53 protein-coding genes (2 of these 53 only partly in view) are annotated in these 57,671 nt (G+C 57.1%); 38 read left to right on the top strand and 15 right to left on the bottom strand.

Annotation, left to right across the window (positions count from 1 at the left end; all coding sequences use genetic code 11):
• On the bottom strand, window positions 1–330 hold the 5' end (the start) of the coding sequence (locus EAV92_RS13875; protein ID WP_123041654.1) for an ammonium transporter. 951 nt of this gene lie to the left of the window's left edge; the window shows 330 of its 1,281 coding nt (coding positions 1–330); it begins with the start codon at window positions 328–330; its stop codon lies off the left edge, out of view.
• Window positions 331–582: 252 nt separating this feature from the next.
• On the opposite strand from EAV92_RS13875, the gene liaF reads away from it, so the two are divergent.
• The 19 genes from liaF to EAV92_RS13780 all read left to right on the top strand — a co-directional run bounded on the left by liaF (window position 583) and on the right by EAV92_RS13780 (window position 22,753).
• Window positions 583–1,656: a cell wall-active antibiotics response protein LiaF gene (gene liaF, locus EAV92_RS13870; RefSeq protein ID WP_241158271.1), complete on the top strand. Its 1,074-nt coding sequence runs from the start codon at window positions 583–585 to the stop codon at window positions 1,654–1,656.
• A gap of 4 nt (window positions 1,657–1,660) precedes the next feature.
• Window positions 1,661–2,713, top strand: coding sequence for a sensor histidine kinase (locus tag EAV92_RS13865; protein ID WP_123041653.1), 1,053 nt, complete (start codon window positions 1,661–1,663; stop codon window positions 2,711–2,713).
• Window positions 2,713–3,387 (top strand): response regulator, encoded by a 675-nt coding sequence (locus tag EAV92_RS13860; protein WP_277424207.1) that lies wholly within the window; start codon window positions 2,713–2,715, stop codon window positions 3,385–3,387. Before EAV92_RS13865 ends, EAV92_RS13860 begins: the two co-directional genes overlap by 1 nt.
• Before the next feature lie 43 nt (window positions 3,388–3,430).
• Window positions 3,431–3,835: a YugN family protein gene (locus EAV92_RS13855; protein WP_123041652.1), complete on the top strand. Its 405-nt coding sequence runs from the start codon at window positions 3,431–3,433 to the stop codon at window positions 3,833–3,835.
• A gap of 203 nt (window positions 3,836–4,038) precedes the next feature.
• Window positions 4,039–5,619: a S1C family serine protease gene (locus tag EAV92_RS13850; protein WP_123041651.1), complete on the top strand. Its 1,581-nt coding sequence runs from the start codon at window positions 4,039–4,041 to the stop codon at window positions 5,617–5,619.
• Between the two features lie 103 nt (window positions 5,620–5,722).
• Window positions 5,723–6,409 (top strand): response regulator transcription factor, encoded by a 687-nt coding sequence (locus EAV92_RS13845; RefSeq protein ID WP_123041650.1) that lies wholly within the window; start codon window positions 5,723–5,725, stop codon window positions 6,407–6,409.
• Window position 6,410: 1 nt separating this feature from the next.
• Window positions 6,411–7,880 (top strand): sensor histidine kinase, encoded by a 1,470-nt coding sequence (locus tag EAV92_RS13840; RefSeq protein WP_123041649.1) that lies wholly within the window; start codon window positions 6,411–6,413, stop codon window positions 7,878–7,880.
• A 114-nt stretch (window positions 7,881–7,994) separates the two neighbouring features.
• Window positions 7,995–8,951: a 4-hydroxy-3-methylbut-2-enyl diphosphate reductase gene (locus tag EAV92_RS13835; protein WP_123041648.1), complete on the top strand. Its 957-nt coding sequence runs from the start codon at window positions 7,995–7,997 to the stop codon at window positions 8,949–8,951.
• A gap of 35 nt (window positions 8,952–8,986) precedes the next feature.
• Window positions 8,987–9,490, top strand: coding sequence for a DUF2062 domain-containing protein (locus EAV92_RS13830; RefSeq protein ID WP_123041647.1), 504 nt, complete (start codon window positions 8,987–8,989; stop codon window positions 9,488–9,490).
• Between the two features lie 215 nt (window positions 9,491–9,705).
• A complete protein-coding gene (gene aroF / locus EAV92_RS13825; RefSeq protein ID WP_123041646.1) occupies window positions 9,706–10,767 on the top strand; it encodes a 3-deoxy-7-phosphoheptulonate synthase in 1,062 nt (353 codons plus the stop codon).
• A gap of 220 nt (window positions 10,768–10,987) precedes the next feature.
• Window positions 10,988–12,412 (top strand): type I glutamate--ammonia ligase, encoded by a 1,425-nt coding sequence (gene glnA, locus EAV92_RS13820; RefSeq protein WP_123041645.1) that lies wholly within the window; start codon window positions 10,988–10,990, stop codon window positions 12,410–12,412.
• Between the two features lie 129 nt (window positions 12,413–12,541).
• A complete protein-coding gene (locus EAV92_RS13815; RefSeq protein ID WP_123041644.1) occupies window positions 12,542–14,098 on the top strand; it encodes a YcdB/YcdC domain-containing protein in 1,557 nt (518 codons plus the stop codon).
• A gap of 197 nt (window positions 14,099–14,295) precedes the next feature.
• Window positions 14,296–14,844 carry an NADPH-dependent FMN reductase gene (locus tag EAV92_RS13810; protein WP_123041643.1) on the top strand — a complete coding sequence of 183 codons (549 nt, stop codon included), beginning with the start codon at window positions 14,296–14,298 and terminating at the stop codon, window positions 14,842–14,844.
• A gap of 244 nt (window positions 14,845–15,088) precedes the next feature.
• Entirely contained in the window at window positions 15,089–16,816 is a 1,728-nt protein-coding gene (locus tag EAV92_RS13805; protein ID WP_123041642.1) for a sensor histidine kinase, read from the top strand.
• A gap of 17 nt (window positions 16,817–16,833) precedes the next feature.
• Window positions 16,834–17,916, top strand: coding sequence for a response regulator transcription factor (locus EAV92_RS13800; protein WP_123041641.1), 1,083 nt, complete (start codon window positions 16,834–16,836; stop codon window positions 17,914–17,916).
• Window positions 17,917–18,021: 105 nt separating this feature from the next.
• Window positions 18,022–19,362, top strand: a complete 1,341-nt coding sequence (locus EAV92_RS13795; protein WP_123041640.1) for an ABC transporter substrate-binding protein — start codon at window positions 18,022–18,024, stop codon at window positions 19,360–19,362.
• 29 nt (window positions 19,363–19,391) lie between these two features.
• Complete coding sequence (locus EAV92_RS13790; RefSeq protein WP_123041639.1) at window positions 19,392–20,279, top strand: carbohydrate ABC transporter permease; 888 nt, start codon at window positions 19,392–19,394, stop codon at window positions 20,277–20,279.
• Window positions 20,276–21,118 carry a carbohydrate ABC transporter permease gene (locus EAV92_RS13785; RefSeq protein WP_123041638.1) on the top strand — a complete coding sequence of 281 codons (843 nt, stop codon included), beginning with the start codon at window positions 20,276–20,278 and terminating at the stop codon, window positions 21,116–21,118. Before EAV92_RS13790 ends, EAV92_RS13785 begins: the two co-directional genes overlap by 4 nt.
• Before the next feature lie 24 nt (window positions 21,119–21,142).
• Complete coding sequence (locus EAV92_RS13780; protein ID WP_123041637.1) at window positions 21,143–22,753, top strand: cellulase family glycosylhydrolase; 1,611 nt, start codon at window positions 21,143–21,145, stop codon at window positions 22,751–22,753.
• Window positions 22,754–22,794: 41 nt separating this feature from the next.
• Here EAV92_RS13780 and EAV92_RS13775 read toward each other — a convergent pair whose 3' ends face one another.
• Window positions 22,795–23,307 (bottom strand): GNAT family N-acetyltransferase, encoded by a 513-nt coding sequence (locus EAV92_RS13775; protein WP_123041636.1) that lies wholly within the window; start codon window positions 23,305–23,307, stop codon window positions 22,795–22,797.
• Between the two features lie 66 nt (window positions 23,308–23,373).
• Window positions 23,374–24,999: a response regulator transcription factor gene (locus EAV92_RS13770; RefSeq protein ID WP_164472777.1), complete on the bottom strand. Its 1,626-nt coding sequence runs from the start codon at window positions 24,997–24,999 to the stop codon at window positions 23,374–23,376.
• A gap of 214 nt (window positions 25,000–25,213) precedes the next feature.
• On the opposite strand from EAV92_RS13770, the gene EAV92_RS13765 reads away from it, so the two are divergent.
• The 6 genes from EAV92_RS13765 (at window position 25,214) to EAV92_RS13740 (ending at window position 32,884) form a co-directional block, all read left to right on the top strand.
• The gene (locus EAV92_RS13765; RefSeq protein ID WP_123043724.1) at window positions 25,214–26,236 is read left to right on the top strand and encodes a LacI family DNA-binding transcriptional regulator; all 1,023 of its coding nucleotides are present in this window, start codon (window positions 25,214–25,216) and stop codon (window positions 26,234–26,236) included.
• 13 nt (window positions 26,237–26,249) lie between these two features.
• A complete protein-coding gene (locus EAV92_RS13760; RefSeq protein ID WP_123041634.1) occupies window positions 26,250–27,164 on the top strand; it encodes an ABC transporter permease in 915 nt (304 codons plus the stop codon).
• Between the two features lie 10 nt (window positions 27,165–27,174).
• Window positions 27,175–28,062 (top strand): carbohydrate ABC transporter permease, encoded by an 888-nt coding sequence (locus EAV92_RS13755; RefSeq protein WP_123041633.1) that lies wholly within the window; start codon window positions 27,175–27,177, stop codon window positions 28,060–28,062.
• A gap of 63 nt (window positions 28,063–28,125) precedes the next feature.
• Window positions 28,126–29,754, top strand: coding sequence for an extracellular solute-binding protein (locus tag EAV92_RS13750; protein WP_123041632.1), 1,629 nt, complete (start codon window positions 28,126–28,128; stop codon window positions 29,752–29,754).
• Between the two features lie 97 nt (window positions 29,755–29,851).
• A complete protein-coding gene (locus EAV92_RS13745; RefSeq protein WP_123041631.1) occupies window positions 29,852–31,804 on the top strand; it encodes a glycoside hydrolase family 2 protein in 1,953 nt (650 codons plus the stop codon).
• Between the two features lie 45 nt (window positions 31,805–31,849).
• Window positions 31,850–32,884, top strand: coding sequence for a LacI family DNA-binding transcriptional regulator (locus EAV92_RS13740; protein ID WP_123041630.1), 1,035 nt, complete (start codon window positions 31,850–31,852; stop codon window positions 32,882–32,884).
• On the opposite strand, the gene thpR is transcribed toward EAV92_RS13740, so the two are convergent.
• A complete protein-coding gene (thpR, locus tag EAV92_RS13735; RefSeq protein ID WP_164472776.1) occupies window positions 32,845–33,432 on the bottom strand; it encodes an RNA 2',3'-cyclic phosphodiesterase in 588 nt (195 codons plus the stop codon). The genes EAV92_RS13740 and thpR overlap by 40 nt on opposite strands.
• 133 nt (window positions 33,433–33,565) lie before the next feature.
• Between thpR and serC the strand changes: the two genes are divergently transcribed.
• From serC to EAV92_RS13720, 3 genes are all read left to right on the top strand, one after another.
• Complete coding sequence (serC, locus tag EAV92_RS13730; RefSeq protein WP_123041628.1) at window positions 33,566–34,654, top strand: 3-phosphoserine/phosphohydroxythreonine transaminase; 1,089 nt, start codon at window positions 33,566–33,568, stop codon at window positions 34,652–34,654.
• 79 nt (window positions 34,655–34,733) lie between these two features.
• Window positions 34,734–35,225: a tRNA (uridine(34)/cytosine(34)/5-carboxymethylaminomethyluridine(34)-2'-O)-methyltransferase TrmL gene (trmL, locus tag EAV92_RS13725; protein ID WP_123041627.1), complete on the top strand. Its 492-nt coding sequence runs from the start codon at window positions 34,734–34,736 to the stop codon at window positions 35,223–35,225.
• A 181-nt stretch (window positions 35,226–35,406) separates the two neighbouring features.
• Window positions 35,407–35,649: an AbrB/MazE/SpoVT family DNA-binding domain-containing protein gene (locus EAV92_RS13720; RefSeq protein ID WP_123041626.1), complete on the top strand. Its 243-nt coding sequence runs from the start codon at window positions 35,407–35,409 to the stop codon at window positions 35,647–35,649.
• Window positions 35,650–35,799: 150 nt separating this feature from the next.
• On the opposite strand, the gene EAV92_RS24555 is transcribed toward EAV92_RS13720, so the two are convergent.
• Window positions 35,800–35,946 (bottom strand): hypothetical protein, encoded by a 147-nt coding sequence (locus EAV92_RS24555; RefSeq protein ID WP_164472562.1) that lies wholly within the window; start codon window positions 35,944–35,946, stop codon window positions 35,800–35,802.
• A gap of 126 nt (window positions 35,947–36,072) precedes the next feature.
• Here EAV92_RS24555 and EAV92_RS13715 point away from each other — a divergent pair, with 126 nt between their 5' ends.
• Entirely contained in the window at window positions 36,073–37,203 is a 1,131-nt protein-coding gene (locus EAV92_RS13715) for an aminotransferase class I/II-fold pyridoxal phosphate-dependent enzyme (protein WP_123041625.1), read from the top strand.
• Window positions 37,204–37,216: 13 nt separating this feature from the next.
• Here the strand turns inward: EAV92_RS13715 and EAV92_RS13710 are convergent, their stop codons facing one another.
• The gene (locus EAV92_RS13710; RefSeq protein WP_123041624.1) at window positions 37,217–37,537 is read right to left on the bottom strand and encodes a Rieske (2Fe-2S) protein; all 321 of its coding nucleotides are present in this window, start codon (window positions 37,535–37,537) and stop codon (window positions 37,217–37,219) included.
• Window positions 37,530–38,366 carry a DUF2161 domain-containing phosphodiesterase gene (locus EAV92_RS13705; RefSeq protein ID WP_123041623.1) on the bottom strand — a complete coding sequence of 279 codons (837 nt, stop codon included), beginning with the start codon at window positions 38,364–38,366 and terminating at the stop codon, window positions 37,530–37,532. Before EAV92_RS13705 ends, EAV92_RS13710 begins: the two co-directional genes overlap by 8 nt.
• Window positions 38,367–38,498: 132 nt before the next feature.
• Between EAV92_RS13705 and EAV92_RS13700 the strand changes: the two genes are divergently transcribed.
• Window positions 38,499–40,394, top strand: coding sequence for a PrkA family serine protein kinase (locus tag EAV92_RS13700; protein ID WP_123041622.1), 1,896 nt, complete (start codon window positions 38,499–38,501; stop codon window positions 40,392–40,394).
• Window positions 40,395–40,452: 58 nt separating this feature from the next.
• Here EAV92_RS13700 and EAV92_RS13695 read toward each other — a convergent pair whose 3' ends face one another.
• Entirely contained in the window at window positions 40,453–41,802 is a 1,350-nt protein-coding gene (locus EAV92_RS13695) for a sensor histidine kinase (protein WP_123041621.1), read from the bottom strand.
• Between the two features lie 185 nt (window positions 41,803–41,987).
• Here EAV92_RS13695 and EAV92_RS13690 point away from each other — a divergent pair, with 185 nt between their 5' ends.
• The 6 genes from EAV92_RS13690 to EAV92_RS13665 all read left to right on the top strand — a co-directional run bounded on the left by EAV92_RS13690 (window position 41,988) and on the right by EAV92_RS13665 (window position 46,120).
• Window positions 41,988–42,650, top strand: coding sequence for a hypothetical protein (locus EAV92_RS13690; RefSeq protein ID WP_164472775.1), 663 nt, complete (start codon window positions 41,988–41,990; stop codon window positions 42,648–42,650).
• The gene (locus tag EAV92_RS13685) at window positions 42,643–43,161 is read left to right on the top strand and encodes an accessory gene regulator ArgB-like protein (protein ID WP_164472774.1); all 519 of its coding nucleotides are present in this window, start codon (window positions 42,643–42,645) and stop codon (window positions 43,159–43,161) included. Before EAV92_RS13690 ends, EAV92_RS13685 begins: the two co-directional genes overlap by 8 nt.
• 4 nt (window positions 43,162–43,165) lie before the next feature.
• On the top strand, window positions 43,166–43,288 hold the full coding sequence (locus EAV92_RS13680; RefSeq protein ID WP_123041618.1) for a cyclic lactone autoinducer peptide: 123 nt from the start codon (window positions 43,166–43,168) through the stop codon (window positions 43,286–43,288).
• A 32-nt stretch (window positions 43,289–43,320) separates the two neighbouring features.
• Window positions 43,321–43,707: a LytTR family transcriptional regulator DNA-binding domain-containing protein gene (locus EAV92_RS13675; protein WP_123041617.1), complete on the top strand. Its 387-nt coding sequence runs from the start codon at window positions 43,321–43,323 to the stop codon at window positions 43,705–43,707.
• 209 nt (window positions 43,708–43,916) lie between these two features.
• Window positions 43,917–44,696, top strand: a complete 780-nt coding sequence (locus EAV92_RS13670) for a class I SAM-dependent methyltransferase (RefSeq protein ID WP_123041616.1) — start codon at window positions 43,917–43,919, stop codon at window positions 44,694–44,696.
• Between the two features lie 71 nt (window positions 44,697–44,767).
• Entirely contained in the window at window positions 44,768–46,120 is a 1,353-nt protein-coding gene (locus EAV92_RS13665; protein WP_123041615.1) for an MATE family efflux transporter, read from the top strand.
• A 68-nt stretch (window positions 46,121–46,188) separates the two neighbouring features.
• On the opposite strand, the gene EAV92_RS13660 is transcribed toward EAV92_RS13665, so the two are convergent.
• Entirely contained in the window at window positions 46,189–47,073 is an 885-nt protein-coding gene (locus tag EAV92_RS13660; protein WP_123041614.1) for an SDR family oxidoreductase, read from the bottom strand.
• Window positions 47,074–47,225: 152 nt separating this feature from the next.
• Here EAV92_RS13660 and EAV92_RS13655 point away from each other — a divergent pair, with 152 nt between their 5' ends.
• A complete protein-coding gene (locus EAV92_RS13655) occupies window positions 47,226–49,280 on the top strand; it encodes a putative bifunctional diguanylate cyclase/phosphodiesterase (RefSeq protein WP_164472773.1) in 2,055 nt (684 codons plus the stop codon).
• A gap of 3 nt (window positions 49,281–49,283) precedes the next feature.
• On the opposite strand, the gene EAV92_RS13650 is transcribed toward EAV92_RS13655, so the two are convergent.
• From EAV92_RS13650 to EAV92_RS13625, 6 genes are all read right to left on the bottom strand, one after another.
• Window positions 49,284–50,675, bottom strand: a complete 1,392-nt coding sequence (locus EAV92_RS13650) for a SpoVR family protein (RefSeq protein ID WP_123041612.1) — start codon at window positions 50,673–50,675, stop codon at window positions 49,284–49,286.
• 104 nt (window positions 50,676–50,779) lie between these two features.
• Window positions 50,780–51,790, bottom strand: a complete 1,011-nt coding sequence (locus EAV92_RS13645) for a cation diffusion facilitator family transporter (protein WP_241158270.1) — start codon at window positions 51,788–51,790, stop codon at window positions 50,780–50,782.
• Entirely contained in the window at window positions 51,783–52,112 is a 330-nt protein-coding gene (locus tag EAV92_RS13640) for an ArsR/SmtB family transcription factor (protein ID WP_123043723.1), read from the bottom strand. The genes EAV92_RS13645 and EAV92_RS13640 overlap by 8 nt, the downstream gene beginning before the upstream one ends.
• Before the next feature lie 84 nt (window positions 52,113–52,196).
• A complete protein-coding gene (locus EAV92_RS13635; protein WP_123041610.1) occupies window positions 52,197–53,552 on the bottom strand; it encodes a DUF4129 domain-containing protein in 1,356 nt (451 codons plus the stop codon).
• Window positions 53,536–54,651, bottom strand: coding sequence for a DUF58 domain-containing protein (locus EAV92_RS13630; RefSeq protein WP_123041609.1), 1,116 nt, complete (start codon window positions 54,649–54,651; stop codon window positions 53,536–53,538). The genes EAV92_RS13635 and EAV92_RS13630 overlap by 17 nt, the downstream gene beginning before the upstream one ends.
• Window positions 54,652–54,656: 5 nt before the next feature.
• Window positions 54,657–55,640: an AAA family ATPase gene (locus EAV92_RS13625; RefSeq protein WP_123041608.1), complete on the bottom strand. Its 984-nt coding sequence runs from the start codon at window positions 55,638–55,640 to the stop codon at window positions 54,657–54,659.
• 163 nt (window positions 55,641–55,803) lie between these two features.
• Between EAV92_RS13625 and helD the strand changes: the two genes are divergently transcribed.
• Window positions 55,804–57,671, top strand: the 5' portion of a protein-coding gene (gene helD, locus EAV92_RS13620; protein ID WP_164472772.1) for an RNA polymerase recycling motor HelD. Its footprint extends 478 nt past the window's final position; 1,868 of the gene's 2,346 nt are visible here — the first part of the coding sequence; it begins with the start codon at window positions 55,804–55,806; its stop codon lies off the right edge, out of view.

The following is a 57,671-nucleotide window of genomic DNA, read 5'->3' as shown; positions in this document are numbered from 1 at the left end:
GGCGATGACGAATGCGCTTTGGAACAACCAATAGGTGTCGTGGGAGATGTTCAGATGAAGATGCGTCAGGTCTCCTCCCATGAAGAACCCGCTGCTGCCGATCCATCCGCCCCAGTCCTTGCCGTACATCAAACCGAACCCGACGGCGTAATAGACGAGCGCTCCGAAGGAGATGTCGACGAACACCTTCATGATGATGCTGACGGCGTTTTTCTGACGGACGAAACCGGCTTCCAGCAGGGCGAATCCGCCTTCCATCAGCAGGATCATCGCGGCTGTAAGCACTACCCATATCGTGTCCAATCCCCTGGACAAATCCGCCAATTGCATCCTTTACAACTCCTGTAATGTTATAGAAACCTAACATAAATTCCGTAAATTCGCCCTCATTATATCGGGGTAAACCGCTAATGTCAACGAATCGCGTTATGATTATTGACATGAAAATGGATGGGATCGCCGTAAGGTTCTCCGTCTCGAGACCGAGGCCGCTTTCCATCCCGCGGCGCTGTCCGGATTCCGAAAGATTCCTTATACTGAGAACCATAGAGATGAACATTATGGCAATCGGAGGTTTAGGTTATGCAACCGTCGTTTTTACACCGGCTTTTCTGGGGGATCGTGCTCGTCGCCGTAGGCGTCGTGTTCCTGCTGAACCAGACCGGCATCGCTTCCGTCAGCATCGGAGAGTTGTTCGCGAATTTCTGGCCGGCCTTCATTATTTTGTTCGGGCTGCAGGGTCTGCTGATCCAGCGGTCCGGAGGATCGTTCTGGAACATTATCGTCATTCTGGTCGGTGTCGTTTTCCTTGGCCGGAACATGGGCTGGTTCGAATGGAACCTCGGGGATCTGTTCAGCATGATCGGCCCGGTTATCCTGATCCTGGTCGGTATCAGCATGATGGCCAGAGGCTCGAGGCCTAAGCGGGACCGCCGGAGTGATGACGACAGCCGGCATTACGGCTGGAATCCCGTCACGCCGCCTCCCGTACCTCCCGTTCCGCCGGCTCCGTCCGCTCCGCCCCAAGGGCCGCCGCCGGCGCCTCCGCTGACGGACGATCCGGGCGCTTCGTTTACCGATGCCGGTCGCGCTTACCCGCCGCCTCCACCGGGACCGACGGAGGGCCGCTCTTCGCCTGAAGGCGCACCGATCTTCCGCGACGAGAGGCGGGATCGTTACCACGAGCGGATGGAACGTTATCGTGAGCGCATGGAACGCCGTGAAATGAGGTGGAAGAGACATCATGGCCACGGGAATTGGCGGCACTACGATCCGCATGCCGCCCAGCATCACCGCTTCATCGGCGATGTCCACATCGGGCAGGATTATTGGGAGCTGAAGCCGATGAACATTTCCCATTTTATCGGGGACACGACGTTGGACCTGACCAAAGCGCAAATCCCCCTGGGGGAAACGAGGATCTACGTTTCGTGCTTCATCGGCGACGTGAAAGTGTTCGTTCCGAACGATCTGAGCATCGGCGTGCAGGTCGTCTCCAGCAGCCTGATCGGGGATGTCCGGGTATGGGACCACAGACGCGGCGGATTTTTCAATCATATGTCCGTCGAAACGCCGAGCTATGCGGATACGGAAAAACGGGTCGTCCTGGTCGCCAGCTCCTTTATCGGCGACGTACGGGTGACGAAGGTAGGGTAAGCGCATGAGGCGACTGGTACGCAACGGCAAATGGGAGAACGCCGTCACTTCCGGCCTCTCGACGCTCGCGATGATGCTGATTGTCTATTTCGGGTGGGGCGCTTGGTCCGACGATGCGCCCAGCCTGGAAACCTGGCTCGGTTGGACATTCGTGTTCCTGATTGCACAGATGGCCGTCGCTTACGTGTTCGGCCACCGGAACCAACGGAGGCTCGACCAGCTGCAGCTCGCTTTCAAGCAGGCGGATGCCGGCAATTGGAACGTCCGGCTGCCCGAGCTCGGCATGGATGCGTTTGCCGGCGTTTATCGCGAATTTAACTCGATGCTGTCCGGGGTGGAGGAACGGCTCAAGCTGCTGCAGCGGCTTGGCGAGCGGGACGTTTCGGAGGAGTCGGCCTCCAAGGAAGCGGCGGTGCTGGAAGAGCGGAAGCGGCTGGCGCGGGATCTGCACGATACCGTCAGCCAGCAGTTGTTCGCTTTGCACATGTCGGCCTCTTCTTTGCCAAAGCTGCTCGAGAAAGACGAAGATCAGGCCCATAAGTTAATGGAACAGTTGATCGCCATGTCCTCATCTGCGCAGCGCCAGATGAGGGGGCTGATTGCCCAGCTCCGTCCCATGGAGCTCCAGGGACGGACTTTGGCCGAGGCGCTGGAACGTTGGTTCCCGGATTATTGCCGGCACAACGGGCTGCAGGGAACGCTCGACATCCAGTTGATCGGCACGCTTTCGGAAGCGAAAGAACATCAGCTGTTCCTCATCATCCAGGAAGCGATGGCCAACGTCGTCAAACACGCGGAAGCGCAAACGGTCCGCTTGCTGCTCGGGGAAACGGAACGCCAGGTGACCCTGCAGATCGAAGATGACGGTTCGGGATTCAAGCCGGGCCAAGTCAGGGAGGGCGCCTACGGGTTGTCTACGATGAGGGAGCGAGCGCTGAAGCTCGGCGGGGAGGCCGAGATCGTCACCAAGCAAGGCGCGGGAACGCGCGTGCGCGTGTGGCTTCCCAAGTTCGGCGAGGAGAGCGCCGACATCGAAACACGGAGGAGAGAAGAATAGTGGCGGCTGGGGAAGAGAACGTTTGGAACGTCTTGATCGTCGACGACCATGAGATGGTTCGGATGGGTTTGAAGACGTATTTGATGTTGGATTCGCGGTTCGAAGTGATCGGGGAAGCTCCCGGAGGGGCCGAAGCGGTTCGGAAGCTGACGGGCGGCGGCTTCGAAGGCCGGATGCCTCATCTCGTGTTAATGGATCTCATGATGCCGCAAATGGACGGCGTGGAAACGACGCGCGCGCTGCTGGAGAAGTTCCCGGATTTGCGCATCATCATTTTGACCAGCTTCCTGGAGGACGATAAAGTCGTCGAGGCCATCGAAGCGGGCGCCGTCAGCTACGTTCTGAAGACGGTGTCGGCGGACGAGCTCATTTACGCGATGCAAGGCGCGCTGCGGAACATGCCGGTAATGAGCGGGGACGTCTCCCAAGCTTTAACGAGGGGGCTGCGCAAACGGTCGGTGCAAACCGAGGACGAGGGCTTGACCGAGCGCGAACGCGAGGTTCTGCTTCTCATCGCGGAAGGGAAATCCAACAAGGAGATCGGCGACGAGCTTCACATCAGCGTGAAAACAGTAAAAACGCACGTGAGCAACCTGCTGATGAAGTGCGAAGTGGAGGACCGCACGCAGCTGGCGATTTACGCGCACCGAAAAGGCTGGGCCAAACAGGGATAATCAGGGAAGAGACCGGATAGGCTAATCCTAAAGGGGGATAAGCATGTATCCGATCTCTTCTTCTTTAACCTCCCAAACGAGGGATTACTTCCCCTTCCGCGAAGCGGCGGAGCAAAAAGGGTTCACGCTGGGCGGAAATTGGGACTACGATCACGGATCGTTCGATTGCGCGCTGGATACGGTGAACAAGGTGTGGCTGAGGCTTCCGTTTCAAGTGACCCGCGGCAGTCTGGACAGCGAGATGTCGGACGTCGACGTGCGGATCCTTCTCGGCGAGCCCTACGTCCTGAAGCATGTCTATAATGAAGGGCTGGACAAGGAAGCCCATCCGCGCGCCATGGGTGCCATGATCGACCAATTTTCCGATCCCGTCGACGCGGATGCCGATATCGAACCGAATTGGATCGAAGAGGCGAAACGGAAAATCCGGGAAATTGAAAGTTTTTGAGACTGAAGCCTTAATCGGACATCAAGAAGTCGCCCGAACTGCGTTCCGGCGATTTTTTGCTTGGGAGCGAAAGCTTGTCGCAACTCCCCGTTTTTTTACTTCGGATTCATTTCGGTTTAAGATAGTTTTAAGGTTCGGAGTCCAAGATGGGATCAAGAAGATATGGCGCCTCCGAGCGGTGCGCCAGAGGGAGGAATCGAAACATGGACGATCAGAACAAAAAACCGGACGACATGCAGGGGTTCTCATACGGGCAAGACAATAGGCAGGAGCGTCACGACGCGGAGCGGGCATCGCAGCCGGAGAGAGACGATCCGTACGCCGGCGTGCGCAGGGCATCGGAGCCCTACTCGTTCGGGCCGTTCGGCAGGCCGCAGCCGGTTCAGGCCGAGCGCATGGAAGAGCCGAGCGCGGAAGCTTTGCAAGAGCAAGCGCAAGATTCGGCGGAGCAACAGACGGAAGTCGTGACCGCATCCCGCGAATACCGTCCCTTCACGGTATCCGGCAGCGGACGCGGAGGCTCTTGGCAGACGCCGCCGAGAAGGACTTCGCTGCGCGCCGTTTTCGCCTCGTTCATGGTCGGCGTCGTCGCGGTCGGCGGCTTGATGTTCGCGGCGGACCGGGGCAACTGGTTCTCGCAGGACACGTTCGCGGCACCGGCTGTGACCGCGACGGCCAAAACGGCCAGCAATCCGGTCGGCAACACGGCGGACGTCGTCCGGCCGAACAACATCGCGAAGATTTTCGAGCAGGCCTCGCCAGCCGTCGTGAAAATCGAGACCTCGGTCAAATCGAACGGTCGCAGCAATTCTTCCATGGATGATCTGTTCGAGCAATTTTTCGGGCAAAGCCCTAACGACAACGGCGGCAACGGCAGCGACAATGGCAGTGGCAGCGGAACGTTGCAGCCGAGCGGAATGGGATCCGGTTTCCTGTTTGAGTCCGACGGCTATATTCTGACGAACCAGCATGTGATCGCGGACGCCGACGACATTGAGGTTACCGTCGTCGGGCATAACAAACCGTTCAAAGCGAAGCTGCTCGGCTCGAGCTACGATTTGGACCTCGCGGTCCTGAAAATCGAGGGCACCGGCTTCCCGACGCTGAAGCTGGGCAATTCCGGAAGCTCCAACATGGGCGACTGGGTCGTGGCGATCGGCAATCCTTACGGTTTCGACCATACGGTTACCGTCGGCGTACTGAGCTCCAACGAGCGCGAAATCAGCATTCCGGACTCGCAAGGCACCCGCAATTATCAGCACTTGCTGCAAACCGACGCTTCGATTAACCCCGGCAACTCCGGCGGCCCGTTGCTCAACCTGAACGGCGAAGTCATCGGAATCAACACCGCGGTCAGCTCCCAGGCGCAAGGCATCGGGTTCGCGATTCCGACGAGCACGATTTCCGAAGTGCTTCAGAACTTGAAGAACAACACGAGCATTCCGAAAAAACCGGTTCCGTTCATCGGAGCTACGCTCATGACGATGACCCCGGATATCGCCGATAAGCTCGGCGTCAGCGGGACGACGGGCTCCCTGGTACGCGACGTCGTATTCGGATCCCCTGCTTACAAAGCGGACCTGAGAGCGTATGACGTGATCACGGGCATGGACGGAACGAGCTACAAGGACAACGAAAGCTTGATCACGGCCATCCAGAAGAAGAACGTCGGAGATAAGGTGAAGCTGAACGTCATCCGCAACGGCCAGAAGATCGACCTTACCGTCACCATCGGCGACAAAAACAAATTCCAAACGAACGACGACCTTAACTCCAACCCCTAATGAGGATTAAAAACGCGGGACGGTTCGGTAACGGACCGCTCCCGCGTTTTCTCTAAATTGAGGTAAAATGAAGGCAAGTGCGCTCAGGAAGGATGAGTTTCAGATGAGACCCCATATCATGGTCATCGACGACGACGAGAAAATCACTTCGCTTCTCAGACGGAGCTTGGCTTTCGAAGGTTACGAAGTCACGACGGCGCCGGACGGCTCCGAAGGCCTGAGGATGCTGGCCCAGAGGCCCGCCGATCTGGTCGTGCTCGACGTGATGATGCCGAAAATCGACGGGTGGGAAGTTTGCCGGCGGCTGAGGGAAGCGGGCATTTTATCGCCGGTGCTTCTGTTGACCGCGAAAGACGAAGTGCAGGACCGCGTGAAAGGACTGGATCTCGGGGCGGACGATTACCTGGTGAAGCCATTCGCGTTGGAAGAGCTGATGGCGCGTATCCGGGCGTTGCTCCGGCGGCGTCCGGAACAAGCGGAAGAGGACGGAAGACTCCGTTTCGAGGATTTGGTGCTCGACGTCGACGCGAGGGAAGCGATCCGCGGGGACCGCCGGATCGAGCTGACGGCGAAGGAATTCGATTTGCTGAATTTGTTCATGCAAAACCCGCGCCGCGTGCTTTCGCGCGATCAGATCATGGAACGGATCTGGGGCTATGACTACAGCGGGGAGTCCAACGTGCTAGAGGTCTACGTCGCGATGCTGCGGCAGAAATTGGAGGAGCAAGGCGGAAAACGGTTGATTCAAACCGTGAGAGGCGCCGGGTATGTACTGAAAGGGGACAGCTGAGATGTCCATCCGGCTTCGATTGACATTATGGTACTCCGGACTGCTGGCAGTCGCGCTCGTGGCGTTCGGGGTCGTGATTTATACGGTCGTCTACCGGAACACGATGGACGACTTGAAATCGCAGCTGAAGCAAGTGGCGGAAAACACGGACGTGTTTCCTTCCCGTTTCGACCTGAGAGTCGCTCGGATAACGGGATCGTTCGATCCGAACACGATATACATCCAATTGGTCAGCTACACGCAAAACAAGAACGGCCAAATCCGGCAAATCACGCCGAACATGCTGGCGACCGACAGCCGGGACGAATTGTCGTTTCCGTTTCCCGTTCTGAAGGACGTGCAGGACCGTTTCGTGAAAAGGGAAGTCGACGGCATGTCTTTCCTGATCTACGAGAAATCAGTGACCCTCTCGGGTTCGAATAATCTGGTCGGCCTGCTCCAAGTCGGCGCGTTTAACGGGCGGGAAGAATCGATGTTCTCCCAGCTCCGTACGGTGCTCTGGATCGCGGGCGTGCTGGGTCTCGCCGCCGCGTTCGCGCTCGGGATGTTCCTGTCCCGCAAGGCGCTGCGCCCGATCAACCGCGTGACGGAAGCGGCCGAGCGCATCCAAAGCGGCTCCGGGCTCGGCCTGCGGATTCCAAGGGAAAAGCCGAACGACGAAATCGGGCGGCTCACGGACACCCTGAACGTCATGCTGACCCGGATCGAGAAAGCGTATAATCATCTGGAGGAGACCAATGCGGCACAGCGGCGGTTCGTCTCCGACGCGTCGCACGAGCTTCGCACCCCGCTCACGACGATCCGCGGCAACATCGACCTGCTGCATAAAATCTGGACATCGGAAGATGAGCCGGGACGCCAAGACGGTCTTTCGCCGGCCGAGAAAAAAGAAATGTCGCTCGAAGCGGTGAGCGACATCGCCGACGAAGCGCGCCGGATGAGCGCACTGGTCAATGACCTGCTGTCGTTGGCACGGGCGGATGCCGGTTACGAAATGGAGATGGAACTGATCCCTCTTCGGCAGTTAGCGGAAGAAGCGGCTCGCAGAGCGTCCTTCTTGCCGAGGAAAGCGGAATGGAACATCGGTCCGATCGACGCGCTTGACGGTGCTTGGGTGAACGGAAACCGGGACTATTTACTTCAATTAATGTTCATCCTGATCGAGAACGGATTCAAGTATACGCCTGCGGGCGAGGTCAGGCTCTACGCCGTGAAAGAAGAGAATCGCATCGGGCTCGTGGTGGCCGATACCGGAATCGGAATCGCAGAGGAGGATCTGCCGCATATTTTCGATCGCTTCTACCGCGCGGATCCTTCACGCGGTCAAGTTGCCGGCACCGGTCTTGGTCTCTCGATCGCCCAATGGATCGCCGATATGCACCATGGCTCGCTGGAAGTGAAGTCGATTCCCGGACAAGGAACCGCCTTCTGCGTTTGGCTGCCGCTTCAAGCCGTTCCCTCCGTCGAATGAGCGGAAGTCCGCCGACTTTCCCCGCCTTACGGATTAAGGTATAATGGAGGGAACCGTACGCGCTGCCGCAGCGGTTCTTCCGATCGCGGCAAGGCGGGAAAGCAGGAGCAAAACATGGAAGTACTCAAAATTTCCCCAAGAGGTTACTGCTACGGCGTGGTGGATGCCATGGTGCTTGCGCTTCAAACGGCGCGCAACCTGGATCTGCCGCGCCCCATTTATATTTTGGGCATGATCGTCCATAACAGCCATGTCACCGATGCGTTCGAGAAAGAAGGCATTATAACGCTTGACGGGAGCGACCGGTTGGAGATTCTGGAGAAGATCGACAAGGGGACCGTTATCTTTACGGCCCACGGCGTTTCTCCGGAGGTCAGGAGACGGGCGCGGGACAAAGGCCTTACCCTTGTGGACGCTACCTGCCCGGACGTCACGAAGACGCACGACCTGATCCGCGAGAAGGTGGCCGAGGGTTACGAGGTCATCTATATCGGGAAGAAGGGCCATCCCGAGCCGGAAGGCGCGATCGGAATCGCGCCGGGCCACGTCCATCTGATCGAACGGGAGGAAGACATCGAGAAGCTGTCCCTGACGGCGGAACGGGTCATCATCACGAACCAGACGACGATGTCGCAATGGGACATCAAGCATCTGATGGCCCGCTTGTTGGAGGCTTTCCCGCAGGCGGAGATCCACAACGAAATCTGCCTGGCCACGCAAGTGCGCCAAGAAGCCGTTGCCGAGCAGGCGAAGGAAGCGGATCTGTGCATCGTGGTCGGAGACCCCCGGAGCAACAACTCGAACCGGCTCGCCCAAGTGTCGGAAGAGATCGCCGGCGTACCGGCTTACCGGATTTCGGACGTTTCGGAGATCCGGACGGAGTGGCTGCAAGGCATCCGCAAAGTGGCGGTGACTTCGGGCGCATCGACCCCGACGCCGATCACGAAGGAAGTCATTCAATATTTGGAGCAGTTTGATCCCGGCAATCCGGACACTTGGCCGGTTTCAAGGACCGTAAATTTGAATAAACTGCTTCCGACCGTCCGGGAGAAATCGGCCCAAGGGCATTGACGTTCGAACGGCCGTTTCGGAAAGGAAGGTCTCTCATGGCTCAACGCTATGTTAATTTCAAACGCTGGCTCAGATACAAGTACATCGGACTCATCCGTGCCAAAGGCGGAGCCTCCATGGTGGCCATGGGTTTCGCCATCGGCCTCGCCGTTGAGATGTTCACGCTGCCGACTTTCGGGTTCGCTTTTTTGCTCATTTTTCCTCTCGTCTATGTATTGAAAGGAAATCTGCCCGCCGCGCTGATCGGATTCGTGTTCGGCAAAGTCATCTACATTCCGATGGCCTTCCTGAACGCGATGGTCGGGAAGTGGGTGTTGCCGGAGCATTTCACGGTCCATATTCCGTTTCTCTACGAATGGGTCAACCGCGCGCTGACGACGTCTCTGAAACTGATCGTCGGCGGGATGATCAACGGCACGCTGCTCGGGGCGATCCTGTTTTTCCCGATCCGAGCGAGCTTGAACGCCTTCAAGAATAAGCGCAAGGAAAAGCGCAAGCTGAGACGCGGCCGGGCGGAAATGAAAGTCACGAGCGAGTGAGCTTGGCATATAGAAACGCCCGAGCAGCGGATCTGAGTTCCGCCGAACGGGCGTTTTTTGAGTTAATTAGTGACACTAGTTGTTCTGCCGCTTACTCGGAATAGCTTGACACGAGGGGTTCTCTTTTGTATATTTACTTTAGTGCTTAAAAGCGTATAAGCGTCAAAGCGTACAAGCGTCGAAGCGCTAACATATTCTCCAGGAGAGTGAACGTCATGATCGTCATTACTTCCCCCAACACGCCGGAAGAACGAATCGGCGAAATCGTCCGCCATATCGAGCAAGGAGGCGTGCAAGCCCACGTATCCCGAGGAACCGACCGGACGGTCATCGGCATCATCGGCAAAGCGGATCCTCATCTGGCCGAGCATCTGCGCTCCATGAAGGACGTCGAGAACGTCATCAAAATCTCCAAGTCCTATAAGCTGGCCAGCCGAGACTTCCATCCGGACGACACGATCATCAACATCAAGGGAGTCCAAATCGGCGGCGATAACCTGGTCGTCATGGGCGGCCCTTGCGCGGTGGAAACGCCCGAGCAGATCGACGAGATCGCAAGACTGGTCAAATCCGCCGGCGGGCAGGTACTGCGGGGCGGCGCGTTCAAGCCGCGCACGGGTCCGTACAGCTTCCAGGGGATCGGCGTGGAAGGACTCAAATGGATGAAGGACGCGGGCGAGAAGTACGGTCTGCTCACGATCACGGAAGTGATGGCACCCGAGTTCGTGGATATCTGCGCCGAATACGCCGACATTCTCCAGGTCGGCACCCGGAACATGCAGAACTTCGACCTGCTGCGCAAACTTGGCACCGTGCAGACGCCGGTTCTGCTGAAACGGGGCATGAGCGCTACGTATGACGAGTGGCTGAATGCGGCGGAATACATTTTGGCGGGCGGCAATCCGAACGTCATGCTCTGCGAGCGGGGGATCCGGACCTTCGAGACGTACACGAGAAACACGTTCGACCTCGCGGCCATTCCGGCCATCCAGAGTCTTTCCCATCTCCCGGTCATCGCCGACCCGAGCCACGCGACCGGACGCCGTGAATTGGTGGAAACGATGACGAAGGCATCCGTTGCCGCCGGAGCGAACGGCCTCATTATCGAAATGCACACCGATCCGGACAATTCCGCGACGGGGGACGGCGTCCAATCGCTCTTCCCCGACCAGTTCGCGAAACTGCTCAAGGACCTTGAACAACTCGCGCCGTTGTGCGGCAAAAAATTCGGCACGGTCAAAGATCCCGCGGAAGCTTTCCTTCAATGGAAAATCTGATGAAACGAGGCGATTCGCCATTACGGCGGATCGCTTTGTACTTTTATGACGATTTTATGTACTATGTGAGTATTGCTAACATATCGATAAAAAATACCTGACATAACTATTGACGCTCGCTAAAGACGAGTTTTATAATAAACCTCATAAGTTGGGGAAAACTTGAACGATCTGTCCAAATTTTTATCCCAATGTTCGGAAATGGGGAGGAAACACGAAGATGGCTGTTGAAAAAGTGTTGGAATTGATCAAGGAAAAGAACATCGAATTCGTAGATTTCCGTTTCATCAGCTTGACGGGCCAAGCTCACCACATCACGCTGCCGTCTACCGAAGTGGACGCGGATACTTTCGTCAACGGCGTAGCCTTCGACGGTTCCTCGATCCCGGGTTTCCGCGGCATTGAAGAATCCGATATGGTCATGATGCCGGACACCGAGTCCGTATACGTGGATCCTTTCACGGCTCACTCGACCCTGATCGTTATGTGTAACATTTATACTCCGGACGGCGAGCGCTATGAGCGCGACCCGCGCTCCATCGCACAGAAGGCTGAAGAATTGCTGCAGAAGTCCGGCGTAGGTACGGATGCTTTCTTCGCGCCGGAATCCGAATTCTTCATTTTCGATGACGTTCGTTACGAAAGCACGATGAACTCTTCGTCCTTCTCGGTCGACTCCGAAGAAGCGGCTTGGAACACGAACCGCAAAGAAGAAGGCGGCAACCTGGGCTTTAAAGTCCGCGTCAAAGGCGGTTACGTGCCGGTTGCACCGACCGATACGCAGCAAGACATCCGCAGCGAAATGGTCCGCCTGATGCAGGAAACCGGCCTTCGCGTCGAGCGTCACCACCACGAAGTGGCGACCGCGGGCCAAGCGGAAATCAACTTCCGTTTCGACACGCTGACCAAAACGGCCGACAACCTGATGAAGTACAAATATATCATCCACAACGTGGCTCGCCAATACGGCAAAGTTGCAACGTTCATGCCGAAGCCGCTCTTCGGCGACAACGGCAGCGGGATGCACGTTCACATGTCGATCTTCAACGACGGCCAGCCGCTCTTCTGGGAGAAAGGCGCTTACGCCAACCTGAGCCAATTGGCCCTGAACTACATCGGCGGCATCCTGTACCATGCCCCGGCTCTGATCGCGATCACGAACCCGTCCACGAACTCGTTCAAACGTCTCGTTCCGGGTTACGAAGCGCCGGTTAACCTCGTATTCTCCAAAGGCAACCGTTCCGCAGCTGTCCGCATTCCGGTCGCTGCCGTTACGCCGAAAGGCTGCCGCATCGAGTTCCGCACGCCGGACTCCACGGCCAACCCGTACCTGGCGTTCGCAGCCATGCTGCTTGCCGGCCTGGACGGCATCAAGCGCAAGATCGATCCGGCCGCTCTCGGCTATGGACCGTTCGACAAGAACATTTACGAGCTGGCCGACGAAGAGAAGAAAGAAATCCGCAGCGTTCCGGGCTCCCTGGACGAAGCGCTGGACGCTCTCGAAGCGGATTCCGACTTCCTGACCGAAGGCGGCGTCTTCACCAAAGAATTCATCGACAACTACGTGGCGCTTAAGCGTTCCGAAGCGAAATCCGTTTCGATCCGCGTTCATCCGCACGAGTACAGCCTCTACTTCGACTGCTAATCCGGTCGAATCATCAAAGTGGACCCGCCTTCATGGCGGGTCCCTTTTTTCATGCTTACGCAACCATTCCGGCCTTTTTACGTCTATGGAATCATACTCCCGCTTGACGATCGTATAGGAGGTCCGACCATGTCCCGTTCATTACCAAGAAATTATGCGTCCCGGGCGGCACGAGGCTTGAAGGCTCTGCTGCTTCCCGCGCTGCTGTTTGCCGGTGTTGGCGCCCCGTTGCTGATTCCCGACAAGGAGATTGCCGCGGCCGCGGCTTCCGTCACCGCGATCCGCACGCAAGACGAGGCTTTCGCCTACGCGAAAAGCCTCGCGTTCGTACCTGATGATGCCGAACTCCAGGACGCGGTTCTTTCGAGAGCATCCGAGGCCTCGGCAGGGGAATGGGATCTTACCCTGCATCGGCCGGACAAGGATTCGAACGGGAACTGGGCCGGCTATTACAATGTCCGTTTCTCCGCGGCGGACGGAAGCCTGCGGAACATGTCCCTCGAGGACCGGCAGCCGGAGAGCGGGGCGGTGCCGACGACAACAACCGGCACAGGCGACTCCATCTCGCGGGGAGATGCGGTGAACATTGCCGCCTCGCTCGTAGGAGGATTGAACTGGGGACTGAATGCCGACTGGAGGCTGGATCCTTATCCGGAATCGGAATACGATACCCGGTTCGAAGACAAGTCGCTGTTCCGCATTCGATTCTACCGGGCAATGAACGGAATCCGAACCGACAATTGGCTGTTGGTCATCGTCCGGCCGGACGGGCGAATCGCTTCTTATACCGCCAATTGGAACGCGTACGATTTCTCGGATCCCACACCAGCGATTTCGGCTGAGAAGGCCAAACGGATTTACCTCAAGCAATCGTCGCCGTTGCTCGCTTACAAACTGGGCTCCGGTAACAAGCCCTTCCTGGCATACACGCTGTGGCAAACTTCGCTGAAAGCGAGCACGGGCGTTTTCCCTGCCGAGCGGAACGGGCGCCCTTTCCCGATCGTATTGAAACCGCTCAGCACCAAACAGCTCGCGCCGCTCGTAACGAACGCGAAGTTGACGGACGCGCAAATGCGCGCTAAAGTCATAAATCTGCTCTCGCTCACCGGGACCTATAAGATCAGCAAACCGCAGCAATATTTGTATAAGCTCGTGATTCCGAGTGCGGACAAGAAAAGGGTTCGCACCGTCGTCATCGGATTCGACCAGGCGACAGGGCAGGTGTACCTCTATCAATCCGACGACGGTACCGATCACAGCCTGCTGACGAAAGCGAAAGTGAGCGAGAGCAAGGCCCGGCTTAAAGCCGTTGCTTTCCTGAAAAAGGCGATGCCCGCCTTCGCCGATCAATTGGCGGAAAGCCGGGTCGACTTGTTCCTATCGGACGGCCGTGTCGCGACCCGTCCGCTCTATCGATTCGAATATGTACGGGTGGCCGGCGGCGTCGGGGTCAGCCAGGAGAACGTATACGTGGACGTCAACGCGTACAACGGCGAGGTCGAATCGATCCAAAGCCAACTGATGCCGGTCCGCTATCCGTCGCAAGCGAATCCGAAAGTTTCGGCGCCGAAAGCGGTCGAGAAGCTGTTATCCCTCTACGACATCGTTCTGCGATACCGCTGGGTCGAGGGCAACCGGGCCGAGCTGTTTTACGAGCTGATGCTGAAACCGTCCGTTCCCCGCTAGTACACGAATGTGGTCCCCGTTCTCGACGCCGTGAGCGGCGGGTGGAAAGACATAGCGGGAGAAGCGGTCACTTTCCCTCTTCCGTCCGGCAACTGAGCCGGGTTTCGTTCGACTGGTTTTCGTATCCCTCCGTCTGCTACATTATGATGGAGGGTTTTCCATTTGCCCGGACCATCAAGCAAAGGGGACATCACGACATGAAGTTGTTGGGAGTCGTCGGAAGTTTACGCAAGGAATCGTACAACCTGGCATTCGCGAGAACGATCCAGGAAAGGTTTAACGACCGTTTCGAATGGGAGCTCGCGGAAATCCGTTCCCTGCCCCTGTTCGACCAGGATGAAGAGCAAAGTCCTCCTCCGAGCGTGCTGAAGCTGAGGAAGCAAGTCCAGGAAGCGGACGGCGTCATCATCGTCACGCCGGAATATAACTGGTCGATCCCAGGCGTGCTCAAGAACGCGCTCGATTGGCTTTCCCGCGTCGAGCAGCCGCTGATCGGCAAACCGGTCATGACGGCCGGCGTGTCTACCGGCATCATGGGCACGATCCGCGCCCAGCTCCACCTGCGCGAGGTGCTCGCCGCGCCTGGCATTCGCGCGAAGCTGCTCCCGCCGGCAGGCAACGAGCTTCTCATCAACCTCGCCGCCCAGAAATTCGACGCGACGGGACGTCTGAAGGACGAATCGACGCTTCAGCATTTGGACGGCGCGGTAGGCCGTTTTCTCGAGTTCGTTCAGTCGGCACGCTGAAGCTGAAGCGAGCGGGCGGACGGACACATCAATATGTTCCAACCGAGAGGGTCAATTTCGTCCAATGACGAAGCCCCTTCCCCTCCTTATACTGAAATGGACAAGGCCCGATTCTTACGTCGAATCGGGCCGTTTTCCATGAGGTCGATTTTTAGGAGAATCCTGATGGTATAATCGATAAACGCGGACTCATATTCGCTATGCATTTTCGACAGACGCCAAGGCAGGAGCAGGGGGAAATCAGGTGAACCGGTTCAGTTTGCGTTTGCGTTTCATGATCCTCATGATCTGCCTCACGACGCTTCCCGTCGTCACCGTTACTTGGATCGCTGCGATTAATACGCGCGCATCCGTCGAAAAGGAATTGATCGGTGCCAATCAATCCAGAATGCTGTGGGCGGATCAATATTTGAATGAGTTGATCGATCAGGTAGACGCCCTGTTCTATTCTTTGCAAATCAACGGGGAAGTCATGGGGACCATGACTTCCGGATCGGACGATAGGAATGCGGCTTCCCGTTCCCAAAATGCGTTGCGGGAAACCCTTACTTCCACCTTCTTCTCCAATGCTCGTAAAATCGATCGCTTAACTCTCTATAGTCGCTTAACTCAGAAGGCGCTCTCGGTCAGTTATGCGGATAGCGGCACGACCCGAACATTGAAAATCGGGGGGACCGCTTGGTCCAGAATCGAAAAAATGCCCGTGAATATGTATTTCAAGCAATCCGCAGGCGGCATTACCGCCTTTCACAGCATCAATCGATTCCCGGATAAGTTTTTATTGGGCGGAATCGCGGTGGACATCAATGACCAGGTGTGGGAAGAAGTGTCCCGGATCCTCAAATCGGAACCGGAAAGTTATGTCTTTCTCATGAATGACGAGGGGGAATTGCTTTCCGGATCCACCCCCCGCATCGCTTCATCCGAAATTTTAGATTTGCTTCATTCCATGGATCTTCCCGACAACGGACTCGTGCTTCGCCACAGCAATCAATTTTTCTATTTTATGGAGCGCGTCGGTGACGGCCAATTGACGGTCGTGAAGGCGATTCCTTTATCGACGATCAAGGAGAGCGGACTTCCGACGATCCGCGCGGGCATTCTGACCGGCGGATTGTTCGTCATCGTGTCCATTTTGCTGTCCATATTGTTGTCGCTCCGCATCACGAAGCCGATCGTAGGTCTGGCCAGAACGATGCGCATGGCACAGATCCAAAACTTCGAAATGAAATCCGTGGAAAGAGTCGATGAGATCGGCTTGCTTCAACATGGTTATAACCTGATGATGCAGAGGATTAAAGAATTAATCGAACATGAATACCAACATGAAATCGAAATTAAAAATGCTCAGCTGCTCGCCTTGCAGGCACAAATCAATCCTCATTTTCTCAACAATACCTTGAATTTAATCGGAGGTATGGCACTTTCAAAAGAAGCCCCCGAAGTCTATGAAATTACGCGGATGATGGGGAACTTGCTGAGATATTCGATCAGTACGGTGGATGAGCAGGTTCAACTGCAAGATGAAGTTGCGCATATTCGCAATTATTTATATATCCAGGAACAAAGATTCGCAGGCCGATGCAAAGTATCCATCGAGACGGATCCCCGGGTTTTGGATTGCCGTCTTCCGAAGTTCATTTTGCAGCCTGTCATAGAAAACGCGTTCGAACACGGGCTGCAGCCGAAGCAAGGGAAATGGGAATTGCGGATCAGAATCAAACTTGTTCGCAGGCGGGTTATCGTCCTCATTCAGGATAACGGCGTAGGAATCGAACCGGTACAACTGAATCGCCTTCGTGAAAGCTTGAAGGATGACAGCCGGTTGGATGCGGGAAAGAGCATTGGACTTCGTAACGTGCACAACAGGTTGAGGTTGCATTTCGGGAGTCCTCACGGAATTCGAATTTTCAGCAAATCCGAGTGCGGAACGGTTATGGTGATGGTTTTTCCCGCCCGGCAGAAAGCATAAACGAGGAGAGGTCCGCCATGTACGACGTTCTGATTATGGATGATGAACCCTGGGCCAGACAAATCGTCAAGTCCCTCGGCGATTGGGATCGTTTGGGACTTCGTATCGTTGGCGAAGCCGATGACGGTTACCTGGGAATTGAACTGGCAGCTGAACGGAAGCCGCATATTATCATCACGGATATGCGAATGCCGGGCTTGGGAGGAGATAAGCTTCTTCAGTCCCTTCAGGAGCGATTTCCGAACGTGAAAATCCTGATCATGAGCGGATATGAGGATTTTTCTTACCTTAAGCAAGCCATCCAATCCAAAGCCGTGAATTACATGCTGAAACCGATAAGTGCGGAAGAACTGAATCAATCCTTAGCGGAATGCATAGAGCAACTGAACAAGGAATCTTCCGAATCGCCGACACCTCGAAAGGCGACTCATTTGGATACGTCCGTTCAGGACCGTTACTTAACCTATCGAAAGTTGATCCAAAGCAACTTATTGGATTTGAATGACAAAGCGCTGGCAGAGACCTTTAGCCAGATGGCGCAATACCTGGATCAAACGCTCATGGACGAACATACTCGAAAAGGAATGCCGTATAAAATCGCCTATGATTTTATCGCGATCTTGGAAGAGGCTCTTGTTTCGGACGACCTTCAGCCGGTTCAACTGGTTCCGCAAGTGGAGATTTGGCGCGAATCCATCGAGCGGGCTTCCATGCGGGATGCGATAAAAGAAACGGAGAACTTATATCAAGAGGTCCTTCGGTCTTTGCAAATCATCCGACAGGACAGAGACAGGTTGGATATCGACAAAGTGAAGGAATTTATCGAAAGGAACTACAGTCAGGCGATCTCGCTGGAGACCCTCGCCAAGAAATTCGCGGTTAGGAAAGAGTATCTAAGCAGGCAATACAAAGCAAGGCTAGGCGAGACGGTTATGGACGCCATTACGAGAGTCCGAATGGAAAAAGCGAAGGAACTCCTCGTGACGAACGGTCTTTCCATCAAGCGAACGGCCGAATTGACCGGATTTACGGACATCACTTACTTTTATCGCGTATTCAAGAAGTTTTACGGCATTCCTCCGGGGAACATGAGAAGTTAACGGAAGGTCAATATTTTCAAATTCAACAAGTAAATCCGGTGGAAAGATTCTTGCAATCGCTTTCTTTATACTGAAGACGCATCTAACTCATAGGGGGATTCAAACATGAAGAAGGCGTCGTATCTATCCATCGCTCTGATTCTCATGCTGTCCATTCTGTCGGCATGCGGATCGGGGAACAAAGAAAGCGGCAGCAGCGCCGCTGCCTCGGCAACGCCGTCCGCATCGAGCCCGGCCGCCGAGTCTCCCAGCGCCTCGCCGTCCGCTGCGCCAAAGAAAGTGGAACTCAAGGTATTCCTCACGGTTCCTCAGTTCAAAGAGCAGTTCGACAAGTACTTCGAGCAGTTCAAAGCCAAAGAATTGAAAGAGAAGAACATCGACGTCACGATCAAATCCGAAACGCCGAACGCCGATCAAGCCAAACAAATTCTCCAAGCCCGCTTGGCGTCCAATGACGCGCCGGACGTTTTCTCCATCCATGCCAACGACATTCCCACGTACTATAACGCCGGATATTTGACGGACCTGTCGGATCAGCCGGCCATCGGCAAGCTGTTCGACAGCGTGAAGCAAACGGTTACCTATGACGGCAAAGTTTCGGTGCTGCCGCTGGAAAGCTTGGCATGGGGCTACCTGTACAACAAGAAAATTTTCAGCGACAACGGCCTGACGCCTCCTCAGTCGCTGGATGAGATGAAGAAAGTCGTCGATACCCTGAAAGCCAAAAACATCCCGGCGTTCGAACTCGCGTTCCAAGAGTCCTGGGTGCCGCAGCTCATGACCGCGCTGTCTCTCGGCGGCATCGTCAATTCCGAACATCCGGACTGGGTCGACAAAATGAGCAAGGGCGAAGCTTCCTATTCGGACGTAGGCGATATTTTCAACATCATCGATTTGATCATGTCCAACGGAACGGCGAAGCCGTTTGAAGTGGGAAGCGCCGCGGGCGCGACGGATTTCGCGAACGGCAAAGCCGCGATGTGGGTTCAAGGTCCGTGGATGGCCGATTCGATCCTGAAAGCCAACCCGAACATGGAATTCGGCGTCGCTCCGCTTCCGGTCAGCAACGACCCCAAAGGCACCATGATCAACCTGTCGGCGTCCACGTCGCTCGCCGTATCCCCGAGCAGCAAGAACAAAGACGTCGCGCTCGACCTGCTCAACTACATGCTGGACGACAACGATTCTTCCGCCTTCTTCGAACAGCTGAAGTTCAACCCGATTTCCTCGGTCCATACGTATAAGTCCTTCCCTTGGATCGACGAAGCGATGAGCTACGTCTCCCAAGGCAAAGCCTACCAAGACCTGAAGCTGCCGAACGGCGTGACCGATGAGCAAGCGAAAGAGCTGCAAAGCTACTACTCGAAAACCGTAACGAAAGAAAAGTTCATCCAGATCATGGATAAAACGTGGGCGAACGCCGTAAAAGCCGAAGCGGCAAAGTAAACCCAATCGATTGACCGGGAGTGAAACGAATGGCAGGCAAGCATTTTGGCAAACGAACGGTCATTCTCCTCGCCTTCATTTTACCGGCCTTGCTCTTTTATACCGTCTTCGTACTGGTCCCCGCCTTCGGCGGGGTCTGGTACAGCTTGACGGATTGGAACGGCGTGAATCCCGCCTATCACCTCGTGGGATTCGCGAATTATCGTGAAGCGTTGACGAATGATGATTATTTCCTGGATTCCATAGGGTTTACTCTCAAATACGTCGTGTGCATGGTGGTGCTGCAAAACGCGCTCGCCATTCTGCTCGCGGTTTTCATTGAATCCCGGCGCCGGACGAAGTCGGTTTTCCGGACCGTTTTTTTCATGCCCAACATGATCAGCTTGATTATCGGAGGCATCATGTGGCTTTTCATTTTCACGAAGGTGCTTCCTTATCTGGCCGTCCATACCGGGATGTCTTTCCTGGATCAATCCTGGATCGGAGATCCGAAGCTTTCCTTCATCGCGATTCTGATCCTGTCCCTGTGGGCCGGAGTCGGCTACCTGATGGTCATCTACATCGCGGCGCTGCAGAACGTGCCGGACCATCTGAACGAAGCGGCGGCGATCGACGGAGCGAACGCTTGGCAGAACTTCCGGTATATCACGATGCCCATGATCATGCCGGCGGTGACGATCGGGATCTTCCTGACGCTTAACGGTTCGTTCAAGGTGTTCGAAGCGGTATTCGCGCTCACGAACGGCGGTCCCGGGCGGGCCACGCAAGTGATCGCGCTCAACATTTTCGACGAGGCCTTTCATAACAGCTTCCGCTACGGGTATGCAAGCGCCAAAGCGATGATTCTGTTTCTGATCGTCATGCTGTTGACGTTCGTTCAGCTTGCCGTCATGAAAAGGCGGGAGGTGGAAGCATGAGGGGAGGGGCGGCTTTTCGGAAATTGGGCTCCGTGCTCGTCTTCCTGATCCTGGCGGTGGCAGCCGTCGTCACGTTATTCCCGATCTACATGGGCGTACTGAACTCGTTCAAAACCGACGGGGAGATCTTGAACGACATTTTGGCGCTTCCTGACCGTTTTCAGTTCCATAATTACGCGGACGCTTTCGAACGGATTCACTTCTTGCGAAGCCTGGGCAATACGGCCTTGATCACCGCCATCGGTCTGACCGGCATCATTCTATTCGCTTCGATGGCCGGGTACAAGCTTTCCCGTACGCCCGGGAAGCTGAGCGGCTTCTTTTTCGGCGTCTTTATCCTTTCGATGCTCATCCCCTTCCATTCCATCATGATCACGCTGACGAGGATCGCGAAGGAACTCCACGTTCAAGGCACGACTTACGGACTGGGGACCCTCTATATCGGGCTGGGCGTTTCGTTCGCCGTTTTCCTCTATCACGGCTTCGTCAAATCCATCCCGAGGGATCTCGACGAAGCCGCGGTAATGGACGGGTGCGGCGAATTCAAATTGTTTTTCACCTTGATCTTCCCGTTGCTGCTGCCGATTACCGCCACCAACGCGATCCTGAACCTCTTATGGATCTGGAACGATTTTCTTTTGCCGCTTCTAATGCTGACCGACCGCGACAATTATACGCTGCTGCTGTCGACCAATATGCTGTTCGGCCAATACGGCAATAACGAGTGGTCGGCGATTCTGGCTTCGCTGATCATGGCCATGCTGCCCGTCATCGCGTTTTACCTGCTCCTGCAAAAGTACATTATCAAAGGAATCGCGGACGGAGCCATCAAGGGCTGAAATTGACGGAAAAGGGGAGCCGGGATGCAAGAGGTAGAAGGGTATGTCAAAGCCGTCGGGCCGCGGATCGTGAACGGGCTAGGACGGGAAATCCTCCTTCGGGGCGTCGGGTTCGGCAGCTGGCTGTTGCCCGAAGGCTATATGTGGAGATTCCCCGGTCAGGGGGATCGGCCGCTCCGGATCGAGCGCATGATTCGGGAGCTCGTCGGCGACCGGACGGCGAAGGAGTTTTGGGAAATTTACTACCGGACGTATATCGCGGAGAAGGATATCGCGCGCGTAGCTGCGGAAGGCTTCAATTCCGTTCGGCTGCCGATCAACTCGCGTTTTTTGTTTGAAGGCGAAACGGACCGCTATCATGAGGGGCATCTGGCTTTGCTCGACCAAGTGATCGATTGGTGCGAGCAATATCGGCTGTACGTCATCCTGGATCTGCATGGCGCGCCGGGCGGACAAACGGGGACTAACATCGACGATTCTCCGAACGATCAACCGGAGCTGTTTATCCGTGAGGAGAACAAGAAGCTTACGGTCGGCATTTGGCGTTTGCTCGCCGAGCGATATCGGGACCGGTGGATCGTCGCGGGCTACGATCTGCTGAACGAGCCGCTTCCCGAGTGGTTTTCCGCTTATAACGATCAGGTGATGCCTCTGTACAAAGAGATCGTGCAAGCGATCCGCGAAGTGGACAGCAAACACATGATCATGTTGGAAGGCGTTCATTGGGCGACGGACTGGTCGTTTTTCGAGGAGAAAATCGACGACAACCTGATGCTTCAGTTTCATAAGTACTGGAACAGCCCGGATACGGAAAGCATTCGGAAGTTCCTCGACAAACGCGACGAGTGGGAAGTGCCGATTTTCATGGGAGAAGGCGGAGAGAACAACGTGGAGTGGTATACGGGAGCCTTCCGTCTCTACGAGGACCATGATATTTCTTGGAACTTCTGGACGTGGAAGAAGATGGACTGCACGAATTCCCCTTGTTCCGTGGCGAAGCCGCAAGGATGGGACCGGCTCGTCGCTTACCTCGAGGGCGGGGAGCGGCTAACCGAACCGGAAGCCGAACGGATCTTGTGGGAATATCTGCAGAACTTGAATCTGGATCGATGCGCCTATTATCCTCAGGTGGTCAATGCATTGCTCTTCCGTCCGCCGGTACGCATACCGGCCGTATTTTACGGGTACAAAGGGCCGGGCATCAGCTTCAGTGTGGGCGAATTTACGCCGAGAAGCCTGGGGTTCAGGGATGAGGACGGCACGGATATCCGATTTACGACGGGAGACAGGACAACGGCGAATTTCCAGCATGGCGGAGGAGAAGATTGGTCCGCCGACGAATGGATGCATGTGCTCCTGCAGCCTGAAGATTGGCTGGCTTATACGGTCGAGCATGATTCGAACGATCAAGTACGGGTTCCGCTGGCTTTACGCGTTTGCGGAGGCGGCGGGGGAGAAGCGAAGCTCGAGATCTGCGTCAACGACGAGGTGGCCGAGTCGATATGCATCGAGGACCACTCTTGGCATGTCGTTCGGACGACGCATCCTTGCCGGCTGCAGCCAGGGGCCAATCGCATCGTCCTCAAAGCGTTGGAACAGCCGGTGGCGGTTGAATGGATTCGAGTCGGAGAATAGAAAATACAAAGGCAGCCGTCGACGGACGGCTGCCTTTTCATTCATTGTTTATCGAGATCCAACTGCCAATGATGGCACTTCATCGTGCTTCCGGGCGGGTATTCGAAGTCGCATTCGCCGATAAGAGAGAAGCCGGACTTCCGGCAGATCGCGTTCGAAGCGGGATTGTCGACGGAAGGGAAAGCGTTGATAAACCGGTGCTTCCCTTCGGCGCGGGCGCTTGCGATGGCTTCCGCGACCGCTTGGCCGGCGATTCCCCTTCCCTGATAGGCCGGCAGAACGCCCCAACCCATCTCGAATGCAGGTTCATCTTGCCAATGGCTGTCCCAATACCCGATGCTGCCGACGGGTTCGAGTTCCGGCAGCGCAACGATCCGAAACATGCGTCCCGTTCCCCGGCCTTCGATCTTCAGGTACCGTTCATGGCGCGCCAGGATTTGTTCCTCGGTTTCCGGGCCTCCGAGGTGTTCCGTCATTTCCGGTGCATTGAGCTGCCGAAGCAAATCCAAGTCGGCCTCGCTCCAAGTTTCGATCTTCACCTGAATCGCGTTCATCCTTGTTCCTCCCTGTCGTTCACCATGCAATTCCATTATAGGGGGAACATGCGTTCCGGTCAATGATTATGGTCCTTGCACTTGTTTGCGGTATTGCGACGGCAGCTGGCCGGTCCATTTTTTGAACGTTTTGGTGAAGTGGGCCTCGTCGAAATAGCCGACTTCCTTGGCGACTGTCTGGATTTTGCGGTCTCCCGACTGAAGCAGCGCTTTGGCGCGTTCGATCCGGTACTGGTGCACGTAGTCGAGGAAATTGATGCCGAGCTCCTGCTTAAACAGCGTGGAGAGGCTGGAGCCGGAGACGAACAGCGATTTGGCGACGCCGGCTAGAGACAGGGAGGGCGAAGCGTACTGTTCGGCGATCAGTTTCAGCGCCTGCTGGACTTTGCGCTTCGGCTTCTTATGCGGCAGCAAGGCTTCGGTCAACTGCCGGATGACCCGGCCAATGAAGCCGGAAAGCTCTTCCATCGTATCGGTCCGGGCGATCTGGTCATCGAGGGAGATCCAATCCAAGGGGATTGCATAGCCGACGGAGCCCCGTTCCCGGGCCAGCTGCAGCAGCCTCCCGAGGAAAGCCGTCGCGCGGAGCCGGACTTGGCTTCGCGTCAGCCCTTCCTGCCCGCGAAGCGAGATTAACCATTGTTCGGCGTCGTTCATCGCTTCCGCGAACAGCCTTGATTTCATATGCTCGGACGCGGCTTCTTCCCGCTGCCATAATTCCGATTCCAGCGCGGAGACTTCCTTCTTTGAAGCGGTATCGCGGTAGAAATAAATGCCCCCGGCGCCCTGGCGGAACCGAAGCTCCAACGCATTCAGCGCTTCCAGGCAAGCTTCGTTTAATCGGTTAATGTCCGACGCTCGGTTGCTGACCCCGGCCGTGACGGAAACCCGCAGGTAGTGGTCCATATTGATCCGCACGGTCTTGATGGCGGCGGCGAGCTTGGAGTCGGGGAGTTCGGCCGTGCTGCCATTCAGGATCGCCAGCACCATTCCCGGCTCGGTGACGCTTTCTACCGGAACGGCTAAAGCTTGCTCCAGCGACTCCAGGGCGACGTTCGCCGCGGCAAGGTGGAGAAGCTCGGTGTCGGTGCGGTTGTAGTTCAGTCGTTCAAGCGCGCGGTTGTCCATTTGCAGGGCGATGACGACGACGTCGCGGGGGCTCAAGGCGATTCGCAGCTTGTCTATCGTTTCGAGCCGGTTTTCGGTGGCCAAAGCGGGTGCGTGAAGCCACTGCCGGAGCAGCTGCGATTTGACGAGGGGCAAATTTTTCAGGAGCTGCCGCTGAAGTCCTTGGGCGGACTCGGCCTGCCGTTTCTCCGCCAGGACGCGGGAAGCGACTTTCTCGAACGCCGAGCGGATTTCCTTGGGCGAGCAGGGCTTGAGCAGAAAATCGGACACGCCGAGACGCAGCGCCTGCTGCGCGGTTGGGAAGTCATTATGCCCGGAGAGGAGCACGCAAGCAGCGTCGTACTCGCGGCGGCGAATTTCTTCCACCAGCTGAAGGCCGTCCATCCGCGGCATCCGGATATCGGTCAGCACGAGATCGGCAGGCGCGGTTTCGAGTTTCTCCAGCGCGTCGAGTCCGTTCTTTGCTTGCCCGCATACGCGAATTCCGATGCTTTCCCAATCGATTCTTGACGCGAGAGCCTCTCTCGTCGTCGGTTCGTCTTCGACAATGAGCAATTGCAGCATGCGGTTCACCTCCGGAAGATCGACCGGAAAAGATATCGATTTCATTATAGCATGGCATGTTAAAAGATCAAAATAAACGGTAGAAACTCTAAAACAATATGGTATTGAAGGATTTTGACGAATAAAGGCTGAAATAATTTTTCTCCTATATATTGAAATCGATTTCAGGCTGTGATAGGATTCAGGTAATTCCGTAAGAGAGAAAGTGGTGCGTCTGAAAGACAGCAAAATCATCGACGTCGCCCGTGAAGCCCAAGTGTCCGTCGCCACGGTGTCCCGGGTTCTGAACGACAGCCGTCACGTCAGCCCGTCCACGAAAGCCAAAGTGCTGAAGGCGATCGAGTACATGAATTTCACCCCGAACGCCTCGGCCAAAAACCTGCGCTCCCAGAAAACCCGGACGATCGGCGTCGTCGTTTCCGACATCCACTCCTCGTACTTCGCCGAAATCGTCAAAGGCATCGAGAACATGGCGAATGCCCTGAAGTACAAGATCATCATCTGCGATACCCAGAACGAGAAAGAGAAGGAACTCGAATTCATGTCCCTCGCCATGAACCGGACGGTGGACGGCATCATCTTCGTTTCGCCCGTCATTTCTAACCGGGACATCGCCGCATTCTGCGAGCGGGGTTACTCGGCCGCCGTGATCGGCCGCCACGTCGAGCATCCCGACATTCCGTGCGCCTACACGGACAACGTCAAGTTAGCCCGGGAAGTGATGCAGCATCTTCTCGAAATGGGACATCGCCGGATCGCGTTCATCAGCGGCTACGCGGATGCGATTGACAGCTATGAACGGCTGGAGGGTTATTTGAAAGCGCTTCGCGACGCGGAGCTGCCTTTCGTTCCGGACCTGGTCGAAAACGGGGACTTCAACGAAACCGAGGGGTACTTGGCGTTCAAGCGGCTGTGGGAGAAAAACCCGGACATGACGGCGGTTTTTGCCGCGAACGACGAAATGGCGCTCGGCGTCTTCAAGGCTTGCCGGGAGCTCGGGATTCCGGTTCCCGGGCGGCTGGCCGTCGTCGGCGTCGACAACAACCGGGTGACGAAGTATACGTCGCCTACGCTGTCGACGGTCGACCAACCCAATTACGCGATGGGCGCGCTGCTCGTCGAGAAGTTCATCGATCAAATGAATGATAACGATTTCATTGACAAACGGGTTTTCAAAGTGGATTCCAAGCTGAAGATCCGCGAATCATCCGATTTCCGTCTGAATCGAGAGACTTGAGAGGTGTTCGAACATGCGAGGCTTTATCCGGGAATTAAGCAAAAACAAAGTCATGTTCCTGATGCTCGCGCCCGTGGTCGTCTTCTTCGCGATTTTCGCCTACGTGCCGATGGCGGGCGTCTATTACGCCTTCACGAACTATGACCCGAACGTGTCGATGTTCAAGAACGAGTTCGTCGGCATGCAGAACTTCGACTTCCTGTTCGAATCCGGGGCGTTGTGGACCATTACCCGGAACACGATCCTGTACAACCTCGCCTTCATTTTCATCGGCAATTTCCTGCAGATCGTCTGCGCGATCTTCCTGAGCGAGCTGCCGGGCAAATGGTTCAAGAAAACCGCTCAGTCCGTCATGTTCCTGCCTTACTTCATCTCCTTCGTGCTCGTCGGCGCGTTCGTGTTCAACCTGTTCAGCACCGACAACGGCGTCGTGAACACGCTGCTGGAGAAGCTGGGCATGGAGCCTTACGATTTCTACCTGAATACGGCTCCGTGGAAATACATCATCGTCTTTTTCAACGTGTGGAAAGGCTTGGGTTACGGCACGGTCATCTACCTGGCCGCGATCATGAGCATCAGCGACGAGTACCATGAAGCCGCCAAGATCGACGGGGCGAGCATCTTCCAGCGAATCCGCTTCATCACGATCCCGATGCTCATGCCGACGTTCATCCTGCTGCTTCTGCTCGCGCTGGGCGGCATCCTCAAAGGCCAGTTCGACCTGTTCTACCAGATCGTCGGCGACAACGGCATGCTGTTCGACGCGACGGACGTCATCGACACTTACGTCTTCCGGGCGCTGACGGGCAACTTCGACGTCGGCATGGGCACGGCGGCCGGCTTCTACCAGTCGTTCTTCGGCTTGATTCTCGTGCTGTCGGTGAACTACATCATTCGCAAAACGCGCGAAGACTACGCGGTGTTCTAGGAGGGCGGACATGAGGATCAAAACGGAAAAGTCTACCGTCGCATTCAACACGATCGGATACATCGTTCTCACCTTCCTCACGGTGATTTGCCTGATCCCTTTCTGGGTCGTGCTGACCGGCTCCGTGACGCCCGAGCTCGAGATCATCAACGAAGGATTCAAGCTATGGCCGAACGAGCTTACCTTCGAAGCTTACCGGTCAATGATGACGAATCCCGGAGTCATCGTGAGAGCGTACGAAGTGTCGATCGTCCTGACGGTGACGGGAACGGCGCTCAGCTTGTTCCTGACGGCGATGGCCGGTTACGTGCTCTCGCGCAAGGATTTCAAATACCGCAACGGATTTTCTTTCTATATCTACTTCACCTTGCTGTTCAGCGGGGGATTGATTCCCTGGTACATCCTGATCGTCAAGGATCTTCAAATGAAGGACAGCTACATGGCGCTGCTGCTGCCGTTTCTCGTCTCGGCTTGGAACATCATCCTGATGAAAGGCTTTATGAAATCGATACCGGAGGACATCAACGAATCCGCCAAAATCGACGGCGCCGGCGATTTCACGATTTTCATCAAGCTCATCCTGCCGCTTTCGACACCCGGGCTCGCGACGATCGGATTGTTCGTCGCGCTGCAGTACTGGAACGAGTGGTTCCTCGCCAACCTCTTCATCACGACGGCCGACAAGTATCCGCTCCAGTTCCTGCTGTACCGGACGCTCGCCTCGGCCGAAGCGCTAAAGACGAATATCGCGCTCAGCCTGAATGCCGATACGAAGCCGCCTTCCGAAACGCTCAAGATGGCCGCGGCCGTCGTGGCCACGGGACCGATCGTCTTCCTGTACCCGTTCGTTCAGCGTTTCTTCGTCAAAGGGCTGTTGATCGGCTCCGTCAAAGGTTAGAACCGGATCCCCCGGCTAACATACAAACAAACTGCAGGTCCATTTTAAGGAGGAGTCAGCACAATGAAAGGAAAGCTCAAGCGTTACGGTTCTCTTCTCATCGCTTTAACGATGCTGATCGCCGTACTCGCCGCTTGCGGCGGCAACAGCGGCAACAAAGAGGGAGCCTCGTCCCCCTCGGCATCCCCTTCCGCTTCCGACTCGGCCTCATCGCCCTCGGCCGGCGGCGATTCCGACAAGCCGGACACGTCCAAGAAAGTCGAGCTCGTCTGGTACCTGCTCGGCGATCCGCATAAGGACACGGACAAAGTCATCGCCGAGTTGAACAAGAACCTCGAGAAAGACCTCAATACGACGATTAAACTGAATTTCACGACGTGGACGGAATGGCAGACGAAGTATAACCTCATGCTGACGACCGGCGAGAAAATCGACATGATTTTCGCTTCCACGTGGGCCGACTATTTCAAATACGCGAAAAAAGGCAGCTTCCTCCCGCTGGACGACCTGCTTCCCAAATACGCGCCGGTAACATGGAGCAAAGTGCCGGAACAGGATTGGACGGAAGCGAAAGTCGTCGCGAGCGGCTCCGATAAAGCGCAAATCTTCGCGGTTCCGGCCACGTATCCGGAATATACCCCGGACGGATTCGTCTACCGCGACGACTGGAGACAAGAGCTGGGATTGCCGGAAATCAAAGATTTGGACTCGATCGAAGCCTACCTGGACGGCGTCAAAAAAGCGAAGCCGAAGGTCACGCCGATCAACGGCAAAGCGTTCAACGAAATGCTGGCGCTGTTCCGCGCGACCCACCAATACGAGAACGTGGGCAGCGGCGACGGCAACCTGATGGTGGCCAAATACAGCAATCCCCGCGATATCGTCGCGTATCCGTTCACGCCGGAGTTCGAAGCTTGGGCGAAGAAAATGAAAGAGTGGGCGGACAAAGGCTATTGGAATTCCGACACGCTGAATTCGCAGAAAGAAGCGGGCGACGCGATCAAGGCGGGCAACGGCGCCGTTTACTGGCGCAACGCGCCCGGCGCGGGCGGTTACATCGTAGGCGTAGGCCAAACGAACCCGGACATCAAGCTCGGCTACTTCCCGTTCAACCGTCTCTATGGCTACGCGACGCCGAACCTGTCGGTCAACAACGCGATGGCGATTCCGAAAAGCGCCGCCAACCCGGAACGTTCGCTGATGGTGCTGGACAAAATCCGCAACGACCCCAAATATTTCGATCTGTTCGTTTACGGCATCGAAGGCACTCATTATTCCATTGCCGATGACGGCAAAACGCTCGTATCGCCTCCGAAAGGCATGACCGTGACGCAGGACTGGAAGAGATACGACATCGCCTCCTGGGGCGTACGCGTAGAGTCCATGGTCCGCGAGAAGCAAGGCTCCGGCTGGGAGGGCTTCGACGCGCTGCTCGAAGAGTTCAAGGGCATGAGCAAACCGAACATTTTCGCCGGCATCACCCTCGACTATGAGCCCGTCAAAGCGAACAAGGCGGCCGTGGACCAAGTGTTCGAGCAATACGGCAAACCGCTCATGCTGGGTCTCGTCAAGGACGTCGACAAATCGATCGCCACGTTCCGCGACAAGCTCACGAAAGCCGGCTACGAGAAAGTGCTCGAGTACACGAAGACCGAAGCGAATAAGTACTTCGACGAAAAAGGAATCCAGTAAAATCACCGTTTGACGAGGCGGGGGATGAAGAGAAGGCCGAACGGTCGGATCTTCATCCCCTCCTTGATTTCGGCGGAAGTCGGGAGAGAGGGATGACATGCGCTTGCAGACGACGTTGGGTTTAAGGACAGTGGACGGCGCGGCCGTTCCTTGGCAGAACGGAATGCCCGTGCCGTCATTCGATCCCCAACAGCGAAGAACGATCGCGCTGTCCGGCAGGTGGCTAAAACGGAGATTCCGGGCGGCCCACAATTTGACCATGTCGCCGAGAGGAGAGACTTGGCTGAGGGAAGTGCTGGAACGGGAAGGGGGATTCCTCGTCGGGGATGGCGACGATTGGCAGCCGCATGTTTTGCCGATGCCGGAGAACCGGCTGACCGGCGAGGAAAAGGCCGGCGCGGCCGAAACCTATGAGGACGGCGTCTGGTATCGGCGGACGTTCGAGCTGACGGAGGCGGACGTTGCTTCCGGATGTCTGACTTTGAAGGCGCTGGGAGTCAGTTACGTCGCCGATTTGTGGGTGAACGGCGAATGGGTCGGCGTCCACGAAGGCGGGTTCACGCCGTTCGCTTTCGACGTCACGTCCTGCGTTCGAGCCAACACGAACGAAATCCGGATCCGGGTCGACAATCCGCCGTGGGGAAGCCGGAACGATACGATTCCTGCCGTTCAAGGCACGGATTTCTTCAACTACACCGGAGTTATTCAAGACCTATACTTGGAGGTTACGGACGCGGTCCACGTCGTGAGGGCGGATTTCGTGCCGACCGGAACGGACGGCGAAGTGCGAATACACGCCGTCGTCCGCAACGGCGGGTCTGTGAAACGGCACGTTCGCCTGCGGGGGAAAGTGTTCGAAGCCGATGCGGAGAGCGAGCTTTTCCTGTCCGCGCCGGAGGCCGCGCGAATCAAAGGAATCCCCGCGGTGACGGACCGGCCGCTAGAGGCCGGCTTGGACTTGGATGCCGGGGAAGTGCGGGTGCTGGGCTGGGACGTAAAGATCGCCGAGCCGAAGCTGTGGTCGCTCGGCTTCCCCCATCTCTACGTAGGCGAGTTCACGTTGACGGAAGAGACGGGGGAGACAGGGAAGCGTGAGGTCGACCGGTTCGCCGCGCAATTCGGCCTTCGAACCGTGTCGACGAACAAGACGCGGCTTCTGCTCAACGGGAAACCGGTGTTCCTCGCGGGCATCGCCCGCCACGAGGAGTGGCCGGATACCGGGAGGACGGCTTCATGGGACCGGATTCGCGCCGATCTCGAGCATGCCCGCTCTCTCCATGCGAATATGGTGCGGACCGGGCATTATCCGAACCATGTCCATACGTACATTTTGCTCGACCGGTTGGGACTCGCGGCCATGAGCGAGATTCCTCTCTGGCAGTTCGAAACCGAGCATTACGAGGCGCAGCGGGAACGCGGGCTGGCTTTGCAAATGTGGAGGGAAATGGTGTTCTCCCAGTACAACCGGCCATCCGTGCTTCTGTGGAGCACGCAGAACGAGTCGAAGGACGTGGCCCTGCGGCTTGAGCATAACCGGATGCTGGTGAACGACCTTCGTTCCCGCTATGACGACGGTCGGTTAATCACGCAAAGCGCCGCGGCCGATCAACCGGGACCTTCGGATCCGTCCATGGAACCGCTGGACGTCGCCGGCTGGACGATGTACTTCGGCATTTTCCACGGCGGCACGCCTTACGAAGGAACGCTCGACTTCCTGGAACGCGCCCACCGGGCATTTCCGGACAAACCGATTCTCAACACGGAATTCGGCCATTGGACGGGGGAGGGAGACGCGGAGGCCCACATGCAAACGGAAATCTACCGGGAGACGCTGCGGGCCCTGCTGGAGAAAGCCGCCGGACCGGGCCGGCCGGAGGGATACCTCGCGGGAATCGACTTCTGGATTCTGTACGATTGGTACGTCAACCATAACGACTGGATCGACACGTTCGGGCTCTTCCATATGGACCGACGGACGCCGAAGCCGCTGCTCGAACGCCTGCGAACCGATTACCGGAGATTGGCGAATATTGAAATCGATTTAATCTAGGCCTATAATGAGGAGAAAATCGTACCGATCCGAGGCTGGAATTCCGTGGATAATAAGATCGTAGACGTGGCTCGGAGAGCGGGCGTGTCCCCCGCCACCGTGTCGCGCGTATTGAACGACAGCAACCTGGTCACGGAAAAAACGAAGCGCAAGGTACTGCAGGTCATCGAGGAGATGGATTACCATCCCCACGCGGCGGCCAAACAGCTGCGCTCGCAAAGAACGATGACGATCGGCGTCATCGTGCCGGACATCAACAACTCTTACTTTGCGGAGATTATCAAGGGCGTCGAGAACATGGCGCACGCCCGCAAATACAAAGTGATCATCTGCGACTCGGACAACAAGCCGGAGAAGGAGAAGGAATATCTCGGCCTGCTGCCCAACCGCGCCGTCGACGCGATGATCCTCGTCGCCCCGTACGCGGCCGACGAATTGATTTTCGATTATATCGACAAAGGACATTTCATCGGCATCATCGGAAGGCCCGTCAACCATGACAAAATTCCGACCGTCAAAACGAACAACGTCAAGTTTTCCGACCAGGCGGTCACGCACTTAATCGAGCTCGGCCACCGCAGCATCGCGTATATCGCCGGTTACGCCGATTCGCTCGACAGTTACGAGCGGATGGAAGGCTACATGAAAGCGATGAAAGAGCACCATATTCCGTTCGCTCCCGGCCTGATGGACAACGGCGATTTCCACGAGCAGGGCGGCTATGCGGCCATGATCCGGCTGATCGAACGTGGCGTTCCGTTCACGGCGGTCTACGTAGCCAACGACGAAATGGCGCTCGGGGTCTACAAGGCGTGCAGGGAAAGGAACATCCGGATTCCCGAGGATTTGGCCGTCGTCGGGGTGGACAACAACCGGATCACCAAGTACTTGTCCCCGCCGCTCAGCACGGTCGAACAGCCGAAATACGCGATGGGCGCGCTGATGGCGGAGAAGCTGATCGACATCATGAACGACAACGAGTTTCAAGGCACGCGCGAATTCGTGATCGATTCCAAGCTGATCATTCGGGAATCCTCGGATTATGACCGGCGAAACGGGAACTCCCTCCGTTTTTCATAACTCGGCCTTTTCCCTAAATGAGACAAGAATAGCGTAACGCGATCGGCGGTCCATTCGAGCGGCTTAGCGGCGGCTTCGGGGGCCGCCGTTTGCCATGCGGCGGCAATCGCCGCCCGGGTGCAGCCGGCACCGCCCTGGCGCGCCAGCGTCAGATGGGCGCGGAACGGCCGGTCCTCCAAGCGGCATCCTGCCTCGGCGAGTTTAGGCGCAAGCTCCGCTTGAAGCCGGGCGAGCCCTCCCTGCCGCGACGGTTCGGTCAAGCCAAGCCAGAGGATGCGAGGCGCCGCCGGGGGGCCGAATGTGCCCGGCTCTGTCAAACGCAGGTCCATCGGTTCCGTATTCGCGGCGATATCTTCCATGGCCTTGGCGACGGCCTCGACTCGGTCTTCCGGCGTGTCCCCGAGAAAATGAAGCGTCACGTGGAGATCCTCGGGGTGCGTCCATTTGCGGAATGGAAGCTCCGACGCGAGCCGGTCCATGATCGGGGAGATCCGTTCGGTCAGGGATGGGGAAAGAGCAACGCCGATAAAAAGGCGAAGGTTACTCATATACATGTCACCTTTCGTTCGGAATTTCGGCTTTTTTGGGGTGAAACGGGCCTTTTTTAGGTTGCTCCCGTCGCCCCCCCTTTGTTATGATAGGCCTATCATGATTTTAAACGAATCGAAGGGTGTGAATGTCATGGAGAGCAGAGCCTACAATTTCAACGCCGGGCCGGCCGCGCTGCCGCTGGAAGTGCTGAAGCGGGCGCAGGAGCAATTCGTCGAATTCGAGGGGACGGGCATGTCTCTCATGGAGATGTCGCACCGCGGGAAATCCTACGAAGGCGTCCATTTCGAGACCGAGAAGCTGCTCCGCGAGCTGTTGTCCATTCCGGACGGCTACAAGGTTCTGTTCTTGCAAGGCGGAGCCAGCACGCAGTTCGCCATGGTGCCGATGAACCTGCTGTCTCCCGGCCGTAAAGCCGCTTACGTCCATACGGGCGCATGGGCCGGAAAAGCGATCAAGGAAGCGAAAATGTTCGGAGAGATCGCGATCGCCGCTTCCACCGAGGCGGATAGCTTCATGCGGATTCCTTCCCTCAGCGAGCTGAAGGTGCCGGAAGATGCGGCCTACCTCCATCTGACGAGCAACGAAACGATCGGCGGGACGCAATGGCAGGAATACCCGGATACCGGATCGGTTACGCTCGTAGGGGATATGTCCAGCGACATTTTGTGCCGTCCTTTGAACGTTTCCCAATTTGGCCTGATCTATGCCGGCGCGCAGAAGAACCTCGGTCCTTCGGGCGTCACGATCGTGATCATGAGGGAAGATCTGATCGCGCCTCCCGCAGGAGCCGTTCCGACGATGCTGCAGTACGCGACGCACTCGAAAAGCGATTCGCTGTACAATACGCCGCCGACCTTCGCGATCTACATGGTCAACTTGGTGCTCAAGTGGCTCCAGGAACAAGGCGGGGCCGAAGCGATTGAGCGCATCAACAAGGAAAAGGCCGGTCTGCTGTACGACGCGATCGACGGCAGCGGCGGTTTCTACCGGGGCGCGGCGCTGGCGGACAGCCGTTCGATCATGAACGTCACGTTCCGGATGGAGAACGAAGAGCTGGAGAAACGTTTCGTGAAGGAATCGGAGGCGGCGGGCTTCGTCGGTTTGAAGGGCCACCGCGACGTCGGCGGCCTGCGGGCTTCGATTTACAACGCCGTCCCGCTCGAAAGCGTCAAAGCGCTCGTTTCGTTCATGAAGGATTTCAAGCAGCGCAACGGTTAATCGAGGGTTTGACAGTCACGGCGGCCCAAGCGGCCGCCGTTTTGCCGTTTGCATGAACACAAGCGTAAGGAGGATGACCATGCCGTTCCACATCGTGCTCGTGAATCCGGAAATTCCGGCGAATACGGGCAATATCGCGCGTACCTGCGCCGCCACCGGCACCCATCTCCATCTCGTGCGGCCGCTGGGTTTTTCGACCGACGACCGGGTGCTGAAGCGGGCGGGTCTGGATTATTGGTACGCCGTGAACATCACGTATTACGATTCGTTCGAGGAAGTGGAGGCCGCGTTCCCCGAGGGGCGCTTCTTTTTCACCAGCACGCGCGCGACCAAGCGTTATTCGGATTTCGCGTTCCGTGACGGCGATTTGTTCGTGTTCGGAAAAGAAACGAAAGGCCTTCCCCAGGAGATGCTCGACCGGCATCCGGAGACGTGCATGCGTCTGCCGATGACGGACAAGGTCCGTTCCCTGAACTTGGCGAACACGGCGGCAATCGTCGTGTACGAGGCGCTCAAGCAGAACGGATTTCCCGAATTGGATGTCGGTTCCGGAGCTCCGCTCCACGAATGATTTGGGAAATCCATCTAATTTTGTAGATTCGACAAAATCGAACTCAATTTGTCGAAATTTGCACGATACTAAGCAAAACGGCAAAAGTGAAGGATTACGCCTCCCGGCATCGAACCGTATAGAGTGGCTAACAGGGTTCAGCTAACTAGCTAGATAAGCCGCGAATGGGAGGAACGGAATTTTGAAACCTGCAGGCGTCGTTCGGAAAGTAGACCAATTGGGTCGCATCGTATTGCCCAAATCGCTGCGTAAACGTTATCAGATGAACGAAGGGGATCCCGTAGAAATTTTGGTCCAAGGCGACCATATCATACTGGAAAGATATCGGCCCCGCTGCGTATTCTGCACCTCGATGGAAGGCGTCGGAGAATTCAAGGAGCGCTATGTATGCGCGTCCTGCCTGAAGGAAATGCAAGGACTTTAAGGAATCCACGTCCCGTTGCCGGGAAACGACGAAAATCGCCCGCATGGCCGCACAAGCGGAATGCCGGGCGATTTTTTTCATGGGTCCCGATATCTTCGGGGAATGAAAAATGCCGGGCGTCGAGGAAGTCGACGGCCCGGCATTCGGGGATTACAGCCCTTTGGTTTTGTCGTCGTTATAAGACGCAGTCCAAATCGCGGTGATGAACAAAGCCATTACGATCATAAGGATCCAGAATTTCCCGGACATGCCTAGAAACTGAATCGACCGAGCTACCGCCTCTTCTGCAAGAAACATCTCCCACACCTCCGGTTAACTTTCTTTATTATACCCAAGCCGCACCAAAAAGAAAACGCAAAAAGTTGTGAACAAACCGCCCCCGCATACAATGGAAGCAGGCGAGTGCCAGACGGGAGGGGCGCCATGAACAAAATCATCAATTGGATGGGCGGATGGCCGAAAGAAGGACTCGTATCGGCATCGGATTGGGAAGAACGGCTGGCGGCCGCCGCGGAACGAGCGCACCGGGACGGAAAAAACGACGCGGACGGCGAGGTTTCGCGCGGCGAACTCAAATCCGTGCTTGCGCTGGGACTGCTGAAAGCCAAGACAGAAGGTCATGCGGATCGGCTCCGGCTGGCATCCGGCGCCGACGCCCTGCTCGTCCGTTTGGCCGCGAAATCCCTGAATCCCGGGGATATCGTACTCGTCGAGCGGGTGACCTCCCGGTCGGCGCTGCAGGTTTTCCGGAAATCGGGCATTCGGACGCAAGCGGTGGAGGGAGACGGGCGGGGACCCGAACCCTCGGCTTTGCGCGCGGCGATCACGCAGTTCCGTCCGAGGCTTCTGTACGCGGCTCCCGCCTGCAGCGATCCGGAAGGGGCCGCGTGGGCAGAGGAACGCGTCCGTGAAGTGACCGAAATTTGCAGGGAAACCGGTGTTTTGTTTCTTCGGGACGATCGCCAGGAGATGCTGGCGTACGAGGATGAAGCGGCAGGGGAATCGGTACCGGACGGCGTGCTTTCGATCGGGCAGCTGCCGCCCGGGCTGGTGGCGGAGCTGCGTTTCGGCTGGGCAGCGGGAAAGCGTGAGGAGCTCGGAAGATGGTTCCCGCCGGAAACCCGGGATGCGAATCTGGCGGAGCCCGGCATAACGCCGCTAGAGCGGAACGCGCTGTGCGGACTAATCCGCGACCAGCCGCTGGAGCCGTTGGTCGATATGCTCCGGGTGCAGTGCGGGGAAAGGATGCGGCGGTTTACGCAATTATTGCGGCAGCATCCTCGGTCGGGACTCCGTTGGAAGGATCCTTCCGGCGGCATTCATATATGGCTTCGGCTGCCCGAAGGTTTGGACGGGGAAGTTCTGCTCAGGGGGGCGTGGATCAAAGGCCTCATGTTCCAGCCGGGAGCGCCTTTCTTCGCGGAGCGGCCGGAGCGGAACGCGATGCGCGTCACGTTCGCGTTCAGCGACGAACGGGAAATGAAAGCCGGCGTGTCCCGCTTGCTAAACGCCATGGGCGATTTTCTCGGCCGCTCGTCCGATTACGGTTCCTGACGGGACGCGGGGGCTAGAAACTTTCTCCGACCGCATAGAGACGGCCGTCGGCGTCTTGCTCGATCGTCCGCTCCATCAGGCGTTCCCCATGGACGTTTTGGCAGCGGCCTTCGGCTTGGTCGAACGTCCAAAAATGAAGCGGACAGAAGAAGAGGTTCCCGTGCACGAGAACGTCGCCGCCCGCGTGGGGACAAAGGGCCGAGAACAAGCGGTAATCCCCTTCTTCCCGGCGGACGAGCCAATAAGGGGCCCCGTCCAAGGTGACGGAGGCGGGGAATGGGGCGTAATCCTCGGGTAGACCGAGGTCGATCGATCCCGGGGGGATGTCAGACATGCGGCGTCGGCTCCTTTCTGTCGGCTGTTGCCCAATTTGCAGCCCATGGGAATCGAGAGGCCCATACGGAGGTGACTTCGCCGTACTCCCTGAGCGCAAGTTCACCGGCGGGCATCAGACGGTAGACGCCTTTGCCCACGCGGGAAAACCAGCCGTATACGTTGTCCCGCAGCATTGCCCCCGCTTTCGGATTGCCCGTCCATTCCCGGACGTTTTTCGGAGACGAAGGCCCGTGGCAGCAAAGCGCCAGCGCGCATTGCAGCGATCGCTCCCGATAGGCCGTGACGAGCTTTCTGCCCGTGCTGCCGCCGACGTTGTAGTCGCCGCTGCGGGCTTCGAACTCCTGGAGAAGCCGGGCTGCCTTGCGCGACCGGGAACGACCCGCGGCCGGGGCGCGATCGGCGCCGTAAGCGGCGGCCGTCTCGGCGGCGACGGCCAAAGCCGCCGAAGCTGCCGGCGCCGGACCGGGCTCGCACCAGACGTCGATGACAGGGTCTTTCGTTTTATAGAAGGTGACCGTCAGGAAGCCGAGCCGCAAACGGCGGCACAGCTCGGTCAACTCGTGGTAACGCTGGTTGTGGGCTCCCTTTTTCGTGCGGTTTCGCTCGACGGCGAGCCAGACGGATGCGCCCGTTTTCTGGCGGTCGACGCCCTGCAGCAGCAGCGGAAGCGTAAATATTTTTTTCATCTCCACGATCAAGGGGTTCGCCTCGTCAGGGCGGACGGCGACCAGGTCGCAGCCCCGGATTTCGGCCTTGACGGCGTATCCCCGAGCCTCGAAAAAACGTTTGACGGGAGGGTACAGCTCCGTTTCTCGCGCAACGGCCACTTCGCGTCCTCCTCTATGGCATATAGAAGACATTATAACACGAGATCGAAGCGGTTTAAGGGCAACTTCATCTACGCGCCCGCATAGGTATGTAATACGTTTTTTAGAGACAGAGAGCGAGGAGGAAGCGGGATGGACATTTTCAAGCGGATCGCGGAGTACCGTGCCGAGAGCGAGAAGCTGACCTGGACGGGGACGTTTCGGGACTACATCGATCTGCTTCGCCGCGACCCGTCGCCGGCGATGACGGCTCATGCCCGTGTTTACGAAATGATCGTGTCGCAGGGAGTGGAGGAAGCGGGCGGCAGTAAACAATACAAATTTTTCGACCGGGATATTTTCGGATTGGATCGGACGATGGAACGGTTGGTGGAAGAATACTTTCATTCCGCGGCCAGGCGGCTCGATGTGCGCAAGCGCATTCTGCTTCTGATGGGCCCCGTGAGCGGAGGAAAATCGACGATCGTCACATTGCTGAAAAAAGGATTGGAACAGTTCTCCCGGACGGATAAGGGGGCGGTTTACGCCATCAAGGGCTGCCCCATGCACGAAGAGCCTCTCCATTTGATTCCGAGCGAATTGAGGTCGGACGTGGAGCGGGAGCTCGGCGTCCGGATCGAGGGGAACCTCTGCCCATCCTGCCAAATGAGGCTGAGGACGGAGTTCGAAGGGGATATCGAACGGGTGCCGGTGGAACGGGTGCTTATCTCCGAAGAAAGCCGGGTCGGCATCGGGACGTTCAGTCCTTCGGATCCGAAGTCCCAGGATATCGCGGACCTGACGGGCAGCATCGATTTCTCCACGATCACGGAATTCGGCTCCGAGTCCGATCCGCGCGCTTACCGTTTCGACGGCGAACTCAACAAAGCGAACCGCGGCCTCATGGAGTTCCAAGAAATGCTCAAATGCGACGAGAAGTTCCTATGGAACCTGCTGTCGCTGACGCAGGAAGGGAATTTCAAGGCGGGCCGGTTCGCGCTCATCAGCGCTGATGAACTGATCGTCGCTCATACCAACGAGTCCGAATATAAAGCGTTCATCGCCAACAAGAAAAACGAGGCGCTGCAGTCCCGCATGATCGTGATGCCCGTCCCCTACAACCTCAAGGTCACGCAGGAAGAGAAAATCTACACGAAGCTGATCGGCCAATCGGACATGAGTCACGTCCACATCGCTCCGCACGCGCTCAGGGCCGCCGCCATTTTCTCCATTTTGACGCGTCTGAAAGAATCGAAAAAACAGGGCATGGACCTGGTCAAAAAAATGCGAATGTACGACGGCGAAGAGGTCGAAGGCTACAAGGAAGCCGACCTCAAGGAGATGCAGAACGAATACGCCGAGGAAGGGATGTCCGGCATCGACCCGCGTTACGTCATCAACCGGATTTCCAGCGCGCTTATCAAGCACGACCTCCCCTGCATCAACGCGCTCGACGTTTTGAGGGCGCTCAAGGACGGCCTGGACCAGCATCCTTCGATCACCAAAGAAGAGCGGGAGAAACACCTCAACTTCATTTCGGTGGCCCGCAAGGAATACGACAACCTGGCCAAGAAAGAAATCCAGAAGGCATTCGTGTATTCGTTCGAGGAATCCGCGCGCACGTTGTTCGAGAATTACCTCGACAATATCGAGGCCTATTGCAACTGGGCGAAAATGAAGGATCCGCTGACGGGAGAGGAAATGGACCCGGACGAGAGGCTCATGCGTTCAATCGAGGAGCAGATCGGCGTTTCCGAAAACGCCAAGAAGGCGTTCCGCGAGGAGATTCTCATCCGGATTTCGGCATTCTCCCGCAAAGGGCGGAAATTCGACTACAATACGCACGAACGGCTGCGCGAGGCAATCGAGAAGAAGCTGTTCGCGGACTTGAAGGACATCGTCAAAATCACGACCTCGACGAAAACGCCGGACGAAAACCAGCTGAAACGCATCAACGAGGTGACGAAGAGGCTGATCGACGAGCACGGCTACTGCCCGGTATGCGCGAACGAGTTGCTGCGTTATGTGGGCAGCTTGCTGAACCGTTAATCCATGCATAAGCAAACCCCCGTTCCCGGCAACACCGGGATCACGGGGGTTTGCTTTTTCAAATGGCCTTCATTTCCTTGACGGGGATGGAGATCCGAAACACGGTGCCCGACTGCTCGTCCGACTGCAGCTCCAGCGTGCCTCCGTAATGCTTCGTCCGCTCCTCGACGATGGCGAGGCCGAGTCCCGAATGGCTGCCGTCCGTTTTGGTCGTGTAACCCGCTTTGAACAGATTCTCTTTCGCTTCCCGGCTAAGGACACTCCCTCTATTCGAGACTTCGAGCAGCAGTCTTCCTTCTTCCCGTCGCACGGAGGCGTGCACGAAACGGCTTCCCGGAGGAAGTTTCAACACCTCGTCGAACGCATTGTCCACCAGGTTGCCTAGAATTTTGACAAGGTCGATATCGCGGATGGGCCGTTCCTCGTTGGCGTTCGCGGAAGGCAGCTCGAAGGAAAAAGCGATGCCCTGGGCGACGGCGACCGTCGTTTTCGCTTGGACGAATGCGGCCAAGGCGGGCGAAGCGTGATTGACGATTTCGCTCATCTCCCGCGTTTCTTGGACAAGATCCGTCACGTACCGTTTAAGCTCGTCCGTTTTTCCCATTTGCACGAAGGAGTGGATGACCTGCAGATGGTTGATGAAATCGTGCCTCTGGCCCCGGATGGAGGCGAACATGCGTTGAATGTCTTCGACGTACACATCCTGGGTCATTCGGACGGCTTGCTCTCGTGAACGGACGATCAGGCGGATGACCATGGCGAGAGCGGTCAGTGAAACTGCGATGGTTAAAAAAAGGATAATGACGCTGGTGAGTTCCTTGTTTTTTTCTCCGGCGAAGTGCACGAATTGAAGCGCGCTCAGGAGAATGAATTGAATGACGATCAGAATGACCGTCTTGCTCAAAGTACCGCTTCCCTCTTCGGACAGCAAGGAAAAATACCTTTTAAAATTTGAACGGTTCCGGATGTAAAAGGAGGCGATGAGCACGATCAGGATTTGTCCGTAAACGATAATCAAGTATCTGAAAAACATCCCGTGCAAAATGGCTTCGCGGTCTAAGATGCCCAGCGCGTAATTCGCGATCGCGACGCTGATTAGATCCATGAGCATGAAAAACGCGTTAATGAAGATGAAAAGCATGATTTTCTTTTTCACGCTGATGTCTTTGAATAACAACCAGAATAGGACGATTTGCCCAATATAGGAATTCAATAAATGTAGGGGCAGCGGAAGCACCAACTGGAGACTATCGGTGTACAACGAATGAATGACCGCGAAGAGGGCAAGCCGCTGCAGCAATCTTTTCGGCTGCGGCTGCAAAAAGGAAAATACGAATAGCAAATAAACGAACAGCTGAGGGATGGACCCCATAATGCTGACCTTCATTAGATTTAAAAATTCTTCCATGGCGTATCATCCTTTTTGGTGAATCGTTCTGAGTGGAAAATGTCGCCACTTGTCGAATAATGTGACCATATCACGTTTGACGGTGAATCTCAATGCGAAAAATTATTCGCGCGTTTTTCAAGAACTCTGGTAGAATAGAACTATCAAGAGAGTACTGTACTTCAATGTCGGGGGAACTTCGCTTCATGAGCTACTTGGGTTTTGTGTTCTTCTCCACTTTAGAGAACCTATCATTTGTCATTTTCGTGCTCTCTCTCTTTCGTTTCAGTTTGCAAGAAAATCTGCTTAAGTTCGGTGTGTTTTCAGTCGTATTGAGTCTGGTCTCCAATTCGTTGCAGACCGAGTCGCTTCAAGCGGTATCCGCTTTGATTCAAGCTGTGATCCTCGTTTGCTTCGTCGCATTCTTGCTGCGCATACATATTTTCAATTCGATGATCATGGTGATCACCGGCTACGTCATCAACTACATCGTGCAGTGGGTCACGATTATCGGCGTCATCCACTTTACCGGCCACACCGAAATAGAACCTTATACGACGGAATCTTTCGTGATTCAATCGATCTCGTCCTTAATGATGCTGTTGATCAGTCTTTTTATCCATTGGCAAAAAGGCGGGTTTAGTTTTATCGATCATCAAAGCAGATCCAAGCGAAGCAAAATTTTCGTCAAGGAAAACCGACCGTTGTTTTTACTCATCACGTTTTCGGTGATTCTGACTTTCGCGGCTAACTTCCTGCTATACAGATCCAGCAAGCCCCCTTACCTGATGATATCCATTTTGTTATTCGTCGCACTGATCGGTCTGATGTTCCTATGCCTACAAAGGGATGCGAAGGACAATGGTTGAATCGTTGGCACTGCGAATTGCCCAAGCGATCAAGAGAGTGGATCCGGAAAAGACGGCAAGCGTCGAAGTCATGAAATTCAGTTTGGAAGCGATCATGAACACCTTGGTCGTAATCGTGTTAGTCGGAGTGGCAGGTCTTGTGACCTCGACGTTCGCGGAATCCATGCTGGCGTTCGGCGCGTTTGCTTTTTTGAGGTTTTTCTCCGGCGGCTTGCATATGCGGAAAGCGCTCCATTGTTCGATCGTTTCCACGCTTTTGATCGCGTCAGCCCCTCATATTCCTTTGAACGAGAGTTGGATGTGGGGCATCGGCACGCTCAGCGCGGTATTGGTTCTGATCTATGCTCCTTCCAATATCGAAGGACAAGCCCGGATCCCCAGCAAATACTTCATCTATTTGAAACTGATTTCGATAGCGATCGTCCTGTCGAATTTCCTTATCATGAATGACACGGTTTGCGTCGTTTTCGCGATCCAAGCCGCGACATTAATCCGCCTGCAAAGGAGGTGATAACATGAGCAAAAAAGTGGTCATCGGCGTTTCGAAGCTGCTGGCAGTGTTCGCGGTCGTATTCGTCAGCACGGCTTCCCTGTTTGCGATCCACCGCCCGGAAATTCCGGCAGAACTGAAGAAGTAAGGCTGTAAAACACGTCTAGGAGGGAAGAAATCATGTCGGAGCAAATTCGGCTGCTTGATCGGGACGGGAATCTTTGCACGGTGAATATCGAGGATTTGATTGCCATTCGGCCAACAGCCGACGGTCCGGAGTTTCATACGAAGGACGGCATGTATTTCTATCCCACTACGATGGAAGAGCTTCAAATTCTTTTCAAAGACGTCGGTTTTGAAAGATTGGACCGAACGAACCTCGTCAACATGAACCACGTCCAAGCCTTCGACCCGAAAGCCAGAAGGGTGTATTTCGAAAATCCCTGGTCGAAGGACAGCCAGTTCGCGACGGTATCCGAAGCCAACGTAAGCAAGGTTCAGCATTTGTCGAAAGAGTCTCAAGCGACTTACAAGCCAGTGCGAAAACCGTTGTTCGGAAAAGGGTAACTCTATTTGAAGCTTTCCGCCCGGGCAGAGAAACACGCGTTTTATGTCCGGGCGGAAGGAAAAACGGAAGAAGACGGAGGGGCGATCAGGCCTCTTTTTTTGTTTTGTAACTATAGTTAAAAACTATTAAGTTGATATGTTTTATATATTTCCTCGATCATGCTCTCGCGTGGTATAACCGAATCACAGAAACGTGAGGAGGCGGGGATATGGAAAACGGTCAAAGGGTTCACTGGGATGCGGAAGGGTACGACAAGTCGATGGGATTCGTTTCCCGATACGGTCAGGACGCCATGTCGTGGCTCGACCCCAAACCGGGAGAGAGGATTTTGGATTTCGGCTGCGGTACCGGCGATTTGGCGGCTCGAATCGCGGAGGAAGGCGCCGTTGTCGAAGGGGTGGACATTTCCCCGGAAATGATCGATCGGGCGCGTACCAAGTATCCGAAGCTTGTGTTCCACTGCGCCGATGCGAAGACATGGCGGCCGGCCGAGCGGTTCGACGCCGTCTTCAGCAACGCCGCTCTCCATTGGATGAAAGATGCGGAAGGCGCAGCGCGGGCGATGGCGGAATGCCTCAAGCCCGGCGGGCGACTAGCGGCGGAATTCGGGGGCCGGGGCAACGTGAAATGCGTGATCAAGGCCATGAATCAAACTTTGAAGCGACATGGGCGGGAAGATGTCGGCGTGATGCCGTGGTATTTTCCGAGCGTCGGGGAATACGCCTCGCTCCTGGAAAGCGTGGGCTTCGAGGTGAGGAACGCGATGCTGTTCGAACGGCCGACCCGGTTGGACGGGGAAGACGGGATGTTGAGGTGGCTGGAGATGTTCGGCGGAGCCCTCATACCGGGCGCGACGCAAAGTGAAAAAGCGGAATGGTTCGCGGAATCCGCGGAGCTTCTGAAGCGGAAATATTACCATGAAGGCGCATGGATCATCGAATACCGGCGATTGCTCATCCATGCGGTGAAGATCGACGGACTCTCTTAACCCTTCATTGACAGTACCGGCGTTCTGGGGCAGAATGGGAACACCAAACGACCGGAAGGAAAGATGCCGCGATGCAGCTGCTGAGACAATGGAAAAAGATACTCGTGCTGGCGCTTCCTTCGCTGTTCGCATTCGCCACGCAGACGCTGACCGGCACGATATGTTTGATCATGGTCGGGGATTTGGGCGCTCTGATCATCGGCGTCGTCGGAGTCTCCAACATCATCATGTACAACGTTTTCGCCATCTTCTCCGGCATCGGCCACTCGATCAACTATCTGGTCGCCCAAAACTACGGATCCGGCGACATGCCGAAGGGGATCCGCCGAACTTATCTGGCGCTTGGCGTCAGCTTGGCCGTCGGTATGGTGATTACCTTAACCGGGTGGTTGGCAGGCGGACTGATTCTAAAATGGACGGGAGGTTCGCCTTCCCTGATTGCCGCCGGCGATCGCTATTTGGAGCTTCGTTTTTACGCAATGGCGATCGGCATGGTCAGCTTCGTTTTCCACGGATTTTTCCGGGGCGTCGGCGATACCCGGACATCCATGATCATTTCCATTCTGTCCAATCTCGTCATCGTCGGATTAACCTACGGGCTGACCTACGGACATTGGGGATTCCCCGAAATGGGTCTGCCCGGCGCCGGTTACGCCATGCTGATCGGAGAGTCGGTCGGTCTGATTGCCTGCCTGGGCGTCTTCTGGGGACCGATGCACCGGAAGTTCCGGACGCGAAGCCTGCCGAAGCCGGATTGGGGAGAGCTCGGCCTGATCGGCCGGGAAAGCGGGAAGCTCGGCATGATGGAATTTTCGATGAGCATCTCGATGTTCATCTTCACCGCGTTCGTCATTCAACTCGGGGAAGTGGCGCTGGCCGCCAATGAGGTATCGCTCAGCATCATGTCGTTCGGGTTCATGCCCGCATTCGCTTTCGGTTCCACGGCGACGATCCTGGTCGGTCAGGGTGTCGGAAGCCGGCAGCCGGACGAAGCCCGGCGCGCCGGCACGCATACCGCCATGCTCGGGACGTTGTTTTTACTGCTCCTTGGAACGGCCGAGCTCATCTGGGCCGAGAACATCGCGGGACTGTACACGAAAGATGCGGCCGTCGCGGAGCTTGCCGCGTTCCTCATCTCGGTATCGGCCTACCTCCAAATTTTCGACGGCTTCTATAACTTCTACGCCGGAGGTTTGCGGGGGATCGGGGACACCTCCTTCCTGATGAAAGCCTCGTTGATCTGCAGCTGGCTGCTTTTCGTTCCGCTCACGTACCTGTTCGTGAACGTGCTGCATGGCGGAAGCATGGGAGCATGGCTCGCCTTGTACGGCTTCCTGACCGTGCTCGGAACGGCGGTGATGATCCGCTATTACCGGACCGATTTTCGGGCGGTGCGGCTCAAAGAATCTGTACTCATTCATTAATAGTCACAAAAAAACCGGCACCCCATCCGTTCGGGTGCCGGTTTCGCGTTTCTGCGCAGAAGCAGCGGTTATCCGTTTACGATTTCTCCGCCGTTGACGTGCAGCGTCTGGCCGGACATGTACGAGGAATCCTCGCAGGCCAGATAGACATAGGCGGGAGCCAGCTCGTCGGGTTGGCCGGCGCGTTTCATCGGCGTGTCCGCACCGAATTTGGCCACCTTCTGCTCGTCGAACGTGGACGGAATCAGCGGCGTCCAAATCGGCCCGGGAGCCACGGCGTTGACGCGGATTCCTTGTCCGGCGAGATTCATCGACAATGAGCGGGTGAAGGCAACGATCGCGCCTTTGGTCGAAGAATAGTCCAGCAAGGCGGGGCTTCCCTTGTAAGCCGTTATGGAAGCCGTGTTGATGATGCTGGCGCCGGATTTCAGATGGGGCATCGCCGCCTGCGTCAGATAGAACATGCCGAAGACGTTCGTCCGGAACGTCCGCTCCAGCTGTTCGGGCGTGATCTGCTCCAGCTTGTCTTGGGGGTGCTGCTCGGCTGCGTTGTTGACGAGAACGTCCAGTTTTCCGAATGTTTTGACCGTCTCATCCACGGACCGTTTGCAGACCGCGGGATCGCCGATATCCCCTTCAAGCAGAAGGCATTGCCGTCCTTCGGCTTCGATTTGCTTTTTTGTTTCGCGGGCGTCGGTTTCTTCGTTCAGGTAGAAAATCGCCACGTCCGCTCCTTCTTTCGCGAACGCGATCGCGACGGCTTTTCCGATCCCGCTGTCGCCGCCGCTGATGAGCGCGGTTTTGCCTTTCAGCTTGCCGCCCGGACGGTAAAGAGGCGATTCGGACTCGGGCAGCGGCGTCATGTCTTTCTCCAGGCCGGGCTGGCGGTTCTGGTGCTGCTCCGGGAATGAGCTGGGGCGTGAGGGCACAGGCGGGTTCTGATCCGTTGTCATGGATAACCGCTCCTTTCGTGGATCTTGTTTCTAGGAGTAGGTTAAACCATTCACGCGGAAGTTACGCAGGCGAATTTGCCGTTCCAGGCAGGGGAAGCCTCGAAAGATGTCGAATTATACGGAACAGCCAAACACCAAGGGAGTCACGCAACATGATGAACGACGTCCGACAACAGTTCGAGGTTTTCCAATCCCTCTTCCAAAACAATCCGGAAGCGTGCTATGCGATCGGAACGGATGGCCAATTCTTCCTTGTCAATCGGGCAGCTGCCGAACTGACGGGTTATTCTCAAGAGGAGCTTCTCTCGATGGCATTTATGCCGATCATCGCGGAGAAGGACTTGCAGCGCGTCATCGCCCATTTCCATAGAATATTGGCCGGCAGACACGAGGTGATCGACCTCTCCCTTAAGCATAAGAACGGAAGCTTCCTCGAGCTTCGCATCACGGCCGCCCCGTTGATCGTGAACGGAAAAGTCGAAGGCGCGATTGGCGTAGCGAGCAACATGACCGAAAATAAACGTCTAGGCGAAGAGCTGTCGGCGTCGCGGAACCAGTTGCAGACGATTTTCGATAATCTCGATATTCTCTCGTGGGCTTTCGACGTGTCGCAGCAGCGATATATTCACGTCTCTTCCGCCGTCGAGAAAATTTACGGCATCCCGCGCGAACTTTACGCTTCTCACCCGGACTATTGGAGAAAACAAATCCATCCGGAGGACAGCCAAAGGGTCGATGAGGCGCAGCCGCTGCTCTTGAAAGGACAAAAGCTGCTTCTTGAACACCGCATCGTGCATCCGGACGGCACCGTGAAGTGGGTCGAAAGCCATACGATTCCGATCTTTGACGAGTCCCGCAGCCTGATCCGCCTCGAAGGCGTCGCAACGGACGTCACGCTCCGGAAGGAGGCGGAGGAACGGCTGCAGCATCTCGCCTATCACGACGCGTTAACCGGCTTGCCCAACCGCCTTCTGTTCACGGCGAAGCTTGACGCCGCCATCGCCCGTTCCAGGGGTACGGGGAACAAAACGGCCGTTCTCTATCTGGATTTGGACCGCTTCAAATACATCAACGACTCGCTGGGTCATGACATCGGAGACCAGCTGCTGCAGGTCATCGCGACGAGGCTGCAGGCTTGCGCGGGCGCCGGAGACGTCGTGTCCCGCCAAGGCGGGGATGAATTCGCCATCGTGCTTGCGAACGTGAGAAGCCAGGAGCAAATCCGCCTGTCGGCCGAGAAGGTGCTGGCGGCCGTCCACCAGCCGGTGAAGCTGTTCCACCTGGAATTCATGGTCACGACGAGCATCGGAATCAGCGTGTTTCCGGATTACGGCACGGATACGGCCACATTGCTCAAACAGGCGGACCAGGCGATGTACGTCGCGAAAGAGAAAGGCAAAGGGCACTATCAATTTTTCAGCCAGAAACTCGACGAGACGCTGGCCCGGAAAATGTTTCTCGAGCAGTCCCTTCATCACGCGCTTAAAGGGGACGAGCTCCTGCTGCATTACCAGCCGATCGTAGACGCGGAGTCGGGAGAACTGCTGGGCTACGAAGCGTTGCTGCGCTGGATCCATCCGACGCTCGGCTATGTTTCGCCCGCGGAGCTGATCCCGATCGCCGAGGAAACCGGGTTGATCGTTCCGATCGGCGAATGGGTGCTCAAATCGGCTTGCCTCCAGACGAAACTGTGGCAGTCGAGAGGGTTTCCGAACATCGGCGTGAGCGTGAACATTTCGGCCCTTCAGCTGATGGAAAACTTCATTCCCGTCGTCGAGAAGACGCTTCAGCAGACGGGACTCGCCCCGGGCAGCTTGACGCTGGAAATCACCGAAAGCACGGCGATGCAGAATTTGACCGATATCCTTCCGAAAATCGAGCAGCTCAAGACGCTCGGCGTGAAGCTGTCGATCGACGATTTCGGGACGGGGTATTCCTCGCTCAGCTATTTGAAGAAGTTCCAAATCCACGCCCTGAAAATCGACCAGTCGTTCGTGCGCGACATCGAAAAAGACACCAACCAGGAGGCCATCATCAAGGCGGTCGTCGCCATGGCGGATAGCCTGCGGATCGGTGTCGTGGCGGAAGGCGTCGAGACGGATGAACAGATCAGGTTTCTTCGCGCGCTCGGCTGCCGGCGCATGCAGGGGTACTTCTTCAGCAAGCCCTTGCCGGCGGAGCAGATGGAGGCGTTGTACTTCCGGTAGGAATCAGGCGGTTTTCCGGGTCGTTTTGACGCCGTCGCAAGTGAAGACGACGCCTTTGCCGTCGACGTTCGTTTCCAGGTGGACCGGCTTTCCCCAAAGCTTCACGATATAAGGGAGCGTGCGCTCTACGTATTTCAGGTCGAGCTCGATTCCCTCGTAACGGTGGACGACGTACAGCTCGCCGGTCCGCTGCCAATCGCCGTCCGTGACCTCAAGATAAGGAAACCCGCCGTTCACGCGCGAGAAAACGAGCTGATCGCGGACGTTCTCCCAGGCTTTATCGGTAATCTGCCACTCCGGCCCCTTCTTCTCGAAAACGTAGAGATCCAGATCGTCCGCGAGCTCTTTGGTCATGTAGTTGCGGATGAACGACGGGTCCGAATCCATCTCGCGAACCTCGAACATCCTCTCGCGCCCGAAGCGCTTCTCGATATCCTCGAACATTTTAAGCCCCAAATAGTAGGGATTCAGCGAATGGCGGGACGGCTGCACGACCGCAGAGTTCAGCTTCGCGTACTCTACCGTCTCCTCGCTCGTCAGCGGCAGCTCGCGCATGATGCGCTGATGCCAGAACGTCGCCCAGCCTTCATTCATGATTTTCGTTTCGATCTGCGGCCAGAAGTAGAGCATTTCGTCCCGGAGCATGCTCATGATGTCGCGCTGCCAATCCTCCAGCACCGGGGAAAACTCCTGCACGAACCAGACGATGTCCTTCTCGGGATGCGGAGGCATGCGGCGCGCGTCCGCCGCGGATTCGGCGCCGGTACCTTTTCCCGTCTGCGTATCGTCCAGCACCCACAGATCCTCGTAAGGGGAAGGGGGCGGCGTTTTCGCGCTTCTCTCCTTCTCCTCCCGCCGCCGCCACTCCAAATAACGGTTTTTATCCTGGCCGTAAGGCTTGTGAAGGACCGGATCGATATGCTCTTGGATCGCCATGACGGCGTCCAGGAACTTCTCCACTTTCTCCGCGCCGAAATCCATCTCGTACTGCCGGATTCTCTCCGCGGCCGCCGACATGCTTTCCACCATGTTCCGGTTCGTCCGCGAGAAACGCGCGTTGTTTTTGAAAAAATCGCAGTGGGCCAGCACATGCGCCACGATCAGCTTGTTCTGCACGAGCGAGTTGCCGTCCAAGAGGAAGGCGTAACATGGATTGGAGTTGATGACGAGCTCGTAAATTTTGCTCAAGCCGAGGTCGTACTGCATTTTCATGCGATTGAAGGTTTTGCCGAAGCTCCAATGGCTGAAACGCGTAGGCATGCCGTACGCGCCGAACGTATAGATGATGTCCGACGGACAAATCTCGTAGCGCATCGGGTAAAAATCGAGGCCGAAGCCTTGCGCGATCTCCGTGATTTCCCCGATCGCCGTCTCCAACGCTTGCTGGTCGTTCATGCCGGTCAAGCCCCCCGTTCCGCACCGAGATTACACCAACCTATATATATGTGGGAACGGGACCGCTTTGACACTGAAAATAGGGCGGGGGCGTTGCCGGCGTTTTAACGGCAGGTATCGCCGTGATCGATGTCCGGGGATTCCACCTGGACCGTCGCGTGTTTGAGGAAGAAACGCTCCTCCAAAATCTTGAGCGCTTGCCGCAGAACGGCTTGGGTATCCCCTTGGCCGTCCGTGCGAAGATGGCAGCTGACGGCGTCGAAGCCGGAAGTGATCGTCCAGATATGGAGGTCGTGCACGTCCGTTACTCCTTCGATCTCGGTCAACGCCTCTTGGACGCGTGCCCGGTCAACGGAAAGAGGAGTGCCTTCCATAAGCACGTGCAGGGTATGGCGGACGACACCCCATGCGCTTCGCAGGATCAACAGGGAGACGAGGACGGAAACGATCGGGTCCGCCGCATACCAGCCGAACGCGGCCATCAGGACGCCCGCCGCGATGGCGCCGACGGAACCGAGAGCGTCGCCGAGCACATGAAGATAGGCGCTGCGCAGGTTCACGTTGTTTTTGACGTCGCCTTGCCGCATGAGCGCCAAGGCGCTGGCCAGGTTGGCGAGCAGCCCGACCGCGGCGATCGCCATCATTGCGCCGCCGGCCACTTCCGGAGGCTCGGCGAAGCGGCGGACGGCCTCCCATACGATGTAAGCGGCTATCGCGAATAGAACGAGGCCGTTGAACAGCGCCGCCAAAATTTCGAAACGGTAAAAGCCGTACGTTTTGCTGTGGGAAGCGGGACGGGCGGCTAACCGGATCGCGACGAGGCTGAGCAGCAGCGCGGCGGCGTCGCTCAGCATATGGCCCGAGTCGGAAATGAGCGCGAGGCTGTTCGTGGCGATTCCGCCGATGAACTCCAGCACCATGATGCCACCGGTGATGAGAAGGGCGAGCGTCAGCCCTTTGCGGTTCCCTTCCCGCGAGACTTCATGGGAATGGCCGTGATGGGAATGCCCATGGTGGGCTTGATGATGGTGCCCGTGAAAGTGGGCGTGACCATGGGCGTGATCATGGGTGTGATCATGCTCGTGATCGTGATCGCGTGAACCGCGGCTAGTCATGGCTGTCCGCTCCTTTCTGGTGCTCGGCATGGCGTATCGCTTGGTTCAGCAGCGAGATGACGTGCTCGTCGTCGCAGCTGTAGTAGAGCATGTTTCCGTCCCGGCGGTGTTTGACCAGCCGGATATTCCGAAGAAAGCCGAGCTGGTGGGAAACGGCGGATTGCGACAGGTCGAGCACCTCGGCGATGTGGCCGACGGAGCATTCTTCTTGGGACAGCAAATAGAGCAGCCGGATCCGGGTCGGATCGGCGAGCGCTTTGAACGTTTGGGCCACCGCATCTACCGTATCCGCAGTCAAGAAAAGATGTTCGTGGGTCTTCATCGGTTATCGCCCGCTCTCTCGAAATGAAATAATACTATATGAGCATCTGCTCATATAGTATTATTCTCCGGATCGGTTCGATTGTCAACCGCGATACGTCCCGCGGACCGCCTTCAATTCCTCGTCGGTCGGCTCTTCCTCGGCGTAACGGGCTTTGTAATACGTATCGATAAGCCGTGCTTCGTCCCATTCGGCCTTATCCCCGCGGCTCAGGCGGGAATGCCGCTCCGGCCGGCGGAGGTTTTCGACTTCGAGCGCCGTTTCCCGAGGCGTCAAATGAGGGGAGGCGGGGTAACCGCCGGCGGTCTGCTCTCTCAGCCATTTCCGGTACAAGTAGCGAATGCGGTCCCGGTTGCGGGTCAAATCCTTCCACCCCGGCTCCCGGTTCGCTTTCAACAGCCGGCCGATCCGGGACTTGCGCAGCCTGCCCAGCGTCTCCTCCCAGGAGAACAAGGAGGACTGCTCGTCGGTGAATCCGGGGGATTCCGCCTCCCTGCCCGGGCGCCGGAGCCACCGGGCCATGCCCTCTAACCATCTGCGCAAGAAGCCTTTATGATCCCGGTACAACCGGTATATTCCCCAGATAAGCAGGGCGGCGAGGGCCGCCAGGACGAAATAGGGAAGCACATGGTCGAGCAGCCGAAGAAACCAGCCGGGCTCTTTCGTCGGTGGCATCTCCATCTGCGGCGGGGGCGCTTCCGTCTCGGGCGGCGGAGTCGGCTGCGGTTCGCCTTTCGGCAGCAAGGCCGCCAAGATGGCGAAAAACCCGCGGATCGCGCCTCTCAGCAGCCGGAACAGCCAGCCGCCGGCTCCGGCCGGAAGCAGCGCCAGCAGAACGAGCATCGCAACGAGGAACCGGCGGTTGTGCCGCTTCAGATCGGACGGCACGCGTCCGCGGTCATTTTCGGAAAGCGTGACGCCATGCAGATGAAGCCCATTGACCGCGAACAGGGCGATGGCCAGGCAGACGAATCCGCCGAAGGTCAGGAACGAGGCGTCGCCCTTCCATTCCGGCACGAAGTGCAGGATGGCGCTGGCCAGGAAGTAGACGCCCACGGCGGTCCAATACCAGCCTTGCCTGCGGTAACGGTTCGCCACGGTAAAGCCCAGCATGGCGGCCGCGAAGAGGAGCAAGCATCCTGTATAGGCTCCGAAACTGCTGCCGTAGGCGTGGATCAGCAGTCCGCCGGCGCCCGCTGCAGCCAGCATGCCGATCGCGATGCGTTTCCACAGCATGCGTACGCGAGGGCTCGAGGCGGCGCCGATCAGCGACAGCAGGACGCCCGCCGCTGCCCATTTATTTGCGATTTCCGCATTCAAATAAGGTGAATGTAGGGCTAACAGCCAGATCGGCAGCAGCATAAACAGCTCGTACGCGGCCGCGAGGACGGGACGCAAAGGGGAGAGGACCGACGTTTCAAGGTCAGGATTCGTACTCAATTTCGTCCCCTCCTTCTTCGATTTCCGGAATCAGCAGCCATTCCACGCCGTTGCCCGAACGGCGCAGGCGATCGGCGGCGAGCGACAGCTTCTCTTCCCGATGGCACGTCACGATGAGGTAATCCGTCCGCCCCGCCGCGGTTTCCGCTTCACGATCGAGCAAATAGGCCATGTTCGAGACGGTTTCGAGCTTGAGCTGTGCCAGGCTGGCGAGAATCTCTTCCCGTTGCACGGTCCCGCCGGCCGGAGGGATATGGGCGGGAATTTTGGCCTCGCCCGGTACCCAGCCGTTGCTGAGCAAGCCCGTCTCGATGCCCGAGCCCAGCGCGTAATCGGCGATGGAGGCGGCGTAACGGATGCCGAGCTCGATCCGCTCGGGGACCGGAACCGTTTTCCACATCGAAGCTGTCGTTTCCATGTTCAAGCAGATGACCAGACGCGGATCCGCCGTGTGGCTTCTTTTGTGGACTTGAAGCTCCCCGGTGCGGGCGGTCGCCTTCCAGTGGATGCCGGAGAGCGGATCGCCCTGGGCGTAAGCGCGGACGCCCGCGGACAAGAACGGATCCTCCACGATCCAGCGCCGTACGGCGACTTCCCCGAGCCAGTTGTGAATCGGGAGCGGCAGCTCGCGCATCGGCACGATGCGGGGATACACGAGCAGCGGGGCGGAGGCCACGGCCGTCTGGCGCGAGACGTTAACGAAGCCGAGCGGGTCGCCGGCGGTCATCGTCGCGGTTCCGAGCTCGTAGAGCCCCCGCCTGCCGCATAGGATGTCGTGGCGGCGGACGATACGCCGGTAAGGCCGGAGGCTGAACAGGCTGAGATGGTTCTGGAAGCGTTCGCCGCTGCGGATGTCGAGATTGGCTTGCCGATGAAAACGCAAGTTCCGCGACAGGAGCGACTCCAGGCGAAGCCAAGGCACGGGCAGCAGCTTCCGGTTTTCAATGACTTCAACCATTTCGACGTGATCGCCCTCGAAAGCGGTCGTCCGGTTAAAGCCTCGGGTGTACCCGACGTGTTTGAGCACCTGATTACGGTAGATCAGAACGAGAACGGCGAGCAGCAAAACGCCGTTAAGGACGATGGCGTAGAACGGCATCGGCGTTACCTGCCGCCGGGAATGCGGGACGGCTCGGCAGGGACCTCGATCTCCCGAAGCAGCGCCCGCACCGTCTCGGCTGACCGTTCGTCGCGTCCGTGCATCGAATGCCGCAAGAGCAGCCGGTGGGCGAGTACCGGTTCCGCCAACGTTTTGATGTCGTCCGGCGTGACATAATCCCGCCCCCGAACGAGCGCGTAAGCCAGCGAGGCACGCAGCAGCGCTTGGCTTCCCCTCGGGCTGATACCCAAGCTGACGTCGGGGTGGCGGCGGGAAGCTTCGGACAAGCGGATGATATAGGCGAGCAGGTCTTCGGCGATTGTGACCTCGCTCGCCGCGAACCGCTGAATGGCGATGAGCAAGTCCGGGGACAGCACCGGCTGCAGCTCCTCGAGGGGGTTGCGCGCGCGGAAGCGGGTCAGGATGTCCAGCGATTCCCCGAAGGTGGGGTACCCCATCCGGATGCGGAGCAGGAACCGGTCCAGCTGCGCCTCCGGCAGCGGGAACGTCCCTTGGTTGTCCACCGGATTTTGCGTGGCGATGACCAGAAATGGCGCTCCGAGCGGGTAGGTGACGCCGTCCACCGTGATTTGCCGCTCTTCCATGCACTCCAGCAGGCTGGATTGGGTGCGGGGCGTCGCGCGGTTGATTTCGTCGGCGAGCAGCACGTTCGCGAATAAGGGGCCGGGGCGGAACTCGAATTCGCCCGTTTTCTGGTTATAGAAGTTGATGCCGCTCAGGTCGGAGGGCAGCAGGTCGGGCGTGAACTGGACGCGGCGGAAGGAGCAGTCGAGCGTGCGGGCCAGCGTTTTGGCGAGCAGGGTTTTGCCCGTTCCGGGTACGTCTTCGAGCAGCGCGTGTCCGCCCGCGAATAACGCGGTGAGGAGCAGGTCGACGGCGGCTTCCTTGCCGACGATGACTTGTCCGATCTGGGCGCGAACCGTATCGATGCTGCGGAAAAGCGACTGGCGATCGAGGGATGAGGACATGAAAATCCGCCTTTCGGATGGGATAGGAATCTTGGGATGAGGCATTTTATTTCCATTATAGTCCAAGCGTGGGAACGCCGACAGCGCGGCGGGTTGATTTCCCACGTGACGCATGTTACAAAAGGGTGTATTGACGGAATGGACGGAAAAGGAGGGGATCGACGTGGCCGACGAACAATCCGTGCGCAAAGAAGAGGAACGGCGGTTGTCCGAAGTACTGAAGCAGGTTGAACTCCGGCTGGATAAGGAATTGTCCGTCCTGGGCGAGAGGCGGGGAGACGTCGTCGGCATCCGCCAGGAATTCTGGGACGACGTCCGCATGAACTTCTCGGACGCGACGGAACTGGGCGAGACCTGGACCAGCATTATGCAGCAGAAGGAAATCCTCATGGAACGGGAACGCAGCCACAGGGTTGCTTTCGAAGCGGTCGAAAAGCTCGCCAAAATGCACGACAACCCGTATTTCGCCCGGATCGACTTCGCCGAGGACGGGTGCAAACCGGAGCAAATCTACATCGGCCGAGCGTCCCTCGTCGGGGACGACGGCGAGACGTTCTGGGTGTACGACTGGCGCGCGCCGGTATCGAGCCTGTTCTACGACCATGAGCCGGGCCTCGTTTCTTACGACACTCCCGAAGGGGAGATCGACGGCGAACTGACGCTCAAACGGCAGTTCGTCATTCGCGCCGGCAAGCTGAAGCACGTTTTCGATACGGACGAGACGGTCGGAGACGATATTTTGCAGGCGGTGCTGTCCGAAAAATCGGATACGTCCATGAAGAGCATCGTGGCGACGATTCAGAAGGAACAGAACCGGATCATCCGCGACGAGAAGCATCGGCTGCTCGTCGTCCAAGGAGCCGCGGGCAGCGGCAAAACGTCCGCCGCCCTGCAGCGGGTCGCTTATTTGCTCTACCGTTTTCGCCAAAGCCTGACGCCGGACCAGATCGTCCTGTTCTCGCCGAACCCCGTGTTCAAAGGGTATATCAGCCGGGTGCTCCCGGAACTCGGCGAAGCGAACATGCGCCAGATGACGTTCCGGGAGCTGATCGAAGCCCGACTGGGCCGCCGTTTCCAGGTGGAGGACCTGTTCTCCCAGACGGAAGTGCTGAGCGCGTCGGAAGGCACGGCGGAAGGTGCGGCCCGAGAGCGCGCGGTCCGTTACAAGGGCTCCGAGCACTTCTTCCTCACCGTGGAAAGGTATTTCGACCGATTGGAAAACGAGGGCATCCGTTTCCGTCCGCTGCGGTTCCGCGGGGATACGATCGCTTCGGCGGACGAGATGGCGACGCAATATTATTCGATCAAAGCTTCGGAAGGCTTCGCTTACCGCGCGGCTTCCTTACGGAAATGGCTATTGGCGAAGCTCGCCGCATGGGCGGATTCGCAGTTGGATCAGCCGTGGGTCGAGGAAGCCGCCGAGCTGGCGGACGATGAGGAAATTCAGCGAGCCTACGTGCAGATCCGCCGCGGAGGCGGATTTCACGAAGACGCCTTCGACGACGAGGACCGCATGACGGACGCGCTGAAGAAGCGGGCCGTCGAAGCCGCGGTCGAGCCGCTGCGCAAAGCCGTGAAGTCTTACCGCTTCCTGGATGCCGTCGGCACTTACCGCGAACTGTTCCGGAGCCGAAGCCTGTTCACGGACTGTTCGCCGGACGGTAAACTCCCGGAAGGCTGGGAATGGATGGCCGCCCGGGCGGAGGAGACGCTGGCCCGTAAAATCATCGACCATGAAGACGCCACGCCGCTTCTTTATTTAATGGAAGGGCTTGAGGGCTTCCGCAAGGTGGAAGGGGATATCCGCCACCTGTTCGTGGACGAAGCGCAGGATTACTCGCCGTTTCAGGCCGCCTATTTAAGGCGGCGGTTCCCGCAGGCACGGTTGACCGTGCTGGGCGATTTCAACCAGGCGATTTACGCGGGCTCGCAGGACAGCGGCGGATTCGGCGGCTGGACCCGGCTTATGGCCAAGGAAGACACCGCCGTCTGGCGGCTGACGACCAGCTACCGCTCGACTCGGCAAATCGT

The sequence above is a fragment of the Cohnella candidum genome (assembly GCF_003713065.1).
Classification (GTDB): Bacteria; Bacillota; Bacilli; order Paenibacillales; family Paenibacillaceae; genus Cohnella; species Cohnella candidum.
Note: the sequence above shows the minus strand (reverse complement) of the source record. Positions and strands in the feature narration are given on the sequence as shown.

Bases quoted from the DNA above. Each gene is read 5' to 3' on its own strand.
- EAV92_RS13655 (WP_164472773.1), top strand. From the start codon at position 47,226: ATGATGAACGACGTCCGACAACAGTTCGAGGTTTTCCAATCCCTCTTC.
- EAV92_RS13645 (WP_241158270.1), bottom strand. From the start codon at position 51,790: ATGACTAGCCGCGGTTCACGCGATCACGATCACGAGCATGATCACACC.
- EAV92_RS13745 (WP_123041631.1), top strand. From the start codon at position 29,852: ATGCGCTTGCAGACGACGTTGGGTTTAAGGACAGTGGACGGCGCGGCC.
- EAV92_RS13795 (WP_123041640.1), top strand. From the start codon at position 18,022: ATGAAGAAGGCGTCGTATCTATCCATCGCTCTGATTCTCATGCTGTCC.
- EAV92_RS13660 (WP_123041614.1), bottom strand. From the start codon at position 47,073: ATGACAACGGATCAGAACCCGCCTGTGCCCTCACGCCCCAGCTCATTC.
- EAV92_RS13815 (WP_123041644.1), top strand. From the start codon at position 12,542: ATGTCCCGTTCATTACCAAGAAATTATGCGTCCCGGGCGGCACGAGGC.
- EAV92_RS13755 (WP_123041633.1), top strand. From the start codon at position 27,175: ATGAGGATCAAAACGGAAAAGTCTACCGTCGCATTCAACACGATCGGA.
- EAV92_RS13630 (WP_123041609.1), bottom strand. From the start codon at position 54,651: ATGCCGTTCTACGCCATCGTCCTTAACGGCGTTTTGCTGCTCGCCGTT.
- liaF (WP_241158271.1), top strand. From the start codon at position 583: ATGCAACCGTCGTTTTTACACCGGCTTTTCTGGGGGATCGTGCTCGTC.
- EAV92_RS24555 (WP_164472562.1), bottom strand. From the start codon at position 35,946: ATGTTTCTTGCAGAAGAGGCGGTAGCTCGGTCGATTCAGTTTCTAGGC.
- EAV92_RS13665 (WP_123041615.1), top strand. From the start codon at position 44,768: ATGCAGCTGCTGAGACAATGGAAAAAGATACTCGTGCTGGCGCTTCCT.
- EAV92_RS13835 (WP_123041648.1), top strand. From the start codon at position 7,995: ATGGAAGTACTCAAAATTTCCCCAAGAGGTTACTGCTACGGCGTGGTG.
- EAV92_RS13750 (WP_123041632.1), top strand. From the start codon at position 28,126: ATGAAAGGAAAGCTCAAGCGTTACGGTTCTCTTCTCATCGCTTTAACG.
- EAV92_RS13625 (WP_123041608.1), bottom strand. From the start codon at position 55,640: ATGTCCTCATCCCTCGATCGCCAGTCGCTTTTCCGCAGCATCGATACG.
- EAV92_RS13845 (WP_123041650.1), top strand. From the start codon at position 5,723: ATGAGACCCCATATCATGGTCATCGACGACGACGAGAAAATCACTTCG.
- EAV92_RS13840 (WP_123041649.1), top strand. From the start codon at position 6,411: ATGTCCATCCGGCTTCGATTGACATTATGGTACTCCGGACTGCTGGCA.
- EAV92_RS13760 (WP_123041634.1), top strand. From the start codon at position 26,250: ATGCGAGGCTTTATCCGGGAATTAAGCAAAAACAAAGTCATGTTCCTG.
- EAV92_RS13690 (WP_164472775.1), top strand. From the start codon at position 41,988: ATGAGCTACTTGGGTTTTGTGTTCTTCTCCACTTTAGAGAACCTATCA.
- EAV92_RS13785 (WP_123041638.1), top strand. From the start codon at position 20,276: ATGAGGGGAGGGGCGGCTTTTCGGAAATTGGGCTCCGTGCTCGTCTTC.
- EAV92_RS13865 (WP_123041653.1), top strand. From the start codon at position 1,661: ATGAGGCGACTGGTACGCAACGGCAAATGGGAGAACGCCGTCACTTCC.
- EAV92_RS13640 (WP_123043723.1), bottom strand. From the start codon at position 52,112: ATGAAGACCCACGAACATCTTTTCTTGACTGCGGATACGGTAGATGCG.
- EAV92_RS13855 (WP_123041652.1), top strand. From the start codon at position 3,431: ATGTATCCGATCTCTTCTTCTTTAACCTCCCAAACGAGGGATTACTTC.
- EAV92_RS13850 (WP_123041651.1), top strand. From the start codon at position 4,039: ATGGACGATCAGAACAAAAAACCGGACGACATGCAGGGGTTCTCATAC.
- EAV92_RS13715 (WP_123041625.1), top strand. From the start codon at position 36,073: ATGAACAAAATCATCAATTGGATGGGCGGATGGCCGAAAGAAGGACTC.
- EAV92_RS13675 (WP_123041617.1), top strand. From the start codon at position 43,321: ATGTCGGAGCAAATTCGGCTGCTTGATCGGGACGGGAATCTTTGCACG.
- EAV92_RS13650 (WP_123041612.1), bottom strand. From the start codon at position 50,675: ATGAACGACCAGCAAGCGTTGGAGACGGCGATCGGGGAAATCACGGAG.
- EAV92_RS13775 (WP_123041636.1), bottom strand. From the start codon at position 23,307: ATGAACGCGATTCAGGTGAAGATCGAAACTTGGAGCGAGGCCGACTTG.
- EAV92_RS13770 (WP_164472777.1), bottom strand. From the start codon at position 24,999: ATGCTGCAATTGCTCATTGTCGAAGACGAACCGACGACGAGAGAGGCT.
- aroF (WP_123041646.1), top strand. From the start codon at position 9,706: ATGATCGTCATTACTTCCCCCAACACGCCGGAAGAACGAATCGGCGAA.
- EAV92_RS13695 (WP_123041621.1), bottom strand. From the start codon at position 41,802: ATGGAAGAATTTTTAAATCTAATGAAGGTCAGCATTATGGGGTCCATC.
- trmL (WP_123041627.1), top strand. From the start codon at position 34,734: ATGCCGTTCCACATCGTGCTCGTGAATCCGGAAATTCCGGCGAATACG.
- EAV92_RS13710 (WP_123041624.1), bottom strand. From the start codon at position 37,537: ATGTCTGACATCCCCCCGGGATCGATCGACCTCGGTCTACCCGAGGAT.
- EAV92_RS13670 (WP_123041616.1), top strand. From the start codon at position 43,917: ATGGAAAACGGTCAAAGGGTTCACTGGGATGCGGAAGGGTACGACAAG.
- EAV92_RS13790 (WP_123041639.1), top strand. From the start codon at position 19,392: ATGGCAGGCAAGCATTTTGGCAAACGAACGGTCATTCTCCTCGCCTTC.
- EAV92_RS13800 (WP_123041641.1), top strand. From the start codon at position 16,834: ATGTACGACGTTCTGATTATGGATGATGAACCCTGGGCCAGACAAATC.
- EAV92_RS13830 (WP_123041647.1), top strand. From the start codon at position 8,987: ATGGCTCAACGCTATGTTAATTTCAAACGCTGGCTCAGATACAAGTAC.
- glnA (WP_123041645.1), top strand. From the start codon at position 10,988: ATGGCTGTTGAAAAAGTGTTGGAATTGATCAAGGAAAAGAACATCGAA.
- EAV92_RS13810 (WP_123041643.1), top strand. From the start codon at position 14,296: ATGAAGTTGTTGGGAGTCGTCGGAAGTTTACGCAAGGAATCGTACAAC.
- EAV92_RS13685 (WP_164472774.1), top strand. From the start codon at position 42,643: ATGGTTGAATCGTTGGCACTGCGAATTGCCCAAGCGATCAAGAGAGTG.
- thpR (WP_164472776.1), bottom strand. From the start codon at position 33,432: ATGAGTAACCTTCGCCTTTTTATCGGCGTTGCTCTTTCCCCATCCCTG.
- EAV92_RS13780 (WP_123041637.1), top strand. From the start codon at position 21,143: ATGCAAGAGGTAGAAGGGTATGTCAAAGCCGTCGGGCCGCGGATCGTG.
- EAV92_RS13700 (WP_123041622.1), top strand. From the start codon at position 38,499: ATGGACATTTTCAAGCGGATCGCGGAGTACCGTGCCGAGAGCGAGAAG.
- EAV92_RS13680 (WP_123041618.1), top strand. From the start codon at position 43,166: ATGAGCAAAAAAGTGGTCATCGGCGTTTCGAAGCTGCTGGCAGTGTTC.
- serC (WP_123041628.1), top strand. From the start codon at position 33,566: ATGGAGAGCAGAGCCTACAATTTCAACGCCGGGCCGGCCGCGCTGCCG.